This is a genomic window from Arthrobacter hankyongi, assembly GCF_022012395.1.
GTDB lineage: Bacteria > Actinomycetota > Actinomycetes > Actinomycetales > Micrococcaceae > Crystallibacter > Crystallibacter hankyongi.
In genome coordinates this window covers 1-41,305 of record NZ_JAKLTQ010000032.1, presented here as the reverse complement: position 1 = coordinate 41,305, position 41,305 = coordinate 1, and the positions used below count along the sequence as shown (strand labels likewise).

Below are 41,305 nucleotides of genomic sequence, written 5' to 3'. Positions count from 1 at the left end.
ATCTGTGTTCCTACTTTCTGCAAGGGGGAAGGGGATCAGCGGGTCCGGTCACGGTGCCAGATGGACCTTGCGCAACGGTTCGTGCACCGTCCAGGTGGTGCGCATTCCGGCGGTTAGGTGCATCAGGCTGCCGGCGGCCAGCTCGATGATGCGGGATGCAGCGCCGCCGGGTGCGTCGTGATGGATCACCACGGTGGCGTTTCCGGAGACCACCAGGAACAGTTCCTCGGCTTCGATGTCGTGCATCCCGCCGGCGGACATCTCCCAGACGCCTAGGCCTAGGCCGCCGAACCGGCCCAGACTGTTCAGGCCTGTGGTCGGTGTGCCCGCGGCCACCTGGTCCGCGGGCACGGGTCGGTGCTCCAACGTCAGGTCGTTGATATTTACCGGCCGGCCGGGAATCAGTGTGCTGTCCATCAGGAGTCAAATCCCAGTCCGAGTGCATCCAGGGTCTTCAGCCACAGGCCCCGCCTGCCTGCGTTGCGGTCCGCTCGGGCCAGCTCGTGCCGGGTGAGATTGATGCCCGCGGCGCGGATCGGTTCGGGTGGGAAGGGAACGGCAGGACGCCGCACCATTTGCAGCGTGGTCCGTTCCGTGCGCTCTCCGCCCAGCAAATCCAGCATGGTGTCCGCAGCGAAGCGGCTGGCCCCGACGCCGAGTCCGGTATGGCCGAGGGCGTAGGCGACCTTTTTACCGAAGGCGGTGCCGTAGGCCGCGGAGAACCGGGTGGACGTGTCGATCACCCCGCCCCAGGCGTGGCTGAAGTCCACGTCGAGCTGCGGGAAGGTCTGGAAGAACTGTTCGGCGAGCAGCCGGAAGGTTTCCGGGCGTCGTTCCAGTTCCGGGGAGATCCGGCTGCCGTAGTGGTAGACCGCGTCGTAGCCGCCCCACAGGATCCGTCCGTCGGCGGTGATGCGTGAATAGTGGAACTGATTGGCTGTGTCCGTCAACCCCTCACGCCCCGCCCAGCCAACAGTCTCGAACTGCTTAGCGGTCAGAGGCTCGGTGGCCAGGGCATAGTCATAGACCGGGACCGCGGCGAGCCGGTTGCGCCGCAGCAGCGGGGGGAAGGCGCTGGTAGCCAGGATGACACGGCCGGTGGTGACGGCGCCATAGGGGGTTTTCACTTCCATTCGGCCGCCGGCGTCCCTCAGGGACTGGGCCGGGGTGTGTTCGAAGAACACCACGCCCTGGCGTTCCAGGTATTCCCGCATGCCGCACACCAGCCGGTAGGGCTCCACGAGGTAAGTGCCGGCCGGGTCGAAGACGCCGCCGATGAAGGCCGGCGAGTTGATCCGTGCCCGGGTTTGCTCCGCGGAGAGCAGCTGGAGCGGCCGGCCGAAGCGGCGGGCGGGTTCCACCGTGGCCTCCAGTTCCGCCAGCTCGTGCGGCTTGAGGGCCGCTTGGAGCTTGCCGGCGGTGCTCAAGCCTCCGTCGATCCCGGCCTCGTCGAGTTCGGCCTTGAAGCCGCGGAGGTTGTCCAGCCCGAGCCGTTCCAGCACGCCGGCTTCCTCCGGCCAACGGGCCAACGCGTTCGCCAGTCCGTGGGTAATGCTGTAGGAGACAAACCCGCCGTTGCGACCGGACGCAGCGTGGCCGACGGCGTGCGAATCCATCACCGTGATGGCCCAGTCCGGGTGTCGTTTCCTCGCGCGCATGGCGGCCCACAGTCCGCCGAAGCCGGTGCCGACCACCAGCAGGTCGCAGCTGTGCTGCCCGGCCAGTTTTTCCCCGGAAGCCTCGGGCATGCCCTCGAACCAGACGGAGGAATACTTCGCATGGGCCAGGGACTGCTCCACCCGGCGGCCGGTGGCAATGGCGGTCATGCCTGCACCAGCCTTCCGTCGCGGGCATCCGCTGCGGCCAGCTCGGCCGGGCGCTCGGCTGCCGGCCCGAACCCGCCGCCGCCGGCAGTCTCCACACGGACAATCGTGCCGGGCTGCAGCGTGGTCGAGGTCTTGGTGCCGACCACCGATTCGGTGCCGTCCGGGGCAATGACAGTGATCCGGGTCGGCTGGGCTGCCGTGCCGCCGGCAGCGCCCTGCGGGGCAAAGCTGCCGTTGGTTTGCTCCGCGTAGAAGGTGGCCCGCTGGGCGTGCTCGAGGATCTCGTATTCCCGGCGCAGGCCCATGCCGCCGTTGAACTTGCCGGTGCCCTGGGAACCGGGCACGAATTCGTTCCTGAGAATGCGGATCCGGTAGTTGGTTTCCACGACTTCCGCGGGCATGACCCCGACGTTGGACATGTAGGTGTCCACTCCGTCGACGCCGTCGCCGAACCGGGTGGCTCCGGTGCCGCCGCCGACGACGTCGGCCATGACCGCCGGGCGGCCGGTAACCGGGGAGGTGCTGCCGACGTTCATGCAGAAGAAGCTGACAGTGCTGCTGCCGACCGCTTCCGCAGGCCACAGATCGGTCAGCGCGCGGATGAGGGTGTCAGCGAAGCGCTGGCAGGTGTTGTGGCGGATGGACACTGCGGCCGGTGCCTGGGGATTTAGCACGCTGCCCTTGGGGGCGATGATCTCCACCGCGCGCAGCAACCCGTCGTTGGCGCCCAGGTCCGGGGCCACCACGGCGCGCACCGCGTAGACGATGCCGGCGCGGGCGCTGGCCCAGGGCACATTCATGGCACCGCGTACCTGGGCACTGGAACCCGTCAGATCGATGGTCAGGGTATCGCCGCGCTTGCTGACCTTGGCATGGATCCGGGTGGGCGGGCCGTCGATCCCGTCGTCGTCCAGGAACCCCTCGGCCTGGCCGGTGCCGTCCGGCAGGTCCCGCAGCGAGTTGCGCACGGCCTTTTCGACGACGTCGAGGGAGCGGACCATGACGGCGGAGACCACGTCCATGCCGTACTGCTGCGCAAGTTCATTCAGCCGCTGGTAGCCGAGCACACAGGCCGCGCGCTGGGCCCGCAGATCGCTGACCGTGCTCAGCGGATCGCGGATGTTGTCGGTGATGATGGAGATTACATCGGGGTTCTCCACGCCGGCTATCGAGAGCCGGACCGGTGGCAGGATGAGGCCCTCGGCAAAGATGTCCTCCAGTTCCGGGCCTTCGCTTCCGGGGTTCACCCCGCCGACGTCGATATGGTGCGCCGCCGTGCCGCTCCAGCCTTCGAGCCTGCCGCCGACGAAAATCGGCGTGACTACGTTGACATCGGGCAGGTGCATGGCACCGAGGAAGGGGTGGTTGCAGATGAACGCGTCGCCGTCAGTGATCCGATCCTCCCAGCGCTCGATAATGGCCTTAACCACCAGGGACATGGCACCGAGCTGGGCCGGGATATAGTCCGCCTGCGCCACGAGGTCCCCCTCCGGGGTGAACAGGGCGCAGGAGAAGTCATCCATGTCGCGGATGATCGGGCTGTAACTGGAGCGCTTGAGGATCACGCCCATTTCCTCGGCAATGGAGTGCAGCGCCGAGGACACCACCTCGAAGGTCACCGTGTCCACTGTGGTCTGCTGTTCGATTGGTGTCATGGCTAATTCTTGTCCTCCGTGATGATGATGTCTCCGTTGTCGGCCACTCTGCCGGTCTGTCCGGTGAGCATGACGGTCGTGGCGTCCATCTGGGTGATGATGGCGGGGCCGGCAATGATGTTGCCGGCCCTAAGCCGGGCCCGGTCCAAGATGGCGGTTTGCGTCTCGCCGCTGCCGGGCAGGCGGACCAGCCTGGAGCCAATGACGGCGTCCGGGGCGGGTTGTTCGGATCCGCGGGGGATCGGGGTGCTGGGCACGCGGTCGAACTGGCCGGTGACGGCGATGCGCACGGTGACAATTTCCACGGTTTCCTGCGGCGAGCTGTGGCCGTAGAGCTCAGCGTGGGCAGGATGGAATCGGTCGGCGATCTGCCCGAGGCTGTTCACGTCCGTGCCGTCCAGGTTGACGGTGAGTTCATAGCCCTGTCCCAGGTAGCGGGCATCCACCGTCACCAGGACTTCCACGGTGTCCGCCGACGCCCCGTCCTCGATGACCTGGGCGGTCAGGGCCCGCCGGCGCTCGGTCAGCCAGTCTGCGATCGGCGGCAGCGCCGCGGGGCCGAAGGGCTTGAGCACCGTCTGGGCATCATCGACACGCAGGCCGGCAGCCAGCAGGCCGTCCGCAGAGAAGAGCCCCGGCTGCAGCGGCACCACGACGCTGGCCAGGCTCAGGTGGCGCAGCAGCATACCGGCATGCAGCGGTCCGGCGCCGCCGAAGGGGAAGAGGGAGAAATTGCGCGGGTCCAGTCCACGCTCCACGCTGACCTTGCGGACCGCGCGGACCATGTGGGCCAGGGCGATTGCCAGGATGGCCTCTGCTGCCTCGGGCACGTCCATGTCCAGCTGGCTGCCGATTTCCTTGACTGCCGTTTCGGCAGCGGCCTTGTCCAGCCGCAGGTCCCCGGCGAGGGCCTCGGTGCCCAGCGTGCCCAGGACCACGTGGGCGTCGGTCAGCGTGGCCTCGGTGCCGCCGCGGCCGTAGCTGGCCGGGCCGGGGACGGCCTTGGCGGACTGCGGGCCGACGCGCAGCCGCTGGGTGCGGTCCACCCAGGCAATGCTGCCTCCGCCGGCGCCGATGGTGTGGATGTCCACGGTGGGTGCGATCAGGACATGGTCCTGGACTTCCTGGATGCTGGTGTACGGTGCCTGGGAATCACGGACCAGGCACACATCGACGCTCGTGCCGCCCATGTCGAGGCTGATCACATTGGCAAGCCCATGTTGTTCGGCGGCGCGGACCAGTCCGCTGACGCCGCCGGCCGGCCCGGAGAGGATCAGCCGGTGTGCCTGGCTGCCGGCCCGTTCGGCCGGTACACAGCCGCCGTTGGACTGCATCACCTGGAACGGGGCCGCGACACCGCTGTCGGCCAGTGCCCCGGCGGCCCGTTGCAGGTAGGCTGCCACGACCGGGCGCAGGGCGGCGTTGATCACGGTGGTCGCCGTGCGCGGGTATTCGCGGAACTCGCGGGCGATACGGCTGGAGATGCTGATCGGAGTGTCCGGGAAGCGCGCCTCCAGGGCGGCCAGGAGTTTTTCCTCATGGGAAGCATTGAGGTAGCTGAAGAGCAGGCTGACGGCGATGGCCTCGGGTGCCACCGCGGCGACGGCGTCAACCATGGCGGCTATATCGTCGTTCCGCAGCGGGGTCAGGACCGTCCCGTCGCTGCCGATCCGCTCGTCGACTTCGAAGCGGGCGCAGCGGTCCACCAGCTCGCGGGGGCGTTCGGGGGAGAGGCTGTAGACGTCCGGACGGCTGCCCTGGCGGTAGGCGAGCACATCGCGGAAGCCCTTGGTGGTGATCAGGGCGACCCTGGCCAGGTTGCCGGTGAGTGTGGCATTGGTGGCGACCGTGGTGCCGTGGCAGATGAGGGCCACCTCGCCGAGGTCCATGCCCTGAGCCGCCAGTTCGGCCACGGCGTTGGTCAGGCCTCGGGACGGGTCTTCCGGAGTGGAGGCGACCTTGGCGACGAGGGACGCGCCGCCGGAGGAACGGGCGATTGCGTCGGTGAACGTTCCGCCGGCATCAATACTGACGGTCCAGGACGGGTGGGCAGACATGGTGATCCTTCGCTTTCAGAGCGTGCTTGAGCGGCAGGGAAGCCGCCGTGAACGTGAATGGGGTGGGCCGGGGCCGTCCGGCCTAGGCTTCGGCCAGGTCCAGCGCGGGCGGTGCCTTGCGGAAGCCTCGGGTCATGACGGCCAGATAGGCGGCGCCGATGATCAGCCAGGAGAAGCCCACGGTGAAAGCCGTGCCGGAGAGGCTGGTCCAGAGCCAGACACACAGTCCGACGCCGACCAGCGGCGCGGCCAGGTAGCGGACGGCGCCGGATCCAGAGCGGAGACGCTCATCGATGAAGTAGTGCTTGATGACGGCGATGTTGACCACGGTGAAGGCGGCCAGGGCACCGAAGCTGATCAGCGAGGAGGCCAGTGTCAGGTCGATGACCAGGGCCACCAGGCCGATCGCGCCGACAATCAGCGTGGCGTAGACGGGCGTGTGGAACCGCGGATGCAGGTAGCCGAAGACCCGGTGGGGCAGGACGCCGTCGCGCCCCATCGAGTAGAGGATGCGCGACACCGTGGTCTGCGAGGCCAGTACGGCGCCGAAACATCCGGCAATGTACGCGGCGGTGAAGAAGGCCTCCAGGAAGCTGCCCCCGGAGACGGTCATGACGTCCAGGGCGGCCGAATCCACGCTGGAGTAGGCGGTCCAGTCGGGGAAGGCCAGGTTGGCGATCAGCGATATGACCACGAAGAGCAGTCCGCCGGCGAGGGTGACCAGGATGATGGCCTTCGGGATGACACGGCGGGCCTCGACGGTCTCCTCGGCCAGCGCGGAGACCGCATCGAAGCCCAGGAAGGACAGGCACAGGATGGCGGAACCGGCAAAGATCACCGCCGTGCCGGGACCTTGGCCGAACATCATGTCGACGATGGAGGGCATCGGATTTCCGGAGGCGGCGCGCAGCGCCATTACGGCGAACACCACCAGGAAGACGGCCTGCACGCCCAGCAGGATGCTGCTGGTCTTGGAGACGAATTTGATGCCGAGGATGTTCAGGACCGTCACCAGTACCAGGGACAGGACAATCCAGGCCGGCTGGGGGATGGCTGGGAAGCTGGCGCTCATGTAGATGCCGATCACCAGGTAGGTGATCATCGGCATGAGCAGATAATCCAGCAGCAGCGTCCATCCGCTCAGGAAGCCGATATTGCCGCCGAGGGTCCTGCGCGTGTAGGTATACGCCGAGCCCGCCTGCGGGAAGGCCCGGACCATCTTCGCGTAGCTGGCCGCCGTGAACAGCATCGCCACCAGGGTGACGAGGTAGGAGGAAATGATGTGGCCTTCGGTGAGCTGGTTGACGATGCCGTAGGTGGTAAACACGGTCAGCGGGATCATGTACGCCAGACCGAACAGGACGGCCGAGGGCAGGCGGAGGACTTTCTTCAGTCCTGCTCCCTGTGCCGTGCTCATTGCAGTAGACATGTGTATTCCTGACGTATGAATATGGGCTCGGTCTAGATGATGCTCTGGCCTCCGTCGACGGGCAGGACCACACCGTTGACGTAGCTGGATTTCCGACCAGCCAGAAAGAGGCAGGCATGGGCGACTTCATCGGCTGCCCCGAGACGTTGCAGCGGAATGTTTTCCAGGACCTTGCCTAGTCCTTCCTGACTGTTGACGATGGTCGTCATCGGGGTGTCGATGACTCCGGGAGCGACCACGTTGGTTCGGACGCCGCGCGGACCCCACTCGGCGGCCAGCTGGCGTCCGAGCGACACGACTGCGCCTTTGCTGGCTGCGTACGCGGCCCCGGGCTCCGTCCCGTCTCCAAGTGCGAAGGCGATTGAGCTCAGCAGGACGATACTGCCTTTGCCCCGCCTTAGCAGCGGACGTCCCAGCACGGAGGCGGCCACATAGCTTCCTGTGACGTTGATATCATGGACTTCTTGCCAAAGCGCTAAGTCCAGGGTCTCGGCCGCTGACGTCCGATAGATGCCGGCACAATGAACCAGAGCTTCGAGTCCGGCCGGCCAGCGTTCCTCGATGCAGTCCAGGGCCTGCTCGAGGGAAGCCGTGTCGGTCACGTCGCAGGCAAGCTGGAGCAGGTTCTCCTGGAAGGTGAAATTTGGTGTTTTCTTGTCCAGCGCCGCCACCCGGTAGCCGCTCTCGAGTGCCAGCTGCACGGTGGCGGCGCCGATTCCGGAGGCGGCTCCAGTGATTGCCAGGACGGGGGCGGGTTCAGACATGGGCTGCCGGCTTGCTGTTTTCGGCGAGGAGCGGGCCAAAGTCGAGTCGTTGCCGTTCGGCTTCGCAGGGATTCCCTTCGCTCAGGTACAGGGTTCGCTGCTCCAGATCCATCACCACGGACATGACCGTGGACCAGCGTTCGGACTCGTTGGACCGGGGGTCGGGGTGGCAGCAGATGGAGCCGGGATAGTCGATGTGGTCCGCCAGCGCAGCGTCGAGGGAACCGATAGTGGCCGGGGTTGGGGGATGGGCCACGAGTTCGCGCATACGCTGCAGGCGGATAAAGCTGTCAGCCATGGCACTGCCGGCGAGGTCGTGGCCGCCGACGATGTTATCGAGGAAATGGTTGGTATGGACCAGCGCCCCACCGTCGGCCAGCAACGGCCGGACAGTGCGAGTGTCCCCCGGCGCCGTCTCGATATTGAGTATCGCTCCGCCCGGGCTTCCAACGACAAAGTTCCCTGAGGAAGCCCGGAAATGGGAGGAGAGGGTTTCGAGGGCGTCGAAGGCTGTCCGGCAGTCCGCCAAGGCGCGGATCAGGACATGGAACGGTAGGCCTGGCTGTCCATTGTCCAGGGACGAGACCAGGGTATTGACGGCGATGCCAACGCCAGCGGAATTCAGTGTTGTCTTGGCCAGCAAGCCCGCTTCGACGATCGTGACAAAATTGGGGCCGTCGTGGCGCTCCACTTCCAGCAGCACCACACTCTCGAAGCCGTGCAACAGCCAGTCCCAGTTCTGTCCCACGAGTGTAGTACCCGACGACGTCCTCGCCGGTGTGAGGGCGAAGGAGCTGCATTCAGCGCCGCAGCGCCGCGCGGCTTGGCCAGCGCGGTTTGCGAACGCCGTCCAGAGGATTTCGGTTCGGCAGTTCATGGCGAAAATATCGTCAAAAGGTATTCCGGCGCCGTCAGCGATTCCGTGCATTTCGGCAATCTGTGCCGGGAACGATTCTCTGACCGGTTCCAGATATCGTTCGGAGAAAGCCACTGCTTCACCCCAGGGCAAGCCTGCTCCGGCGAAGGACCGTTCGTAGCCGGCCCTGGCGGCCAACACCTGGGATCTCGCCTGCGTTCCATATTGGCTTCCCCGCTCCAAGGGATCCCCGGAAACTCTGATTCGTGGAAATTTGCCTGCGACCATCGTTACGGCCCCTTCTGCCCGAATGTTCACGTTGTCTTCTGCGGAATCCTGCTAGGACAAGACCAGGCCGCCGTTGACCGGAATGGTCTGTCCGGAAACATATGCCGCTCCGTCCGAGAGCAGCCACAGTACGGCGCCGGCGACGTCGCACCCGGTGCCGTGCCGCTGAAGGGGGACCGTGGAGCGCAGCTGCGCCATATATTCCTCGATGGGGACACCTTGCCGCTGCGCCTGCATGGCCGCCTCCTCCTCATGCATTTCAGTCAGCATGTAGCCGGGCGCAACAGTGTTTGCCGTGATGCCGTGCCTGCCTTCTTCGACGGCGATGCACCGGCTCAGGGCGGCCAAGGCAGCTTTCGACATGGAATAAGCCGCACCATCGGGTGCCGGATGATCGGCAAAGAGCGAACCGATGTTGATGATGCGTCCCTGCCCGCTTCGGCGCAGGTGCGGGATCGCTTCACGACAGAGTCGTGCGGCACCCAGCAGATTTATCTCAAGGACAGCGGCCAGCTGTGCGTCGGTGGTCGCGGAAAGTTCCACGCCGGGACCACCGACGCCGGCATTGTTCACCACGGCGTCGCAGCGCCCGAAGGTGGCCAAAGCCAGTTCCACCAGCTCATGGCCGGTTCCAGGATCGGCCAGATCCGTCACCGCATGGACCAGCGGTCCGGTTCCGGCAGGGGCGCGCAGGGACTCCGGCAGGGAGCGTGCCACATCGCTGGCAACAATCCGATAGCCGGCCTCGAGCAGGGCCAATGCAATGGATTTTCCCAGCCCCCGTGCGGCTCCGGTGACAATGGCCACCTTCTTCTGGCCGTCTACTGAGACCGTCCCCTCCGGCCGTTCCTGTGCGCGGCTCATTTGCCCACCAGCTGCGCTGTTTCGCGGGCGCTCCGGATCCAGGCTCCGGTTGAGATCAGGTGTGAGAGCACCTGGTCAAGCATGGCCAGGCGAGAAGGCCGCCCGATGATCATCGGGTGCATGGTGAGCATGACGTGGCCGCCGAGGGAAGCGATGCCGTCAATTTCCGGCAGCCAGACGTCCAGTACCTCCCTCGGGGACCGGATGGTCTTTTCCCACGTGTCATTGGCGAACCAGAAGTGCGGTGCATCATCGAGGATCCATGACACCGGGAGTTCGGCCAGATTGTGCGCGGCATGCCGGTAGGGGACAAAATCATCCAGCAGGTTGGAGGAGTACTCGAATCCGTGGGATTCGAGCAAATCAAGAGTGTTTGCACTGAAGTCCCACGACGGCGACCGGTAACCTGCCACCTCTGCCCCCAGATCCTGCAGTGCCTCAAGCCCGCGCTTGAGCTCGATAGCCTCGTCTTCGAGGGACAGGACGGTCGGGGACACGTGCGTATAACCGTGATGGGCGATTTCATGGCCCGCCGCCAAGATGGACCGGATCGATTCGGGGTGGCGCTCGGCGTCGCGGCCGCAGACAAAGAAGGTCGCGCAGACACTGTGCCGCTCGAGCAGCCCGAGGATCAGGGGGATAGCGGCCCTCGGGCCGTAAGCACCTTGCGACAGGACCCCGGGCCTGTGCGCATTGTCGGGGTTTTCGCCGATCCAAACTTCCTCGGCGTCGAAGTCAAAGCTCACCGTTGCCCCGTAACGGTGACCTGGGGGCCAATTGAACATTTCTCTCCTGTGCTTCGGCGGCTGGTCAGCGAGTTGGCAGAACTTCTGTGGTCGACCCATTGTTGGGAACATTCCAGCAGTTCGTCATGCGTCATTTGACGTATGTTTCGTCATGATTGCTGAAGCCGTAAGGCGCCCCGGGGCGCCTTACGGCAGGCGGATCTGAATTGTTACATGACGTACGTCATTTGACGCATGTCACATACTCCTGTGGCAGTGTGTCATAGCAGTCAACGAATTAGCCGAACGGGAATTTCGTTCCGTGTACTGCGAAGACGTCCGCCAATGATGTTGGACTGCCCACTTCAGGAGAAAAGATGAAATCTCGCATGATCCCCTTCCTCGCTGCCGCGGGGCTTGCTGCTTCCTTAGTGTTGTCCGGCTGTGGATCAGCCGGCGCCGAAGGAACAGATTCCGGTAGCAAAGGCAAAGGCGCAGTAGCGATGAGTTTTGCCGGTTTGGATATCCAGATCTGGGTGGACGAACTGGCATACATGAAGCCGGCCATTGAAAAGGCAGGCTATGAACTGCTCAGCGATGATCCGCAGTGGAACATCCAGAACCAGGTGTCCAGCTGGGAGTCATGGATCCAGCGGGGCGACGTGAAGGCGATAATGGGATATCCCGTGCAGTCCGATTCCATGGCTGCTGTCACGGAGCAGGCCAATGCAGCAAGCATTCCCGTGGTCGGCTATGCAACCCAATGGGACGGCATCAAGGCTGCGTTGGTCATCGATAACTTCCAGGACGGTGTCAGGCTTGGCGAGGAAGCCGGAAAATGGATCGTCGGAAAGTTTGGCAAGGCAGAAGTTCCGGTGGGGCTGTTCAGTTATTACGAAACCGACCTTGGGCGAGACCGGACCGAAGGCATCAAGAAGGGCCTGAAAAATGCCGGGGCAAACGTCAAGATCGCCGACATGCCAGCGCTCACGGTGGAGGACGGCATGGAAAATGCGCGTAATCAGCTCAGCGCGAATCCGGATACGAAGGTATGGCTTTCCACCGGCGACGGGCAGATGGTAGGCGCCTATCGTGCCTTGACAGAGCACGGAGTCGATCCTCACGATCCGGACTACCTGCTTGGCGCCTTGGATGCCACCAATGAATCCTTGGATCTGATCAAGGAACCGAAGGGTATCTGGCGGCTGGGTTACATCCTGCCGGCGAAGGAACTGGCCGAAAAGAATGTGGAGCTGCTGCTGGGCGCCGCTGAAGGAACGTTGAAGGGCAATATCAACATCGCCTCGACACGCGTGACGCCCGAGAACGCCGACCAGTTCTACACCCAAAAGGTCAAGTAACTCCCATGGGGCATATGGCTAAAGCAGGCGGTCCGTCAGCGGCCCCGGAGGCGGTCCGCCTGGAACTAAGATCCCTGACCGTGGAATTCGGGGCCACCCGGGCGCTCGAGTCAGTAAGTGCCAGGATCGTACCCGGCGAGATCGTGGGGCTGCTTGGACATAATGGGGCGGGAAAATCCACCTTGTTCAATGTTGTTTCCGGAGTGTTCCCCGCCTCCTCAGGTGATTTCCTCATTGACGGCATCCATGTTGGTGCCCGTTCCACCCCGATGGACATGGCCAGGCTGGGGGTTACGGTCATCCACCAGGAACCGGCCCTGGCACCGAACCTGAGCATCATCGACAATCTCTTCCTTGGACAGTCCGACCTGTATCCCAAGGACCGGACCGGCGCCGCGCACAGGGCGCTTGCCCGGGTCGGTGCCGCCCTCGACCTGGACCTGATCGTAGGCACTTTGTCCCTCGGAGAACGCCAACTGGTGGATCTCGCCCGGGGGATGCTACGCGGTGAGATGAAGATTCTGCTGCTGGATGAGCCAACCGCAGCACTCGGCCGCACCGAAACCGTAGCGCTGCATCGCCTGATCCGGAACCTGGCAGCGGAGGGGGTGACTGTCATCTACGTGTCCCACCGACTTCCGGATATTCTCGATGTCTGTCAGCGAATCCTGGTGCTGCGGTCCGGCCGCCTAGAGGTCGACGGCCCCGCCAGCCAATTCGACGGACAGACCCTGGCCAAGGCCTTGGCACCGGACGCGAAGGTCAACGGGTTTGCTGCCGCCCGCACGGCTGGGCCGGAGTCCATCGGGTGCGAGCAACCGGACGCAGCCATCTCCTGCAGGGCAGGAGAAGTGGTTGGCCTCTTCGGGATGGCAGCCGGCGAGCAGTTCAGACTGCTCGAGAGTATCTTTGGGCTTCATCGCAGGTTCGGATTCAGGCTCGGCGGTCGCCGGGTTGCCGTTGCCTCGCCAGCCCAGGCGATCCGTCACGGGATCCATCTGGTGCCTGCAGACCGGGAAAACGACGGGCTGATCTCGGGAGCATCGGCTTTGGACACGGTTTTCCTGCCCTGGTACCGCGACGGGAACCACAGGGGATTCTGGATCGGGCCCAAGGCTGGCCGGCAGGTCTACGCCCGTGCACGGGCCGCACTAAACATTCTGGGACCAGGGAGCAGCGCCCCCATTGACGAATTCAGCGGTGGCAACAGGCAGAAGCATTTGATTTCCCGGTGGATGTTTCCCCGCCTTCCGCGCGTCCTTCTCCTCGCCCAGCCGACCCAGGGTGTCGACGTCGGAGCGAAAGCCGATATCGCCCAAGCCGTCCGTGCCCTGGCTGCGGAAGGTGCAACGGTGCTGGTGGCCTCGGCCGAATCCGATGAGATCGACCTGCTGTGCGACCGGGCGTATGTGATGAATGGGGGCCGGATCGCCCCCGTTGACCGCACAACGGGGTTTGGCGGCAAACTGTTGTCCGCACTTCTCGAGCTGTCTGATCGGAAATCCTCCAAGGAAGAAGTCGCTTAAATGAAACTCTCCGTCGGCGAAATCAAGACCTTTGCGGCGCGCAACGGGATCTTCATGGCCCTCGTCCTGCTTATTGCCTTCTTCTCTGTGCTGAACCCGAAATTCTTCAGCACGGGAAATGCCATGAACGTCCTCCTGCAGGTCGCAGAATTGGGGATCATCGCGTTGCCTTTGGGACTGCTGCTGATTTCCGGTGCCGTGGACCTGTCCGTCGGTTCCATTGCTTCTGCCGCGGCTGTCAATGCGGCGCTGACCATGAGCGCAACAGGTTCGATTGTCCTGGGGTTCGCCGCAGGGCTCCTTTTCGGCGCATTGGCAGGCATGCTCAACGGGTTCCTCGTGGCCTACCTGGGGCTCAACCCCATTGTGGTGACTCTGGGCTTTCTCAGTGTCTGGGGCGGGTATGCGATGCTCATGACCAACGGGCGCACCGTGACAAGGACGGAACTGCCGGACGGATTCCGGGAGATCGGCACGGCGTCGATCGGGCCGCTGCCGCTGCGCCTGGCCATGTTGATCGCCGCCATAGCCTTGGCGTGGTACGTGCTCAACCGGCATCGTATCGGTCGGGAAGTCTATGCGGTAGGCGGTAGCCAGCGCGCTGCCTACCTCATGGGGATTAAGGTGACCAGGATCCGGTTCGGACTGTTTGCGGCCTGCGGCGTCTCATCCGCGCTGGCCGGCATCATGCTGGCCGCCAAGGTCCAGTCCGTCAGTCCTGCCATCGGCCTTAACCTGGAAATGAGCGGGCTGACCGTGATTCTGCTGGGAGGCGTCGCCTTTGCCGGCGGCAGCGGTCGTATCGGTGGCGTGGTTGCCGGCCTGCTATTTTTCGGCGTCCTGCGCAACGGGCTGGTCTTTCTGCAGGCCTCCCCGTTCCTGCAGACAATCATTGTGGGTCTAACTCTGGTCGTCGCAGTCGCCCTAGACGAATCCATCCAGAAGATCGTCAAGAAGTCCTGGGAAAATCGAGGCCGTGCGGCCTTGGCGGAACGATCCCACCCTGATGAGGACACTCAGTCTCCCACCGGGCTGGCGCTGCGGTCCTGAGCCTTGGGTGCGGCCAACAAGCACATCCACCGTGAATCCACGGAACTAATTCGAATTTCGAATCGAGGAGCAGCAAGTGACCACTGGTTGGATTTGGCATGAAGCCTTCAACTGGCACAACACCGGAAACGGATCCGGATTTTTCCCACCCGGCGGATTTATCCAGCCCTACGAAGCCTTTGATTCGCCGGCGACCAAGGGGCGTTTTGCTGCGCTCGTGGAAGTCAGCGGCTTCGACAAGCAGATGAAGCGCCTAGACGCGACCGAAGTTACCGACGAGGAGATCCTCCGGGTCCATACGGCGGATTACCTTCGGCGGCTCAAGGCACTGGACCCTACCGGAGGGGACGCTGGAGAAAACGCGGATTTCGGACCGCAGGGCCTGCGCATCGCCCGGCTGGCAGCTGGCGCCGTCGCCAATGCGGTGCGCGGGGTCCTGTCCGGCGAAGTCAGCAATGCATACGCACTGGTCCGACCAGCGGGACACCACGCGGAGCCGGACCGGGGTCGGGGATACTGCATCCTGGCCAACACCTCCATCGCGGCAAGGATCGCGCAGGAAGATTTTGGGATCAAGCGGATCGCCATTGTGGACTGGGACGTGCACCATGGCAACGGAACGCAGAAGATCTTTTGGGAAGACCCCAACGTACTGACGGTTTCGCTCCACCAGGACCGGCTCTATCCAGTGGACTCCGGATTCCGAGAGGAAACCGGTGGACCGGGAGCCGAGGGCAGCGTTCTCAACGTCCCGCTGCCGGCCGGTACTGGAGACGGCGGCTATGTGCGGGCCGTAGAGCACGTAGTCATTCCTGCACTGCAGCGGTTCGAACCGGAGCTGATCATCGTCGGCAGCGGCATGGACGCGGCCGTGACCGATCCGCTGGGACGAATGATGGTCACCAGTGACGGCTTCCGCCGTATGTCGCGTCTGGTCATCCAGGCCGCCGCGGAGTTGAGCGGCGGTAGGCTGGTATTCGCGCACGAAGGCGGCTACTCGGCGCACTATGTCCCGTTCTGTGGCATGGCCGTGCTCGAGGAACTGACCGGCGTGAAGTCGGCCGTGGACGATCCCTACCTTGTCTTTTTCCAGAACTACCCGCAGCGATTTATCGAACCTTGGCAGGAGGAAGCGATCCAGCAGGCAGCCCTTCTTGCCAGAAGAGTGCCCGTACCCGTCGCCTGAGCCTGATCCCGGCGGCCGCCCCACCTACGGCGGCCGCCGGAGTTCGGCCACAAGCTTGTTGGCAGTGGCGGGACTCACGCAGAATGACTGGATGACTTTAGGCGAATGGAACAGGCATACGATGTCCCAGTCCGAGTTCACAGCGGACCACCAAGGGAAGACGGTTGTCCTTAAGGGTGAAGAACCGACTACTGAACTTGTTCTGTTCGCGCGGGGTTTCCTGCTGGTCAACCGGCCCGAAGCACGGTTCCTTTATCGCGCGGATGGAATGTGGCTTGCCGTGCGTATGGAGCGCCACCGCGGCAGGGGCGACCAACAGGATCACGCTCTGGTTACTGCCAGCCAAGTGGCACTGCCGCAGGGGATCACGAAACGGGAAATCGACGTTTTGACCCTGGTGTCCGTCGGCCTGACCAACATCGAGATCGCCGAACGGCTTGGAACCAGTCCCCGGACAGTGTCCACCCAGATCGAGCGGTTGCTGCAGAAGCTGGACCAGCGCGGCCGAGCCGGCCTGGCTGCCATGGCTGTCGATAGCAACCTGCTCGCGTTGCCTGTGTCTGGCGGTGTCGATGGGGTGGCCCCGATCGCCGCCGTCGGTCTGGAGAAATTCGCCCGGATGCTCAGCCGCAACCCCGAACGCGTCCGGGCCTTGGCTGCCCTGCCTGCAATCCGCCGTCCGATCCTGCTAGGAACCCTGGCGTCCCTGTCCGGCAATGCTACCGACGATGGCGAGGAACACGTCCGCGGATCCGCCCTGGCCGTCGAGGAAATCAGTACCAACGGAGGCATCGCAGGCCGTCCCCTCGAGCACATTGTCGCCGATGCCGACATTTTCAACCCGACCGATGTCCGGGCAGCCATGCAGCGGCTGATCGATTCCGGCGTAGATGCCATCACGACCAACTACATCAGCGCCGAAAATCCATTCATTCTGGACATGGCAGCTGACTACGGCCGGCCCTTCCTGCACCTGGATACCTTCGAGCAGCACGTTGAACTGGTACGTTCCCACCCCGACCGCTATTGGATGATCTACCAGACCTGCCCATCGGAGAAATACTATGCAATGGCCTTCCGGCGTTTCCTGCAGGAGTTGGAATCCAGCCGGACCTATGCCCCCTCCAACCGCCAGGTAGCGGTCGTGGAAATGGACTCTCCGAGCGCCCACATTACGGGGAACGGATTTGAGGAAGCGTTGTCCACCGTAGGCTGGAGCGTCTCATCCACGCAGTCGGCCCCGTTCCGGCAGACGGATTGGCGGCGAATTGCCCGGAAAATTTCGGAGTCGCAGCCGGATGTGGTGCTGGTTGCCCACTTCATCCCGGATGAGATCGCGCTGTTCCACCGGCTGCTGAGGGAGCACGATTTCACCGGCCTGGTGCACTACGTCTACGGAGCCTCGATCCCCAGGTTCAAGGACGTCTTGGGGCCTTTGGCTGACGGGGCAGTCTGGAGCTCGGTCACCACCCGCACCGATTCGGCCTCGGCGAGCCGGTTTCAGCGCAATTACCTGCTGCGCTACGGCGTCGAGCCCGGACCCGCCCAGGCCAGCGCCGCCTACGACCAGGTCCAGTTGCTGGCCTGGAGCTGGGCACGCAACGGCAGCACCGTGCCCGCGGGCACGTGCAAAGTGCTGCGCGAGGAGATCCACCGGGGGTTGAACGGCATCTACTACTTCGGCGACGGCGGCCAGTCCCCGCTCAGCTACCCGGACGGTACAGCGGATCCGACCGTGGGTCAGCCGCTAATCACCTCACAGATCCAGGACGGGCGCTCGGTGATACTCAGTCCATCACTCTTCGGCTCGATGAACCGGTTGCAACTACCCGGCCGGTGACCCGAACCGACGCACTGAACCCGTGTTCAGCGCCCAGACTGTACCGTCCTACCCCTGTTGGCGATTTCGTATGCGTCCGGTGTTGAAGCGCGGTACTCCGGTCCATCGGGCTGCGGAAGTCAATCGACACTGAACTGCCAGATCGGGTGGGATGGGATCCGCGGATCCGTAGATTGCCAGATCAATTCCTTCGGCAGGAAGTCACCGAAATTTTCCTCAATACCACGGACCTCACCAGGCTCCGCAAGATCGCCCGGCACAGCCATACCGAACAGTTGGCGAAATCATCCATGGGCACCCCGGTTAGCCCCGCTAGGCCATGCACCGGCATGCCGAATCCATCTGGGACTGGCTGTTGGGACTGAACGTTTTCCCCGACGAATAGACACCCATCCGAGGCCGGAAAGCGTGAGCTTGACCCGAAGCATGGTGCCACTTGGAAGCAGGGGAGGTAGTGCCGCAATATGTTGTCCCGCCTCATGTAATCGGGGATCGCCGGACATGCCAGCCCTACGACGTTCCGACTTAAGCGAAACGGATCCTTCGAACCCATCAATAAGGGAACTCGGCTCCCAAAGGACGCTAAGGCTTTCCAAAACGTCCACCTCCCTGCGTTTGTCATAACGACATCTGGGGTAGCGAGTCGGGAGTAGCCGTGTCAGGCAGAGCTTCCGTTAGTTGACGCCGGTAGCCGTGACTATGTCCGGACGGACTTGAAAGCGGCTGCCGGCAAGTGGTGCTGCGCGGAGGTGCCCTGTGAGACGCGATCCTCACAGCTGGTGCGCCAAAGGTGCCGTCAGCAGGCATTTTTGCGGCCAGGACATGCACCAATCCGGGAACCTTGGAAACGCGGCGTTTTCAACGGCGGGTTTCGGTCCGGGATAGCCCCGTGCCGGGGCCCGGCGTGCGGACGCGAATCAGGAGCCAAAAATCCGTCTGGTGCGCCCTGCATCTGCTCCTCTGTCCCATGCTTCAGAAGGCCGGCTGTCCGACAACGCCCGGCGGATCCTTGGGGGCATTACGCAGGTCCTACGTGAAGGCTGATCGTGGAGTAGGCGAATTGAACGAGATAATCGTTGAGGGCGTGGGAGGCCTTCTCCGCGGCTTCCGGGTCCCGGTCCAGAATGGCGCGGAGGATTCCCGCGTGGAGGCCGGCGCCGTGGCTGATCTCGGCCTGCTCGTCCCGGACGTGGGTGATCCAGAAGCGGCGGGATAGTCCCTGGAGGGGCGCCATGGCGTCAGCGAGATATTCGTTGTGGGCCGCAGCGACGATCATCTGGTGCGTTTCCTTGACCGTTTCGAGGTACTGCCTGAGCGTGAAGCGGTCTGCATGGAGCAGCTCGATCATCTCGCGCATCGGGATCTGGTCGGCGTCGGTGGCTGCATGGCAGGCCAGACGCACGGCCAGGGCTTCGAGCACGCGGCGGAGCTCGAGCATGCGCAGCTGGGCTTCCACGGAGGCGGGAGGGATGAGCACGCCCTTGTTGGGGTGGATCTCTATCAGCCGGTTGCGGGCGAGCTGCTGCAGGGCCTCGCGGACCGGTGTGCGGCCCAGGCCGGTCTTCTCCATCAGGACGGCCTCGGACACGAGCGTGCCCGGAGCCAGTTCCTGGAAGACGATCAGGCGCTCGATTTCGTCGTAGGCCTGGGCGGCCTTCCCCTGCTGCATCATGCCTCCACTTTAGCGGCACCGCTTGACCAACCGATATATCGGTTGCATACTGGCGTGACGCAGTTCACATTCCCTTCCCAAGAAACAGAGGTCTGCAATGGCGAAGACTGTCACCGTCGAACGGCGCTCAATCGACTTCATCCCCCCCGAGGAGAGGCACGGCTCCCCCCAGGAGCCTGCTCTTCGTCTGGTTCGCGGCAAACACATCGATCACCGCTGTGGTGACCGGTGCGCTGTTCGTGATCCTGGGCAACAGCGCCCTGTGGTCCATCCCGGCCATCGTGGTGGGCAACGCAGTCGGCGGCTTCTTCACCGCCCTGCACTCGGCACAGGGCCCCAAGCTCGGCGTGCCGCAGATGATCCAGAGCCGGGCCCAGTTCGGCTATTTCGGGGCGATCCTTCCGTTGGTGCTGGCCCTGATGATCTACGTGGGCTTCTACGCCACGGGCCTGGTCCTGGGCGGCCAGGCGATCGGGACCCTCTTCCATGTCCCGGCCCAGGCCGGCGCGGTCGTGTTCGCGCTCATGTCCACGGCCCTGGCGATCGTGGGATACCGCTACATCCACAAGTTCTCCCACCTCGCCGCGGTGCTGAGCGCCGTCGTGTTCGCGATCCTCCTCGTCCGTATCTTCACCGACGGGGACATCGGCGCCGTCGTTGGAGCGCACGGGTTCGCCGCGGCCCCGTTCGTGCTCGGGGTCTCGCTCTCGGCCTCGTGGCAGCTGACCTTCGGCCCCTACATCGCCGACTACTCCCGCTACCTCCCCGAGAACACCCCCAAGAGGGCCACCATCGGCTGGACCTTCCTGGGCAGCGTGCTCGGCGGGTCCCTGGCCATGACCCTCGGCGCCCTTGCGGCCGCCCTCGGCGGGGCCGCGTTCGGCCACGACCAGGTCGGCTACATCGCAGGTATCGGCGGTGCGATCTGGCCGTTGGTCCTGCTCGCGGTGATCTGCGGCAAGCTCACCGGCAACACCCTCAGCTCCTACGGAGGCTACATGTCCCTGGCGACCATCATCACCAGCCTCGCCGGACAGCAGAAGGTGGGGCCCCGGCAGCGGTCCGTCTACGTCGCGGCCATCTCCGCGGTCTCGCTGGCCATCGCCCTGGCCGCCAGCAGCAACTTTCTGACCAATTTCACCGACTTCCTGCTCTTCCTGCTCTACTTCATGACACCCTGGTCCGCGATCAACCTCGTCGACTACTACTGGGTCCGCAAGGAGCGCTACAACGTCGCACAGCTCTTCCTCCGCGACGGGGAGTACGGCCGCTTCAACAAGGGCGCCTTCATCGCCTACGTCCTCGGCGTGCTCATCCAGATCCCGTTCATGAACAGCCCCCTCTACGTCGGCCCAATCGCCGACCTCCTCGGCGGAGCCGAAATTGCCTGGCTCATCGGCCTCGTCGTCGCCGGCGGCATCTACTACCTCACGTCCCGATCCGTCCGGAACCGGATGGCCGCCTCACCCGCGGCCGGCTCCGATCCCGGAACCATCGTCCCCGCAACCGCCATCACCGCCAAGGAGACCCTGTGAAATACGATCCCTCGCACGAGAAGAGCCCCCTGCCCTACTCGCCGTTCAAGAGCTGCACGGTTCCGCGGCCCATCGGCTGGCTTTCAAGCGTCAGCCCGGACGGGGTCGAGAACCTGGCTCCGTACAGCCAGTGGCAGAACCTGACCTTTGATCCGCCCATGGTGATGTTCAGCGCCAACCAGTACCCGGACGGGCGGCGCAAGGACACGGTCCTGAACGCGGAGCAGACCGGCTGGTTCGTGTGGAACATGGCCACCTACGACCTCCGCCAGGCGGTGAACATCAGCGCCATGGCCCTTCCCTTCGATGAGAGCGAGTTCGACCGGGCCGGCGTGACCAAGCGCTACGCCGAGCTCGCACCTGTTCCGATGGTGGCCGAGAGCCCGGTCCACTTCGAGTGTCGATACCTTTCGACGCACCGGATGACCGGCAACTCCAACGTGGGCACCATCGACATCGTCTTCGCCCGAGTCGAGCGGATCCACATCAACGACGAGGTGCTCACCGCGGACGGCCGGCTCGACATCGGGAGGATCCGGCCTCTGGCCCGGATGGGCTACCACGACTACACCAGCATTACCGAAACCTTCGAAATGAAGATCCCCGAGGCCTCCGCAGACGAAGCCTACGGGCTCGCGGGCCAACCGGCCTGACCCGGTGGCGGGGCTGCCTGGACCGGGACCCAGGAAAGGCAGGAGTCCCGACACCATAGCCTTTGGCGTCGAATCTGCCCTGAGTGCGGGCATCCGAAGCTCCGGACCCGGCATGGTGTCCGGAGCTTCGCTCCGGTCATAAAGGGTCCCCGGTCAATGGGATCCGCTACGACCTCGGCGGAGCCGTCTTCCGTACTGACGAAGACCGCCCGTACCGCGCCGAAGTCGGGAAGCGGGGCAAGTGCGGCGATGCATCCTGCCCGCCTTCCCCGCTGCAGTTTGAAACCTGCAAGGCAGGAGAAGGGGCACAGGCTTGTTCGTGAACCCGACAGCGTGCCGTTTCCTGCATCCAAAGTCCCATGTCCGCCTTCCCAATAAGCACAAGCAGGAGCCACCTCCTGTCTTCTCAAGTGCCCCGGCGCGCCGGGCAAGGAGCACCGTCTTTGACTTCCTGCCCGGACCCGGACACCTATGCTGCGAACATAGAGCCCGAACACCGGCCGCTTCCCTTCCCGACCACACTTCTTAGTTCCGCCGATAGCCGGGAGTATGTCCGGAACGGTTTCTGGATGCGGCTTGTGGACCGGCTGTCTTGGCGGGGCAGCCGGGGCCGGCGTTTCCATGCTGTCGTGAAGCGTTCGGGGTCATCTTCTCCTGGGACAGGAACTGGATTCTGCTCGCCTGGTGTGCCGCTCTGGTCGCGCTGGTTGCACCCGTATGACCCGCAGTGGAAGGCTGCACGTCGTGGTCGGGTTCACACATGGAAGCGGTAGCGGAGCCTCCGGTTGCCGCCGTTTGAATACGGCAGCAAGGGGCGGGGCGTTGTGCCGGAACACAGGCCCGATCCGGCCTGGTTGGACTGGTTGGATTGGTAGGCTGGCAGGGTGCGTGCGGAAGAAGAGATTATTGCCGGCCGGCTTCCCGGCGACCAGGGGCAACCGCCGCACCACCGGTTCATTGTCACGGTGTTCGGCCTTTACGGCCGGCACAGCGGCGGCGTGATTCCCGTCGCCGTCATCGTGCGTTTGCTGCAGGAACTCGGTGCCGAGCCGGCCAGTGTGCGTTCCTCGATTTCACGGTTGAAGAAGAAGGGCGTGCTGGTCAGCGAGCGTGTCGACGGGCAGAGCGGCTATGCCCTCGCCGGTGAGCTGGAGGAGCACTTCCGCACCGGTGACGAGCGTATTTTCTTCCCGCGTCCGGCCCGGGCCGGGGACCCGTGGCTGCTGGTGTCCTTCTCCGTGCCGGAGGCGGAGCGCAGCCAGCGGCACAAGATCCGCAGCGGCCTGGGCCGGATGGGTTTCGGCGCGGTGGGGCCGGGGTTGTGGGTGGCCCCGGCGCATCTGCGCGAGGAGGCGGCCGATTATGTGCGGCGCAACGGCCTGGAGGAGTATGTGGAGTTTTTCCTCTCCCAGCACGCCGGTCCGGGGGATCTGAAGGCAAAGGTGGCCCAGTGGTGGGACCTGGCTACGCTTGAGGCCCACTACGCGGCCTTCATCGATGCTTACGCTCCGGTGCTGGCGGCCTGGCAGGGCCGGCCCGGGCGCGACGATCAGACCTGCCGGGAGGCATTCTGCGCCTATGTGCCGATGGTGACGCAGTGGCGGCAGCTGCCCTTTCTGGATCCGGGTCTGCCTGCCGAGGCGCTGCCGGAGGGCTGGAAGGGCGAGGCAGCCCGGACGCTCTTCCGCGAACTGCACACCCTGCTCGGCCCGCTCTCGGCCCGGCACGCCCAGCGGGCCATCTACGGCTGACGCATCGGCGCGTGGCCAGGATGGCCGGATAGCGGTGCCGGGTTCGCGGTGCTGCTCCGGACCGGTTCGCCGCTTACCTGCAGCAATGTGCCGCCGGCGGGAACCGCACAGACGGTCAGGGCCGACGGCGTCATGCGGATGCTTCGGGACTACGGGTGGCAGGGCCGGAGGCGCCGTGAAGTTGCCCGGCCCGCTCCGGGCTGGTGGCTGCCCGTCGGAGTTCGCTACCCGGTGACGAATCCGGCCAGTTCCGTGACCGTCTGCGCCACGACGGCCTCGAACCCGTCATCGTCCAGGTCCTGCAGCATCGGGGCGTCGGCCCAGGCCTGGCGGTTGCCGAACTGGAAGGGCAGGTCCAGGCAGTGCCCGCTGAGCAGGCCCGGCAGCGCGGAGCGGTGCGTGAACACGCGCAGTTCCGCCGGGATTCCGGCGTGCGTGTAGGCGGCGGCCAGTTCGGTGGGGAAGCGCTGGAATTGTACCCAGGAGGAAACCGCTACGAGGGTTTCGTACGGGTCCGCCTTCCGGACGGCCAGGCCCGGCGGCAGGTCGGCTGGCGGCAGCGCCGCGAGCCATTCGTCCACCTGGGTGGCGGTCGCGGCCAGTTCCGGTCCGGAGTTGAAGAAGAAGGTGCCGGTCTCCTCGGCGCTGTAGCGGAAGAGGACGGCTTCGGCGTGGCAGCTGCCGGCGCACCAGGCGGGGTCCAGGAACCGTCCCGGGATGTCCGGGGAAGCCGTGGGCAGGTAGCCGGAGGCCGCGTGCCCGAGCGGCCGGGGACCGGTAGTGGCGCGGAGTGCCTGGGCCCCGGCGCGCAGCAGCGCCTGGGCCGGGACCGTGTGCAGCGGTGCGCCGTCCAGCCGGGTGGCGGCGGCGGAGACGACTGCGCGGTGCCGGGCCGGGTCCCAGGGTGCGCGGGTGGCCATGCTCAGGTGTGCCGCCCGGCGCAGCAGCCCGCGGGTCTCGGGCAGCAGGGTGAGCAGGTGTCCGTACCAGCCGCCGGCGGACTGGCCGGCCACGGTGACCCGCTCCGGGTCTCCGCCCAGGGCAGCAACGTTGGCGTTGACCCAGCGCAGCGCGCAGAGCAGGTCCTGCAGCGGCAGGTGGGGTTCGCCGTGGCCGGCCGGGGCCAGGAGTCCCACGGGGCCGAGCCGGTAGTTCACGGTGACTACGACCAGGCCCTGCGCCGCGAGCCGGGCGCCGTCGTACCATTCGTTGGCCCCGCCGCCACTGGTCCAGGCCCCGCCGTGGATAAAGAACAGCACCGGCAGCTTATCTGCGCCTTCCGGGGCCCAGACGTTGAGGAAGAACGCGTCGTCGTCCTGCGGGTTCGGTGTTCCGCTGCCCATCGCCGCGGCCAGGCGGCTGGGCAGCTGGGGGAAGACGGGAACCTCGGCCGGTCGTGCGGCGTCGAGCTGGCCGGCGGCCGGGACGGGCGCGCCGAAGCGTACCCCGGCGTCGAGCTTCGCATAGCGGATGCCCAGGAAGGATGTGACACCGCCGTCGCTGCGTCCGCGCAGACCGTTGGCCGTGATGCCGATGGTGGCCGAGGTCCCCATGTGTCCTTCCCTAGAGCTTAGTGGAGATGTAGTCGACGCCGGTCAGCCCGTCCCCGTGAAGTTCGTAGCCCATGGGGGCGGTGATGGAGGCGTGCCGGGTGCCGGTGTTGACATCCCGCCACATCCGGCCCAGCAGGCTGTTCTCTGCGAAGGCGGCGGTGCCGTGCAGCCAGCACAGCTCGTTGACCGCGTCGACCAGTTCATGCCCGGCATGGCCGATGCCGCCGCGGTTGCGGGCTCGGTCGGCCAACGGCATGGGCTCGGTGCCGGCCGCTGCGGCGTCGATCATCGCCGCCGAGCGCTGCAGCAGCAGCTTCGCCGAGTCGATCTTCATGCTCGCCTGGCCCAGGTTTTGCACGAACGCGCCGGAGTCGATCTGGCGCTTGTAATGCGTGTAGGTGATCGGGCGGGTCTGCGCCTTCTCCGTGACGTAGTCCAGTGCCGCGGCGGCTGCGCCCAGGGATGAGGCCTGGATGGTGGTGGACATGGTCAGGTGCGGGGTCAGCCGGCGGCCGAAGGTGGCTTCCGGGTCCTTTTCGAAGCCGTCGCCCATCAGGCGTTCGAAGGTGATGATCCGGTTCTGCGGCAGCCACAGGTCCTCAGCGACCATGGTGTTGGAGCCGGAGCCGCGCATGCCGATGGTGTACCAGGTGTCCCTGACCTCGTATTCGCCGCGCTTCATCATGGCGAAGCCGATGCGCGGGGCTGCATCCTCCGGCCCGTCCACGTTCTCTTTAAGGAAGAGGATGCCGATGGCCCACTCCGAGTGCGAGGAGTTGGAGGCAAAGGGCCACTGGCCGGAGACCCGCCAGCCGCCGTTCTCCGGCACCGCGGTGCCCTGCGGGCTGGCGAAGATCGACGCCATGCGCACCGGGCCGGCGGCGAAGATCTGGTCCAGCAGGTCGTCCTCGTAGCGGTTGGCCAGCATAACCGAACCGTTGGAGATCACGGTGCACCAGGCGGCGGCCGGGTCGTAGTAGCCGACGGTGCGGGCGACCTCCAGCAGCATGGAGGCACCGCCCTCGTAGCCGCCGTAGCGGCGCAGGGCGGCGATGCGCAGCGCGCCGGTCTCCTCCAGGGCGTCGACGGTGGCCTGCGGCAGCACGCGGGTTTTGTCCGCGAGCAGGGCGTTTTCGCGCAGCAGTGGGCCGATGGCGTGGATGCGTCCGACCAGTTCGGCGATCAGTTCGGCCGGCGGGGCCCCGGCGGCCTTCAGGCGCGGGGCGGGGTCAACGGCGGTGTCGGTCATGGTTTCAAACCTTTACATCTGGTGGGGATCGGCGGTGTCCCCGCCGAAGGTGCGGCGGACCTCGTGCAGGTCCATGAATTCCCGGCAGGCGGTGATGCGCCCGTCCTCGACGGTCATGATGGTCACGATCTCGTTGTCGAACTCCAGTCCGGTGCGGGTGCGGGCGGTTTCGCGCAGGTGGGTGACGACGGTGGACCGGGCGGTATCTTCGTAGATGCCGCGGATGTCCATGACCGCGCTGCCGGGTTCGAAGGTGGCGGACAGGGTGGCGATTAGTTCGCCGAAGAATGCCTCGCGGCCGCGGTAGGTCCTGGCGAGGCCGGAGTGGCGGCCGGCGACGGTCCATTCCAGGTCCTCGGCCAGGACCGCACGGGCGGCGGCGGCATCACCGGCCGCCTGCGCGTCCCAGAACGCCCGGACGGTCCCGGACTGCGCGCCTGCGGCGGCGGGCACCTCAGGCTCCGCCGTCCGGCAGGGCGTCCGGGCGGGCGCCCGGGGGAGCGATGAGGGTGATGCCGAACTTCTCGCAGGCGGCCTCCAGCCGCTGTTCCGTTTCCTCATCCATCTTCCAGCCGCGCTGAGGGCCCGCGTACTCGGCCGGGATCGAGACGGCCCGGAAGAAGTCCTCCAGGCCGCCCGGTGCGGTCATGACCAGCCACTTCGCCTCGAGCTCGGGGACCACCTGGAAGATGTGCGGGACGTCCCTGGGCATCAGGATGCAGTCTCCCGGTCCGAGTGTCACCTGGGTATCGGCGGCCCAGAAGCGGATCCGGCCCTCCAGGATGTAGAAGATTTCGTCCTCGGCATCATGCTCGTGCAGGGGCGGCTCCGATCCGGCCTTGGCATGGGTCAGGGCCATCATGAAACGCCCCTGGGTCATTTGGCTGGTGATGATCGGCTGGATCAGGTCGCCGAGGAACCAGAGGTTCTCGCGCTCGTGTTCGCGGATCACCGATACGCGGTTGGTGACGGCGGCTGCGGTCTCGGTCTGTTGGGTCATGGGGAAGCTCCTGGGCGACGGCGGGAAACATCAAAGTGTGACGAAACTACTACGATCGCCACGATGTTGCAATAGAAAACTATGGCGTGGCTCATATGTCAAGCTAGTGACGTTCGCAATAGTCTAGCTATACAAACCACGGATTTCCTGCCACACTGTCTGCCACGCAGGCTATGGCTGCGCACCTCTTTGAGCCGCCGCCGGCCGGCGCCATCTTCCCGCCCCCCCCCGAACCAGCAGAAAGGGCAGTGCCATGAGCCTGAACACCTACGCCCCCGATCCGCAGCTGCTGCGCGAAACCTTCGGCCACTTCCCCTCCGGGGTGGCTGCACTGGCCGCCGAGGTTGACGGCGTCAGGCATGTGCTGGTTGCCTCCTCCTTCACCGTCGGGGTCTCGCTCGAGCCACCGTTGGTGATGTTTGCAGTCCAGAACTCGTCCTCCACTTGGCCGGGGTTGCGTGCCGCCGAGCGGATCGGTATTTCCATTCTCGGCGCCGGGCACGGGCAGCTGTGCCGCCAGCTGGCCGGGCGGGACAAGTCCGCCCGATTCGCCGGGATCGAGGCCGTCACCGGCACCGGCGGGGCCGTGTTCATCCCCGGCGCCCCGGTGTGGTTTGAGTGCAGCGTCTACGACGAGCACCCGGCCGGGGATCACCAGGTGATCTTCTTCCAAATCCACGCCCTGCACGCAGACAAGGGCCTCGAGCCGCTGGTCTTCCACGGCTCCCGCTTCCGTCAGCTCGCCGCAGCCTAGCCGGGCCGCCTCAGGGGCCATGTTCGGCTCGTTATCGTATCGTTACATGGCGGTCTAGTGACTTTCGTCAAAAAAGTGTGACAGAGTACACAGCGGTGGGGCGGCCGTCCGGCGGTGCAGCCGGCGGGACCGGAGCCTCTTCACTTCCCCTCAAGCGAAAGAAAACCCATGACTTCAACCACCCCTGCCCTTACCGGCCCGGCAGCGGCGCAGCTGTCCGGTCGCGAGAAGCAGCGCATCATCCTCGGCGTCGGCGTCGGCAACGCGCTCGAATGGTACGACTGGACCGCGTACTCGATCTTCGCGGCCTATTTTGCCGGCCAGTTTTTCAAGGCCGACAACGCACTGACTTCCCTGTTGGGCACGCTGGCGGTGTTCGCCGCCGGGTTCCTGATGCGCCCGCTGGGCGGGCTCTTCTTCGGCTGGTTCGCCGACCGCAGGGGCCGCCGCCTGGCCATGTCCGTATCGATGATGGTCACCGCCGGCGGCTCCCTGCTGATCGGCATCTCGCCCAGCCATGCGATGATCGGCGCCGCGGCGGCTGTTTTCCTGTTGCTGGGCCGGCTTCTGCAGGGCTTCGGCCACGGCGGCGAAGTGGTCTCCTCCTTCACCTATGTGACCGAAATGGCCCCGAGCAAGTCCCGCGGCCTGTGGTCCTCCAGCGTCTTCGGCTTCGTGACCGTGGGCGTCATCGCGGCCACCCTGCTCGGAGCCATCCTCACCAGCCTGTTCGGACCCGAGGGCGTGCGCGAGTGGGCCTGGCGCATCCCGTTCATCATCGGCGGGCTGCTGGGCATCTACGCGATGTACCTGCGCCGGAAGCTCGACGAAACCCCGATGTTCAAGGAACGGGCCGAGCAGCTCGAGGCCGCCAAGGCCACCGGGGCCCGGACCTCGATCTGGCCCGAGGTATGGAAACACCGCGGCGCCTGCCTGCGCATCATCGCACTCAGCGCCGGCGGCACCGTGCTGTTCTACGTCTGGTCCATCATGGCCCCCTCCTTCGCCATCGGCGCCCTGAAGATGAACCCGCAGCACGTGCTGTGGATCAGCACCGCTGCGAATCTGTTCTTCATCGGCTGCCTGGTCTTCTTCGGCTGGCTCTCGGACCGGATCGGCCGCAAGTTCAACTGGTACTTCTTCGCCATCGGCGCCATGGTCCTGATCATCCCGCTGACCCTGGTCTTCAACGGCGGCCAGGACTCCTGGCGGCTGGCGGTCTACATGGCTGCAGGCATGGTGCTCATCGCCGCCCCGACGGCCATCATGCCCGCCTTCTTCCCGGAACAGTTCCCCACCAACGTCCGGGCCATCGGCATGGGCCTGCCCTACTCCATCGCCGGCGCCGTCACCGGCGGAACCGCCCCGTACCTGCAGGCCTGGCTCTACTCCCAAGGCAACCCGCGCGCATTCGACATCTACCTGATCGTGCTCTGCGCCTTCGTGCTGATCGCCGCCATCGTCTCGCCCGAGACCAAGGGCAAGGACCTGACCTGAACCATGCAGCCTCGCCGGTTTCCGTCCGTGGATGCGGACGGAAACCGGCCCGCCGGGAAGCACGACGGCACGGCATCGGCGCATGCCGGCACGGGGGCCAGGGGAGCTGCCGCAGCCGGTGTCCGGCCGCCTTCAAACGCAGCATCGAAAACCCGACGAGCCTCCTCCCACGGAGGAACCGGGACGGAACACCTCAAGGACGGATATGACCAAGCACGACCACCCCGTATCCAGGGACGCAGCGGTACTGCGGGCCGGCGATAAGGTCACATTCATCAACCGAGGCGGACATCGCCGGCACGGCACCGTAGACGAAGCCGCACACTGGCTGAACATCATCTGGATCCGTGACGCGCGGACAGGGGAGCGGAACCTGTTCTCCACAGACGAGAACGAAATCCACCCCCGATAGATAAAGCCTGCGAGGAGCACCCGTCGGATGTCGGACGCCAGCGGCGCAGCCGTATCCGACGGATTCCCTGTGTTCCTGGAGAAGGGATCACCGCTGGGGCCGTACAGTGTGCACCCAAAACACCACGGCCGCTGAAGAAAGTAAGAAACCAATGCCCGCGATTCATGTACCGGCGAAGAATCCCTGGCACGCGCAGGAGCAGCTTGGCCGTGCGGAAGAGCAACTGCGGCTCCAGGCGATGCAAAGCCGCACCCACGGCATCCTGGTCACGAAGATCGACGCAGGACATTACGTCCTCGCGCTCAGCGAGCGTGTCCCCTACGGGTTCACCCACCAGGAGCACACCAGCTTCCGCGGCCATTAAAAAGGAGGCAACTTCGACAGGATTTCCAAGACCCGCCGCCAGGTTTCCCGATACTGCCGGCCATCGGGAAACCGGCGGCGCTGCCCTCCTGCAGTGGAGCCGGCTGCAGGAGCGAAATTGGCACGTGTCCCGGATCCGCCACCCGGGACACGTGCCATCCGCCCTCCACACTGAGGAACGCCGACACCGCTCCGCGATCCCCCAACCTGAACAGCACCGCATCGAACCCGACGGCAGACGACGAGGCAGCAGGCAGGCTGCGGTGCTGCGGACCGGGAAGTTTGAGCCTCGCTGCCCGCTAACGCATGCAGCGACACCGTGGCGTCCGACCGGTGCAGAACATTAGCCGGTCCCGCCGCCGGCAGACGATGTCGCCTCGGGCGGACGCTTTCCCCGACAGGGCTGGACATCAGTTAACGCCGGGCACCTTCGTTTCGGCCAGATAGGCCGGGAAGGCTTTTCTGCCGCTTCGCAGGCAGGACTCAATGGGCACGGCCTGCACGTGGAGGTTGCCAGATACTGAAGATGCATGGACTCGACCGGCAGCCGCTGCGGGCCTATCGGACCGGCGCTTCAGCATAGGTGCCACGGGTGACGGGCAAGGCTCCGGCTGCCGCGGCATGGCCGTCTGCGGGCCGCCGGGGGTACAGCAGAGTCCGGAACCCCGCACAGCGAGTTCAACTGCAGCGGCAGACGCTCTGTCCAAGCCCGGTGTCCCGTGCCATCGGATGTGTCAGCAGGAGGGACCTACTGACAGCTTCCTGGCGCGGATCCTAGAAGGGGTGTGCCGGCGAGGTTGTCAGTGATTTTGAGCAGTTGCAGTATCAGGCCTGGCCGGAACGCTGTTCCCCGGCGTCCACTGCCAAGAATCTGGCACACCAACGAGCGTCACTGGTAACTTCATGGCACACTGACATCCCGCGTGGCACGGGACACCCGGTTGGGGAGCGTTCCCGAAACGCTACTGTCCAGTCTCATCTAAGTTGGATCATCGGGCTCTGATTTTCTGCGGGTGATCCAACTTAAGTGAGACGGATTTCGTCGGTTTTGTCTCATTACAGTTGGCCCAAATCGCAGAATTGCAGCAGGTGCGGATGAGCTGGGAACCCCGAAAATACACGGGATCTCGACTGATGACCCAACTGAAGTGAGACAGATTGCCCGGATGGGCCGATTGTAATGAGATTGGGCAACTTTAGATGAGACGGGACAGCTACTTGAAATAACGTCCGTTATGGGCAGCATCCACACCTCACGTGTAAGCGCCGATAACCGTGATTCCGTCAAGCCAGGCGGATGGGGGCAGGGGGAGTGGCTTATTCGTTCTTCCAGGTCAGGCCGAGCATTTGAAAGGCGTCCTTGATGGCGTTGCTGTCATGGTGGAGTTCCTCGGCCCGGGTATGCCGAAGTCTTGGGCTGAGCGAACCGTCGCCTGGTCGTTCGAAGATCGCCCATAGCCGCAGGTCGTCGCCGTGGCGGGAGGCGAATGTAACGCCATCGATGTCGGTGGTCTCGTAGATCCAAGCCGCGATTGCTTGGGTCAGTTGACGCGGTCGGGCGTCTTTCAGGGCAGCGGCGTCAAAGTCCGTCAGGCCAAGACTGAGGGCGGTGCCGATGAAGTGCGGATACAGGGCTGCGATGGACCTGGAGTCAGTCACGGCACAGTACGTGCCTGTCAGTTCGGCTGACGTAGCAGCACGGGCATCGAGCCATTCGCGGGGGACTTGCCCTGACGGCACAGTAGGGTGCAGCACTGCGTCTTCATCATCCTCAACGATCTCGTCCAGCTCCATGGCAAGCCTGGCGTCGCGGCGGAATGAGGCCAGCACCTCAAGCAGGCATGCCTGCAGGCTGGATCCGGCGTAAACCGTACGGAAGTTTCCGTGCAGGTCATCCCATCGGCCGGGGAACCTGCCGTCGGTTGCCCATTCCCAGCCACTCCACGCCCAAGGGTCAGGGCGGAATCCAATACGCCAAACCCGGGCGTCTCCACCTCTGGTAACTGTTGCCAGTTGTTCAGGACCCACCCGTCAGCCTGCCGCCGCGAACGCTCTGGCGGCGGCAAGTACCGCCTGTGCCCCGTCCTCGACCTGGCCTTCACGCAGCAGCCGTGCCGGCGGCACATCGTCCAGCTGTGGATTCATGCCCTGGAACCATGCCTGAACCACGGCGCGTGAGTCTCGCTCGGCCAGCAGCGCGGCCACATGGTAGGCATGGCGCAGCCGCGTCATCACCTCGGCCGAGGGCTTGCGTTCACCGTCGGCCCACTGCCGCACGGCCCGGGTTTCCTTCACCGAACCGATATAGGCAACCAGCTTCGCACCCAGGATGTCACGCAGGTCGCGGACCAGCTCGGCTGCGGGAAGCCGAATGGAATCCTGATGCGCCTTCAGCCCGCCGCGGGCCCCTGCAACAGCTGTCATGTCTCCATGATCGCATGGAAAGCAGGCCGTATCAATGACCAGATCACACCCAGAATCCCACCCAGAAACGCCGATAATTGACCTTATGTCAAGTTGCCTTAGGCAACATAATCACGGTTACCGGCGTTGAAAGACGGGTATGGGAATTGCTGTTTCGCCCCTGAACTCCAGGCTTCGTCGATGGCGGTTCCTCCAGCAAGGCTATGAGCCGGTCCTCCCCGGGTGCCAGAACCCGGCAGGTCCCCATAACTGATCAGGTCTTTTTTGAACCGCCGACACCCTGCGGGATGCGGCCGGCCGGGCCGGCCCCCGTGTGCCGCGTCTATCTGCGCTTACCGGTTTTGCCCCAGATGTCGGGATGGACGTCGCTCAGACGCCGGCCTTCATCAGGAGCGCGTCGATCATCATGAAGTAGCGGTCCCGGTGGCCTTCAGCGGCCGGATCGGTCATGTACTGCAGGGCTGCGCCGTCGAAGACAGCGATGAAGGCACGCGCCAGTGCTCCGAATTCCAGGTTGCTTTGTTCCCTGCTGTTGCTGGCAGCGGTAGAAAAGACCTTGCCCAGTTCCGTTTCGTAGGCCGGATAGATTTTGGCGGCCAAGGGACTGACGGCCGCATTGCGCGTGGCCCAGGTGACGAGCTCGACTTGGGCCAGGATGTCGGCCGGCGATTCCTCAAGCAGGCCCCAGTAGCCCTCGGCGACATGTTCCAGTGCTTTGCGCAGCCCGGAGTCGAGGGGGACGTCGGTTGAAAAACTGCTCATATGCCGTAGCCAGTGCTCGGCGGCGGCGTCCATGAGCTCGTCCTTGTCGCTGAAGCAGTAGTGCAGCGTGGCCAGGGGGGCGCCCGCCTCCTTGGCCACGTCGCGAAGCTTGATCGCCTGTACCCCGTCGCGCTTCATCAGTTCCGCTGTGGCGGCAATCAGCTGTTCCTTACGTTCTTTTGCGGGAACTCGCAAGGCCTTATCCCTCCCCTTCGGTATTCCCCGGATGCCCCAGCGTAACAATCTTGGACCGCTTTCCAAGACCGTTGACTGGGACAGCTGTCTATGTAAGAGTAGCACCCATCTTCCGTGGCGTACATCACACCACGGTCCGCCCACTTCCACTCGGAGACGCAGACATGACAGCAGGAACTTCCCCGCACGACAGTGTGGCCGCCGACGTTCAACCCGTTGATTTCTGGGCCTCGCGGCCGATGGAAAACATGAAGCCGGAGTGGCGGCGGATGCGTACCCGGCTCATCACGCCGGAGTCGCTCGACCGGTGGGAGGGTTTCGCCCTTTCCGAGTGGGAACTTTCCGGCGCTGCCTGGCAGGACTTCCATCCGCACAGCGAAACCAACCTCGTGCTGGAAGGCGAACTGCATATCGAATGTGACGGACAAACCGTGGTCCTGGGGCCGGGCGATGCCGCGCGGGTCAACGCCGGCCGCATCGGCCGCTACTGGGCGCCCGTGTACGCCCGGATGATCGCCATCTACGGCCCGAACCCCGACGGCCTGGAGTCGGACGCTTTCAAGTACTCGGAAATCTGAGGCCGGCCCGGCCCAAAGAACCACTCCCCTTATTGAGCACGCGCTTTACTTTCCCGAGAGGCAACGCATATGTTCACTTCCTTTGGCCGACCCGGCACACGAATGCTGGCAGCCTCCGCAGCAGGTCTGGCACTCCTGCTCGCCGGCTGCACCCAGGCGGAGACTTCTGCCGTGGCCGACCGCCCACAGCCGGCTGCGGCACCGTTGGAAGCCGCCGGCATCTTTGCCGACCCCTCCAAAAACACCTTCGAATCCCTGACGAAAGCTGCGACCGCCACCGACTGGACCGTGCCGATTGAGGTCATCAACTGCGGCACCCCCGGATGTGACGGAGACCGCACGCCCGGTGTCTACACCCCGCTGCCGGCCGGCAGCGCCAAGGGAAAAAACATCTGTGCACTGCTTCCGCACGTGAAGGACCCGTACTGGCTGGGCATCGACGAAGCCCTGGTTTCAGAGGCCAGGAGGTCCGGAGCCTCCCTGCAGGTCTACGAAGCCGGCGGCTACACGGAAATCGGCAAGCAGATCGACCAGCTCTCCAACTGCGTCGCGGGCGGAGCCGACGCGGTCCTGGTCGGTGCGGTGAGCAACGAGGCGCTGAACAACAAGATCGATGAAATCACCGCCCAGGGGATCCCGGTCATCGACATGATCAACGGCGTAACCACCACCAGCGTGTCGGGCCGCGCCCTCTTTGATTACTGCACTTTGGGCGGCAACCTGGGCAAGCACCTGAAGGAAGTGGGCGAGCCGGTCAAGGCCGTCTGGTTCCCGGGCCCGGCCGGAGTGGGCTCGCTTGAGCAGCTGATGTCCTGCTTCAAGGAGCAAACCGCAGGCTCGAATGTGGAACTCCTCGGCGTCCAGTACGGCGACACGGGCAAGGATGCCCAGCTGGACCTGGTGGAGAACGCCCTGGAGGCCTACCCGGAGATGAACTACGTCCTCGGCAGCGCCACCACCGTCGATGCCGCAACCGGCCCCCTGACCGAACGCCGGCTGCAGGACCAGGTCAAGACGGCCTCCTACTACTTCACCCCCGAGGTTGCCTCCCTGCTGAAATCCGGCGGCGCAACCTGCTCCAGCGCCGGAAACGACCTCGTCCTGGCCAAGGTGTCCCTGGACATGGCCGCCAGGACCCTCGCCGGAGAACCGCTGGTCGGCGGCGCACACATCGGCACCCCGGCCAACGTCATCTGCGGCCCGGCCGCCGGCAAAAAGTGGAACAACCTGGACCAGCTCATCCGGGAACTGAACCTGCCGTCCGAGGGCTTCCAACCCGTCTTCAGCGTCAACTGATCGGACACCCCCGATGACGACCCACATCATAACGGAACGGCCCCAAGGCGCCGCGCGCGCCGCGATCGCGGTGCAGGGGGTGACCAAGAGGTTCCAGGGCTTCGCGGCACTGCGCGATGTGAGCATCGACTTCCTGCCTGGACAGGTGCATGTGCTGTTTGGCGAGAACGGTGCGGGAAAATCCACCCTGATCGGGGTGCTGGCCGGAATCCACCGACCCGACGAGGGAACCATCCTGCTGGACGGACAGCAGGTCCAGGCAGCCACCCCCCGCCGGGCCCGCGAGCTCGGTATCGCAGCAGTCTTCCAGGAACCTGCCCTGGTCCCGCAGCTGACCGTGGCCGAGAACCTCGCCCTGGGCCGGGAACCGACGTCCCGGGGCTTGGTGGACCGGCGCGCCGGACGCCGGCAGGCGGTAGAGGCTCTTGCGCGCATCGGCTCGTCGATCCCGCCGGATGCATATGCCCGCGACCTCAGCCGGGCCGAACAGCAGATCCTCGAAATTGCCCGGGCCCTGCAGGGCGAGGCCAAGGTGCTCATCCTCGATGAGCCCACCGCGTCGCTGACCGACAACGAGACCGACTGCCTCTTCGACGTCGTCCACACCCTGCGCCGCGAGGGCCTGGCGATCATCTACATCACCCATCGGATGGGTGAGATCCGCAGGATCGGGGACCGGGTCTCGGTGCTGCGCGACGGCGCGCTGATCCGCACCTGCCCGCTTGGCGAAGTCACCGACGATGATCTGGTCACGCTCATGACCGGCCGGCAGGTCGGCGCCCTGTTTCCCGAGATTCCGCACCGTCCCGGCGGCATGGCATTGGAACTGCAGAAGGTGAGCGGCGCCGGCGTGCTGGAAATCGACCTGCAGGTACGCCAGGGTGAGGTTGTCGGGCTGACGGGACTGGTCGGATCGGGAAAGGCCGAGATCGGGCAGCTGTGCTTCGGCCTGGCCAGGACGGTCTCCGGACGGATCCGCATCAACGGCCAGGACCTTGGCCACAGCTCACCGTCCAAGCGGCTGCGGCAGGGCATGGTGTACTACCCGGCCGACCGCAAGCACGACGGGCTGGTCGCCTCGCGGCCGGCCCGGGAAAACGTCTCCCTGCCCGCCCTGGACCGGTGGACCCGGGCCGGGTTCCTGGACCGGCGCCGGGAACGGCTCGAGACGGAGGCCGTACTGAAGCGCCTGTCGCTGCGCCCGGCCAATCCCGACGCGCTGCCACCGACCTTTTCCGGCGGCAACCAGCAGAAGATCGTGCTGGGCCGGGGGTTTACCCGGCCCTACGGGATCCACATCTTCGACGAACCCACCGCGGGCGTGGACGTCGGGGCACGGGCGGAGATCTACGAGGCCATCAAGGAACTGGCCGATTCCGGGGCAGCGGTCCTGCTCATCTCCTCGGACCTTCCGGAGGTCATCAACCTGGTCCACCGGGCCTATGTGGTCGCCGAAGGCCGGATCGCCGGCGAATTCTCCGGCGAGGACCTGACCGAAGAAACCCTACTGCCAGTGTTTTTCACCCAGCATGAGAAGGAACAGGGCGCATGACGCAAACAGACACGAGGATGCATTCCTCCCCACGGCCCGGCGCGGCCGGTCCGGCCCCCGTGCCCCGGATTTCCGCGGGCAACCTGGTGCGCAAACAGTTCATCGCCTACGGCATCCTGCCGCTGCTGCTGGTGGTCCTGATCATCACCTTCGCCGTGGTCGAGCCCCGCTTTATTTCGCCGACCAACATCGTCAACGTGGCACGGCAGGTCAGCTTCCTCGGGATCATCGCGATCGGACAGATGCTGTACCTGATCACCAGGAACTACGACCTGTCCAACGGCGGGACCGTGGCCCTGTCCTCCATCATCTGTGCCACGGTCATGGTCTCCGCCGCGCCGGGGAACCCGGGGATGGCCATCCTGCTCGGCTGCCTGGCCGCGCTGGCGGTCGGCCTGGCCGTCGGCATTGCCAATGCCGTGCTCATCGCGGTCTTCAAGGTCAACTCGTTCATGGTGACCCTCGGCACCGGATTCGCGGCAACGGGCGTTGCCCTGCTCGTGGCCGGAGGCATCCCCGTGACCGGGCTGCCCCCGGAGTTCTCCCGCAACTTCGGCACCTCGGCAATCCTGGGGATCCCGTTCCCGACCTTCATGCTGATCCTGGTGCTCATCGGCGCCTACGTGCTGCTGAACTGGAGCCGGCTGGGCCGGCAGGCCTACGCCGTCGGCGGCAACGAAAAGGCCGCCTACCAGGCCGGGGTCAATGTCAGCCGCACCCTGGTCTCCGTGCTGGTCACCGGCAGCTTCCTGGCCGCCCTGGTCGGCGTCATGATCACCGCCAGGGTCTCCACCGGCGAAGCCAACATCGGCGTGCAGTACCCCATGCAGTCCATCATCGCGGCCGTGATCGGAGGCATCGCCCTGGCCGGCGGCGAGGGACGGGTCTCCGGGGCGTTCATGGGCGCGCTGTTCATCGTGCTATTGAACAACGGCATGGACCTGATCCGGGTCCAAGGCTACGTCCAGGACATCCTGCTCGGCGCCCTGCTCGTCCTGGCCCTGTTGGTCGACCGAATCCGGACACGGGTCCGCATCACGGCACCGGCCGGCACCATATCCACTCCAGCACTGCTCACCACTGACAAAGGAGACAAATAAATGACCGGCAAGCGCACCATCCGCAACTTCATCAACGGCGCCTACAGTGACACGCTCGACGGGCACACCATGGACCTGATCGATCCCTTCAGCGGCGAGGTCTTCGCCGTCGCCCCGGTGTCCGGAGACGCCGACGTCGACGCGGCCTACCAGGCGGCCTCCGCAGCCTTCGAGGGCTGGAAGCGGACCACCCCGGCAGAACGCCAGCTGGCCCTGCTGAAACTCGCCGATGCAGTGGAAGCCCGGCAGGAGGACCTGATCGCCCTGGAATCGCAGAACACCGGAAAGCCGACGGCCTTGGTCCGGTCCGAGGAGATCACCGGGATGGTCGACCACCTGCGCTTCTTCGGCGGCGCCGCCCGGGTGCTCGAAGGCAAGTCGGCCGGTGAATACATGGCGGACCACACCTCATGGATCCGCCGCGAACCGGTCGGCGTCGTCGGCCAGATCGCGCCGTGGAACTATCCGATGATGATGGCGGTGTGGAAGATCGCCCCGGCCCTGGCCGGCGGCAACACCATCGTGCTGAAGCCAAGCGAAACCACCCCCGAATCCACCCTGCTGCTGGCAGAACTCGCCTCGGAATTCCTGCCGGCAGGGGTCCTCAACGTGGTCTGCGGCGACGGCTCCACCGGCCGGAAGGTCGTGAGCCACCCGCGGGCCGACATGGTTTCGCTCACCGGGTCGGTCGGCGCCGGCATGGACGTGGCCGCCTCGGCCGCACCGGACCTCAAACGCGTCCATCTGGAACTGGGCGGCAAGGCCCCGGTCATCATCTTCGACGACGCCAACGTGGACGCCGCGGCCGAGGCCATTGCCATAGGCGGCTACTTCAACGCCGGCCAGGACTGCACCGCCTCCACCCGCGTCCTGGCAGCACCCGGCGTCTACGACAGTTTCGTCGAGGCCCTCACCCGGCAGGCCGAGGCGGTCGTGACCGCCTACGACCGGGGGCTCGAGGACGAAGAGGCGCTGCTGCCTCCGCTGAACAACAACCGCCAGTTCGAGCGTGTGTCCGGATTCATTGACCGGCTCCCGGCCCACGCGGTCATCAATACCGGCGGCCGCCGCCTGGGCGACCGGGGCTTCCACTACGCCCCCACGGTCGTCTCCAACCTGCGCCAGGATGACGAGATCGTCCAGAACGAAGTCTTCGGACCGGTCATCACCGTGCAGAAATTCACCGACGCGGCGCAGGCTTTGGAACTGGCCAACGGCGTGCCCTACGGGCTGGCGTCCTCGGTCTGGACCCGGGATTTCGGCCTGGCCATGCGCATGAGCCGGGAACTGGACTTCGGCACCGTGTGGATCAACACCCACATCCCGCTGGTGGCCGAAATGCCCCACGGCGGTTTCAAGCACTCCGGCTACGGCAAGGACCTGTCCATGTACGGGCTCGACGACTACACCCGCATCAAGCACGTCATGGCCAACATTAACAGCTAGCCGCCTGCCTGCGCCGGCCCGCCCAGGCGGGCCGGCGCAGGCGCAGCACCCGGACGGCCGCCGGCGGCCCGTTTTCCCTCCGGAGCGTGCCGGCAATCCCCTCACGATCAATCCTGTTCCGGTATCGGAGCAGGGTCTGGAGCAGACAATGACCGAAACTCTTTCCGGCCGTGCCCCCGCCGATGACGTGACGGCGGCCCGGGAACATCTGTGGATGCACTTCGCGCCGCAGCCGCAGGACAACGAGGACCTGCCCCTGATCGTCAGGGGCGAGGGCGCCCATATCTATGACGCGGCCGGGCGCCGGTATCTGGACGGCCTGGCCGGGCTGTTCGTGGTCCAGGCCGGCCACGGCCGCCGGGAACTGGCGCAGGTCATGGCCGCCCAGGCATCCGAGCTGGCATTCTTTCCCATCTGGTCCTATGCCAACAGGCCCGCTGCCGAACTGGCAGAGCGGCTCGCCTCCCTGGCCCCGGGCAACCTCAACAGGGTGTTCTTCACCAACAGCGGCAGCGAGGCCGTGGAGTCGGCCTGGAAACTGGCCAAACAGTACTTCAGGCTGACCGGCCGGCCTGGCAAGCACAAGGTTATCTCCCGGATGACCGCCTACCACGGCACCACCCAGGGCGCCCTGTCCATTACGGGAGTGCCGGAACTCAAGCAGGATTTCGAACCCCTGGTTCCGTCTGCGCACAAGACCGTGAATACGAATATTTACCGTGCCCCGGTTCATGGGGATGACCCCGAGGCGTTCGGCCGGTGGGCTGCCGACCAGATTGAACTGGCCATCCTGGCCGAGGGCGAGGACAGCGTGGCCGCAGTGTTCCTGGAACCGGTCCAGAACTCCGGCGGCTGCTTTCCGCCGCCGCTCGGCTACTTCCAGCGCGTCCGGCAAATCTGCGACAAGTATGACGTCCTGCTGGTCAGCGACGAGGTGATCTGTGCCTTCGGGCGCCTGGGCACCTATTTTGGTGCGGACAAGTTCGGTTATGAACCCGACATCATCACCTGCGCCAAGGGCCTGACCAGCTGCTACGCCCCGATGGGCGCGATGATCGCCTCCGGAAAACTCTTCGAGCCCTTCGCCTCGGGCCGGAACATCTTCAAGCACGGCTACACCTTCGGCGGCCACCCGGTGGCCGCAGCCGTTGCCCTAGCGAATCTGGACATCTTCGAACGCGATGGGCTGAACCAGCATGTCCTGGCCAACGAGGCGGCCTTCAGGGGAACCTTGGAGAAGCTGAACGACCTCGCCCTGGTCGGCGATGTCCGCGGAGACGGGTATTTCTACGGCATCGAACTGGTCAAGGACAAGGCCACGAAGGAAACCTTCACCCCGGAGGAAAGCCAGCGGATCCTGAAGGGATTTCTCTCCAGGAGGCTGTTTGAAAACGGGCTCTACTGCCGTGCCGATGACCGCGGGGACCCGGTCATCCAGTTGTCGCCGCCCCTGACCATCGGCCAAAGCGAATTCGACGAAATAGAACAAATCCTCCGCCACACCCTGACCGAAGCCGAAGAGCTTCTCTAGGCTGCACCGCCCGCTCCCAACTGCATTTCCGAAAGGACCTGACATGACCATTTCCAGCCCTACCCCGCCGACGGGACAGGCGGAGGCTCCCATCGACTTCTGGCCCGCGCAGCCGCTCACCCCCATGCGGGCAGACTGGCCGAACAACCGGGGCCGGTTCATCATCCCCACCCGCGCCCGGGGCTGGCATGATTTCGCCCTGTCCGAATGGGAGCTGCAGGCCTCGGCCTGGGAAGACTTCCATCCCCATGATGAAACCAACTTCGTCATCGAGGGCGAGCTGCACATCGAAGCCGACGGCACCACCGTCATCCTGCGCACCGGGGACGCTGCCAGGGTCAGGGGCGGGCGCACCGGACGCTACTGGGCGCCGGACTACGCCAGAATGGTGGCCGTCTACGGCCCCAATCCCGAGGGTCTTGGATCCCATTCCTTCAAATACCGGGACCTCTAGCAGCCACCCCCAGGACCGGCCAACAACCGCAGGACAGCCGCCGCCACAACCGTATATCCCAGGAGCATGACCATGACGCAGGAAACCGCCTTCGCCGCCGG

The 41,305-nt window shown here is 65.2% G+C and carries 36 protein-coding genes; 19 read left to right on the top strand and 17 right to left on the bottom strand.

All coding sequences use genetic code 11. The annotated features are described in order from the left end of the window. Positions 1-48: 48 nt before the first annotated feature. The 9 genes from LVY72_RS23335 to LVY72_RS23295 all read right to left on the bottom strand — a co-directional run bounded on the left by LVY72_RS23335 (position 49) and on the right by LVY72_RS23295 (position 10,485). Positions 49-417: a cupin domain-containing protein gene (locus LVY72_RS23335; protein WP_237827260.1), complete on the bottom strand. Its 369-nt coding sequence runs from the start codon at positions 415-417 to the stop codon at positions 49-51. Beyond that, entirely contained in the window at positions 417-1,826 is a 1,410-nt protein-coding gene (locus LVY72_RS23330; RefSeq protein WP_237827257.1) for an NAD(P)/FAD-dependent oxidoreductase, read from the bottom strand. Before LVY72_RS23330 ends, LVY72_RS23335 begins: the two co-directional genes overlap by 1 nt. After that, the gene (locus LVY72_RS23325; RefSeq protein WP_237827254.1) at positions 1,823-3,481 is read right to left on the bottom strand and encodes a hydantoinase B/oxoprolinase family protein; all 1,659 of its coding nucleotides are present in this window, start codon (positions 3,479-3,481) and stop codon (positions 1,823-1,825) included. The genes LVY72_RS23330 and LVY72_RS23325 overlap by 4 nt, the downstream gene beginning before the upstream one ends. Before the next feature lie 2 nt (positions 3,482-3,483). Further along, positions 3,484-5,538, bottom strand: a complete 2,055-nt coding sequence (locus LVY72_RS23320) for a hydantoinase/oxoprolinase family protein (protein WP_237827253.1) — start codon at positions 5,536-5,538, stop codon at positions 3,484-3,486. An 82-nt stretch (positions 5,539-5,620) separates the two neighbouring features. Beyond that, entirely contained in the window at positions 5,621-6,967 is a 1,347-nt protein-coding gene (locus LVY72_RS23315; protein WP_237827251.1) for an APC family permease, read from the bottom strand. Positions 6,968-6,999: 32 nt separating this feature from the next. Further along, positions 7,000-7,731, bottom strand: coding sequence for an SDR family NAD(P)-dependent oxidoreductase (locus LVY72_RS23310; protein ID WP_237827249.1), 732 nt, complete (start codon positions 7,729-7,731; stop codon positions 7,000-7,002). Next, positions 7,724-8,875: a C45 family autoproteolytic acyltransferase/hydrolase gene (locus tag LVY72_RS23305; RefSeq protein ID WP_237827247.1), complete on the bottom strand. Its 1,152-nt coding sequence runs from the start codon at positions 8,873-8,875 to the stop codon at positions 7,724-7,726. The genes LVY72_RS23310 and LVY72_RS23305 overlap by 8 nt, the downstream gene beginning before the upstream one ends. 51 nt (positions 8,876-8,926) lie before the next feature. Continuing rightward, on the bottom strand, positions 8,927-9,739 hold the full coding sequence (locus tag LVY72_RS23300) for an SDR family NAD(P)-dependent oxidoreductase (protein ID WP_237827245.1): 813 nt from the start codon (positions 9,737-9,739) through the stop codon (positions 8,927-8,929). Continuing rightward, on the bottom strand, positions 9,736-10,485 hold the full coding sequence (locus LVY72_RS23295; protein ID WP_237827243.1) for a polysaccharide deacetylase family protein: 750 nt from the start codon (positions 10,483-10,485) through the stop codon (positions 9,736-9,738). Before LVY72_RS23295 ends, LVY72_RS23300 begins: the two co-directional genes overlap by 4 nt. Positions 10,486-10,841: 356 nt before the next feature. Between LVY72_RS23295 and LVY72_RS23290 the strand changes: the two genes are divergently transcribed. From LVY72_RS23290 to LVY72_RS23270, 5 genes are all read left to right on the top strand, one after another. Then, entirely contained in the window at positions 10,842-11,825 is a 984-nt protein-coding gene (locus tag LVY72_RS23290; RefSeq protein WP_237827240.1) for a sugar ABC transporter substrate-binding protein, read from the top strand. 80 nt (positions 11,826-11,905) lie between these two features. After that, complete coding sequence (locus LVY72_RS23285) at positions 11,906-13,351, top strand: ATP-binding cassette domain-containing protein (protein ID WP_237827237.1); 1,446 nt, start codon at positions 11,906-11,908, stop codon at positions 13,349-13,351. After that, complete coding sequence (locus LVY72_RS23280; protein WP_237827235.1) at positions 13,352-14,401, top strand: ABC transporter permease; 1,050 nt, start codon at positions 13,352-13,354, stop codon at positions 14,399-14,401. Positions 14,402-14,477: 76 nt separating this feature from the next. Next, positions 14,478-15,587 (top strand): histone deacetylase-like amidohydrolase, encoded by a 1,110-nt coding sequence (locus tag LVY72_RS23275; RefSeq protein WP_237827233.1) that lies wholly within the window; start codon positions 14,478-14,480, stop codon positions 15,585-15,587. Continuing rightward, positions 15,481-17,427, top strand: coding sequence for an ABC transporter substrate-binding protein (locus tag LVY72_RS23270; RefSeq protein WP_237827230.1), 1,947 nt, complete (start codon positions 15,481-15,483; stop codon positions 17,425-17,427). Before LVY72_RS23275 ends, LVY72_RS23270 begins: the two co-directional genes overlap by 107 nt. A 1,018-nt stretch (positions 17,428-18,445) precedes the next feature. Here the strand turns inward: LVY72_RS23270 and LVY72_RS23265 are convergent. Continuing rightward, positions 18,446-19,099, bottom strand: coding sequence for a GntR family transcriptional regulator (locus LVY72_RS23265; protein WP_237827227.1), 654 nt, complete (start codon positions 19,097-19,099; stop codon positions 18,446-18,448). 218 nt (positions 19,100-19,317) lie between these two features. Here LVY72_RS23265 and LVY72_RS23260 point away from each other — a divergent pair, with 218 nt between their 5' ends. The 3 genes from LVY72_RS23260 (at position 19,318) to LVY72_RS24830 (ending at position 23,038) form a co-directional block, all read left to right on the top strand. Then, positions 19,318-20,634 carry a purine-cytosine permease family protein gene (locus tag LVY72_RS23260; protein ID WP_237827225.1) on the top strand — a complete coding sequence of 439 codons (1,317 nt, stop codon included), beginning with the start codon at positions 19,318-19,320 and terminating at the stop codon, positions 20,632-20,634. Then, positions 20,631-21,287, top strand: coding sequence for a flavin reductase family protein (locus LVY72_RS23255; RefSeq protein ID WP_237827223.1), 657 nt, complete (start codon positions 20,631-20,633; stop codon positions 21,285-21,287). The genes LVY72_RS23260 and LVY72_RS23255 overlap by 4 nt, the downstream gene beginning before the upstream one ends. An 884-nt stretch (positions 21,288-22,171) precedes the next feature. Next, positions 22,172-23,038: a PaaX family transcriptional regulator gene (locus LVY72_RS24830; RefSeq protein ID WP_237827221.1), complete on the top strand. Its 867-nt coding sequence runs from the start codon at positions 22,172-22,174 to the stop codon at positions 23,036-23,038. A 224-nt stretch (positions 23,039-23,262) separates the two neighbouring features. Here LVY72_RS24830 and LVY72_RS23245 read toward each other — a convergent pair whose 3' ends face one another. Genes LVY72_RS23245 through LVY72_RS23230 form a run of 4 tightly spaced genes read right to left on the bottom strand, consistent with a single transcriptional unit; the run spans position 23,263 to position 26,840 of the window. Then, positions 23,263-24,591, bottom strand: a complete 1,329-nt coding sequence (locus tag LVY72_RS23245) for a carboxylesterase family protein (protein WP_237827219.1) — start codon at positions 24,589-24,591, stop codon at positions 23,263-23,265. A gap of 10 nt (positions 24,592-24,601) precedes the next feature. Beyond that, positions 24,602-25,840, bottom strand: a complete 1,239-nt coding sequence (locus tag LVY72_RS23240; RefSeq protein WP_237827217.1) for an acyl-CoA dehydrogenase family protein — start codon at positions 25,838-25,840, stop codon at positions 24,602-24,604. A gap of 12 nt (positions 25,841-25,852) precedes the next feature. Continuing rightward, on the bottom strand, positions 25,853-26,293 hold the full coding sequence (locus LVY72_RS23235) for a nuclear transport factor 2 family protein (protein WP_237827215.1): 441 nt from the start codon (positions 26,291-26,293) through the stop codon (positions 25,853-25,855). 1 nt (position 26,294) lies between these two features. After that, entirely contained in the window at positions 26,295-26,840 is a 546-nt protein-coding gene (locus LVY72_RS23230) for a quercetin 2,3-dioxygenase (RefSeq protein WP_237827212.1), read from the bottom strand. Between the two features lie 253 nt (positions 26,841-27,093). On the opposite strand from LVY72_RS23230, the gene LVY72_RS23225 reads away from it, so the two are divergent. From LVY72_RS23225 to LVY72_RS23210, 4 genes are all read left to right on the top strand, one after another. Further along, positions 27,094-27,594: a flavin reductase family protein gene (locus LVY72_RS23225; RefSeq protein ID WP_237827209.1), complete on the top strand. Its 501-nt coding sequence runs from the start codon at positions 27,094-27,096 to the stop codon at positions 27,592-27,594. 168 nt (positions 27,595-27,762) lie between these two features. After that, the gene (locus LVY72_RS23220; protein ID WP_237827207.1) at positions 27,763-29,091 is read left to right on the top strand and encodes an MFS transporter; all 1,329 of its coding nucleotides are present in this window, start codon (positions 27,763-27,765) and stop codon (positions 29,089-29,091) included. A gap of 205 nt (positions 29,092-29,296) precedes the next feature. Beyond that, entirely contained in the window at positions 29,297-29,503 is a 207-nt protein-coding gene (locus tag LVY72_RS23215) for a hypothetical protein (RefSeq protein ID WP_237827204.1), read from the top strand. 151 nt (positions 29,504-29,654) lie between these two features. Next, complete coding sequence (locus LVY72_RS23210; protein ID WP_237827201.1) at positions 29,655-29,867, top strand: hypothetical protein; 213 nt, start codon at positions 29,655-29,657, stop codon at positions 29,865-29,867. A gap of 1,316 nt (positions 29,868-31,183) precedes the next feature. On the opposite strand, the gene LVY72_RS23205 is transcribed toward LVY72_RS23210, so the two are convergent. The 3 genes from LVY72_RS23205 to LVY72_RS23195 form a co-directional block, all read right to left on the bottom strand. Then, a complete protein-coding gene (locus LVY72_RS23205; RefSeq protein WP_237827198.1) occupies positions 31,184-31,894 on the bottom strand; it encodes an RES domain-containing protein in 711 nt (236 codons plus the stop codon). Between the two features lie 3 nt (positions 31,895-31,897). Beyond that, the gene (locus LVY72_RS23200) at positions 31,898-32,290 is read right to left on the bottom strand and encodes a hypothetical protein (RefSeq protein ID WP_237827195.1); all 393 of its coding nucleotides are present in this window, start codon (positions 32,288-32,290) and stop codon (positions 31,898-31,900) included. A gap of 369 nt (positions 32,291-32,659) precedes the next feature. Continuing rightward, positions 32,660-33,247 (bottom strand): TetR/AcrR family transcriptional regulator, encoded by a 588-nt coding sequence (locus LVY72_RS23195; RefSeq protein WP_237827192.1) that lies wholly within the window; start codon positions 33,245-33,247, stop codon positions 32,660-32,662. A gap of 164 nt (positions 33,248-33,411) precedes the next feature. On the opposite strand from LVY72_RS23195, the gene LVY72_RS23190 reads away from it, so the two are divergent. The 7 genes from LVY72_RS23190 (at position 33,412) to LVY72_RS23160 (ending at position 41,204) form a co-directional block, all read left to right on the top strand. Then, entirely contained in the window at positions 33,412-33,825 is a 414-nt protein-coding gene (locus LVY72_RS23190; RefSeq protein ID WP_237827189.1) for a cupin domain-containing protein, read from the top strand. Positions 33,826-33,996: 171 nt separating this feature from the next. Next, the gene (gene torT / locus LVY72_RS23185) at positions 33,997-35,121 is read left to right on the top strand and encodes a TMAO reductase system periplasmic protein TorT (protein WP_237827187.1); all 1,125 of its coding nucleotides are present in this window, start codon (positions 33,997-33,999) and stop codon (positions 35,119-35,121) included. A gap of 13 nt (positions 35,122-35,134) precedes the next feature. Then, positions 35,135-36,673, top strand: a complete 1,539-nt coding sequence (locus tag LVY72_RS23180) for a sugar ABC transporter ATP-binding protein (RefSeq protein ID WP_237827185.1) — start codon at positions 35,135-35,137, stop codon at positions 36,671-36,673. After that, positions 36,670-37,773: an ABC transporter permease gene (locus LVY72_RS23175; RefSeq protein WP_237827183.1), complete on the top strand. Its 1,104-nt coding sequence runs from the start codon at positions 36,670-36,672 to the stop codon at positions 37,771-37,773. Before LVY72_RS23180 ends, LVY72_RS23175 begins: the two co-directional genes overlap by 4 nt. Next, entirely contained in the window at positions 37,774-39,219 is a 1,446-nt protein-coding gene (locus LVY72_RS23170) for a gamma-aminobutyraldehyde dehydrogenase (RefSeq protein WP_237827181.1), read from the top strand. It begins immediately after the preceding gene. A gap of 148 nt (positions 39,220-39,367) precedes the next feature. Beyond that, positions 39,368-40,750 (top strand): aspartate aminotransferase family protein, encoded by a 1,383-nt coding sequence (locus tag LVY72_RS23165; RefSeq protein ID WP_237827179.1) that lies wholly within the window; start codon positions 39,368-39,370, stop codon positions 40,748-40,750. 43 nt (positions 40,751-40,793) lie between these two features. After that, positions 40,794-41,204, top strand: a complete 411-nt coding sequence (locus LVY72_RS23160; protein ID WP_237827176.1) for a cupin domain-containing protein — start codon at positions 40,794-40,796, stop codon at positions 41,202-41,204. The last annotated feature ends 101 nt before the right edge of the window (positions 41,205-41,305 follow it).

What these genes read in the sequence shown, in the direction of transcription:
- LVY72_RS23335 (WP_237827260.1), bottom strand. Translation starts at nt 417, where the DNA reads ATGGACAGCACACTGATTCCCGGCCGGCCGGTAAATATCAACGACCTG.
- LVY72_RS23330 (WP_237827257.1), bottom strand. Translation starts at nt 1,826, where the DNA reads ATGACCGCCATTGCCACCGGCCGCCGGGTGGAGCAGTCCCTGGCCCAT.
- LVY72_RS23325 (WP_237827254.1), bottom strand. Translation starts at nt 3,481, where the DNA reads ATGACACCAATCGAACAGCAGACCACAGTGGACACGGTGACCTTCGAG.
- LVY72_RS23320 (WP_237827253.1), bottom strand. Translation starts at nt 5,538, where the DNA reads ATGTCTGCCCACCCGTCCTGGACCGTCAGTATTGATGCCGGCGGAACG.
- LVY72_RS23315 (WP_237827251.1), bottom strand. Translation starts at nt 6,967, where the DNA reads ATGTCTACTGCAATGAGCACGGCACAGGGAGCAGGACTGAAGAAAGTC.
- LVY72_RS23310 (WP_237827249.1), bottom strand. Translation starts at nt 7,731, where the DNA reads ATGTCTGAACCCGCCCCCGTCCTGGCAATCACTGGAGCCGCCTCCGGA.
- LVY72_RS23305 (WP_237827247.1), bottom strand. Translation starts at nt 8,875, where the DNA reads ATGGTCGCAGGCAAATTTCCACGAATCAGAGTTTCCGGGGATCCCTTG.
- LVY72_RS23300 (WP_237827245.1), bottom strand. Translation starts at nt 9,739, where the DNA reads ATGAGCCGCGCACAGGAACGGCCGGAGGGGACGGTCTCAGTAGACGGC.
- LVY72_RS23290 (WP_237827240.1), top strand. Translation starts at nt 10,842, where the DNA reads ATGAAATCTCGCATGATCCCCTTCCTCGCTGCCGCGGGGCTTGCTGCT.
- LVY72_RS23280 (WP_237827235.1), top strand. Translation starts at nt 13,352, where the DNA reads ATGAAACTCTCCGTCGGCGAAATCAAGACCTTTGCGGCGCGCAACGGG.
- LVY72_RS23265 (WP_237827227.1), bottom strand. Translation starts at nt 19,099, where the DNA reads ATGATGCAGCAGGGGAAGGCCGCCCAGGCCTACGACGAAATCGAGCGC.
- LVY72_RS23245 (WP_237827219.1), bottom strand. Translation starts at nt 24,591, where the DNA reads ATGGGGACCTCGGCCACCATCGGCATCACGGCCAACGGTCTGCGCGGA.
- LVY72_RS23240 (WP_237827217.1), bottom strand. Translation starts at nt 25,840, where the DNA reads ATGACCGACACCGCCGTTGACCCCGCCCCGCGCCTGAAGGCCGCCGGG.
- LVY72_RS23230 (WP_237827212.1), bottom strand. Translation starts at nt 26,840, where the DNA reads ATGACCCAACAGACCGAGACCGCAGCCGCCGTCACCAACCGCGTATCG.
- LVY72_RS23225 (WP_237827209.1), top strand. Translation starts at nt 27,094, where the DNA reads ATGAGCCTGAACACCTACGCCCCCGATCCGCAGCTGCTGCGCGAAACC.
- LVY72_RS23220 (WP_237827207.1), top strand. Translation starts at nt 27,763, where the DNA reads ATGACTTCAACCACCCCTGCCCTTACCGGCCCGGCAGCGGCGCAGCTG.
- LVY72_RS23215 (WP_237827204.1), top strand. Translation starts at nt 29,297, where the DNA reads ATGACCAAGCACGACCACCCCGTATCCAGGGACGCAGCGGTACTGCGG.
- LVY72_RS23210 (WP_237827201.1), top strand. Translation starts at nt 29,655, where the DNA reads ATGCCCGCGATTCATGTACCGGCGAAGAATCCCTGGCACGCGCAGGAG.
- LVY72_RS23200 (WP_237827195.1), bottom strand. Translation starts at nt 32,290, where the DNA reads ATGACAGCTGTTGCAGGGGCCCGCGGCGGGCTGAAGGCGCATCAGGAT.
- LVY72_RS23190 (WP_237827189.1), top strand. Translation starts at nt 33,412, where the DNA reads ATGACAGCAGGAACTTCCCCGCACGACAGTGTGGCCGCCGACGTTCAA.
- LVY72_RS23180 (WP_237827185.1), top strand. Translation starts at nt 35,135, where the DNA reads ATGACGACCCACATCATAACGGAACGGCCCCAAGGCGCCGCGCGCGCC.
- LVY72_RS23175 (WP_237827183.1), top strand. Translation starts at nt 36,670, where the DNA reads ATGACGCAAACAGACACGAGGATGCATTCCTCCCCACGGCCCGGCGCG.
- LVY72_RS23170 (WP_237827181.1), top strand. Translation starts at nt 37,774, where the DNA reads ATGACCGGCAAGCGCACCATCCGCAACTTCATCAACGGCGCCTACAGT.
- LVY72_RS23165 (WP_237827179.1), top strand. Translation starts at nt 39,368, where the DNA reads ATGACCGAAACTCTTTCCGGCCGTGCCCCCGCCGATGACGTGACGGCG.
- LVY72_RS23160 (WP_237827176.1), top strand. Translation starts at nt 40,794, where the DNA reads ATGACCATTTCCAGCCCTACCCCGCCGACGGGACAGGCGGAGGCTCCC.